A 57671-nucleotide genomic window follows, 5' to 3' on the forward strand; every position below is an offset into this window, starting at 1 on the left:
AATCCCATCCGGTTTCCCCGCCTGTATAACTTATGCTCCTGCGTGTCGGAAGGTTACCGCCGGAAGGGGATAGAGGGAAAATTTAGTTTGCGGGAATTTTGCAATTCGGACGCAAGCAAAGCAGAAGGTTCAAATGACAGGTCAGGCCAGGTCGAAACGATCGGCGTTCATGACCTTATTCCAGGCGGCCACGAAGTCCCGGAGGAACTTAGCCTGAGCGTCGGCACAGGCATAGACTTCCGCGACGGCGCGGAGCTGGGAGTTTGAACCGAAGATGAGGTCAACGCGGGTGCCGGTCCATTTGAGCTCGCCTGTCGCGCGGTCGCGTCCCTCAAAGATATTTTCATCGGAGGAGGGTTTCCAGATCGTGGACATGTCGAGCAGGTTCACGAAAAAGTCATTGCTGAGCGCCTCCGGTCTGGCGGTGAAAACGCCGTGCGGAGACTGTCCGTAATTGGTGTTGAGGACGCGCAGGCCGCCGAGCAGAACAGTCATCTCCGGAGCGGTCAGGGTCAGGAGATTGGCGCGGTCCAGCAGAAGCTCCTCTGCCCGTATGGTAAATTTGGTTTTCAGGTAATTGCGGAACCCGTCTGCTTTCGGCTCCAGCACCGCGAAGGAGTTGATGTCGGTCTGTTCCTGTCCGGCATCGGTGCGTCCCGGCCTAAAGGGAACGGATACCGGGCTGCCGGCATTCTTCGCGGCCAGCTCGATCCCCGCGCAGCCGCCCAGGACGATCAAATCGGCCAGGGAAACCCGCTTCGAGCCGGATTGGGCGCTGTTGAATTCTGTTTGGATTTTTTCCAGGACCGGCAGGACAGTACGGAGCTGAGCCGGCTGGTTGACCTCCCAATCCTTCTGGGGAGCGAGACGGAGGCGGGCCCCGTTGGCCCCTCCGCGTTTATCGGAGCCGCGGAAGGTGGAGGCCGAGGCCCAGGCCGTGGAGACCAGCTGGGAGACGGACAGGCCGGAAGCCAGGATTTTATTTTTGAGACCGGTGATATCCTGTTCGTTGATCAATTCATGATCGACCGCCGGTACCGGGTCCTGCCAGATCAGTTCCTCGGAGGGAACCTCAGGACCGAGATAGCGGGAACGCGGCCCCATATCGCGGTGGGTCAGCTTGAACCAGGCGCGGGCGAAAGCATCGGCGAATTCCGCCGGGTTTTGCAGGTAATGGCGGGCGATCGGTGCGTAGACCGGATCGTAGCGCAGGGAAAGGTCTGCCGTGGTCATCATCGGGCGGTGTTTCTTGGAGGGATCGTGCGCGTCACGCACCATGTCCTCGGGGGCCACATCCTTGGCCAGCCACTGGTGCGCGCCGGCGGGACTCTTGACCAGTTCCCACTCATATTTGAACAGTACCTTCAGATAGCCCATGTCCCAGGTCGTCGGGTTGGGCTTCCAGGCTCCCTCGATACCGCTGCCGATCGTATCGCCGCCCTTGCCGCTGCCGAAGCTGCTCTTCCAGCCGAGGCCCTGTTCTTCGATGGGAGCGGCTTCAGGTTCCGGTCCGACATGGGTGGCGGGGCCGGCGCCGTGGCATTTGCCAAAGGTGTGCCCGCCGGCGACGAGAGCGACGGTTTCTTGGTCATTCATCGCCATCCGGGCGAAGGTCTCCCGCACGTCCCGGCCGGAAGCCACCGGATCGGGGTTGCCGTTCGGTCCTTCGGGGTTGACATAGATCAGGCCCATCTGTACCGCGGCCAGCGGATTCTCCAGATCCCGGTCGCCGGAGTAGCGCTTGTCGCCGAGCCACTCGGTCTCAGAGCCCCAGTAGATATCCTCTTCGGGCTCCCAGACGTCCTCGCGCCCGCCGGAGAAGCCGAAGGTTTTTAAGCCCATAGACTCGATGGCGCAGTTGCCGGCAAGGATCATCAGATCAGCCCAGGAAATTTTTCTGCCGTATTTTTGTTTGACCGGCCAGAGAAGGCGGCGGGCCTTGTCGAGGTTCACATTGTCCGGCCAGCTGTTGAGGGGGGCCAAGCGCTGTGTCCCGCTGCCCGCGCCGCCGCGCCCGTCGCCCAGGCGGTAGGTGCCCGCGCTGTGCCAGGCCATCCGGATGAAAAGAGGTCCGTAATGCCCGTAATCAGCGGGCCACCAATCCTGGGAGTCGGTCATTAAAGCATAAAGGTCTTTTTTCACAGCCGCCAGATCAAGTGTTTGAAATTCTTCAGCGTAGTTGAATTCCGGTTCCATGGGATTACTTAAGTCAGAGTTCTGATGAAGGATTTTCAGGTTCAGCCGGTCTGGCCACCAATCCTTGTTTGACGTACCCCCGCCTGTGGCGGCGCTTCTGGTTTTGCCCGTCACGGGGCATCTGCTTTCTTCTTGCATCACGTTTTTCCTCCCCTGCAAAATATAGTATGAGGTCAGGCATAACACAACCGGTGTCTTATGCCGGGGTTTCCTTCCTTGCTCCGGAAAATGAAGGCCGGAGAACGGACTGGCTTATGTAGCGTGAGTCAAACAGAATAAACAATATCAGATCGGAATCATTCCAATTTCATTATATGGTCTGAGGAAAGAATTCACAATATAAATATGAGAAAATTGCGAATGATTTAACAGCAGGGGTGGGGGACTCTTGGAGAATAAATGGGTATTGGCTAAAGCAATCTGCCTGTTGGATGGAGTGTAATGGGGGGGCAAGACACTGCTTGACATTGATATTGAAGAATAAGAGAATATCAGGGAATAGGCAAGATAGATAAGAGAGAGAAATCGGAAGGAATATAGAGGAAACGGGATGTAAATATGGTATACTTAAGAAAGTAAGCATTTAACACTCTGCCGAAAAAATCAAAGGCGTGGTCTGCGGTGTTCGTGTCGAGGACATCAAAGACCTGTTGATGCAAAAAATCCGATGGCTCGACAAGCTGGTCGACGAACTGGGAAAGGGCAAGGTAATGGAGAAGGTGTTGAGACAATGAAGACGAAAATTATCGACGGCATAGCTGTTATGAACAGCACAGAGCCGCTCATCACGGATGGGCAGTCCGCTCTCGACTTGACAGCGACTGTTTATTATGAGCAGGGCGTCACAAAAATGGTGGTTAACAAAGAAGCAATAAGCGAAGATTTCTTCAAATTATCAACCGGCTTTGCGGGGGAGGTCGTGCAGAAGTTCGTCAACTACCATTTTAGCGTAGCGATTGTCGGCGATTTCTCGAAATACACAAGCAAGCCGCTCCGTGACTATATGTACGAGTGCAACAACGGCAAGCACCTGTTTTTTGTGACGACTGAACAGGAAGCGATAGAAAAGTTGAGGTAAACAGGGATGCGGAGATGCCTAAACTGTTTGATTTTCGGCATGGGAATAGCCTATACACTATTCCTCATATGGGCGGTGCTTTGGAAGTGCGGAGTGCCTTTCGTCGGCGGTGGGGAACGAGTTTTTAATATCTTGCCGTTCAATAACAACACCCGATGGGAGATGCAGTTTAACATAGCTGTCTTTGCACCGTTTGGCTTCTATGTCGCCGCTTCTCTGAGAAAGCTGTCTTTGCCGAAGTTAGTGTTGATCATCCCATTAGCAAGTCTCGCACTTGAAGTTGTTCAGTTCGTGTTGGCGGTCGGGCGCAGTGATGTGACTGACCTGCTGATGAACACATTAGGCGGCATAATTGGAATTTTGGCTTTCTTGGTTTTAACGCGGATTTTCCGAAAGCGCGAGCAGATTGTAACGCTTGTTGTTTGCGCTTTAATGACATTGTTTGAAGTGTACATGGCGGTGTCGTTCATATTTTGGGGACAGTTGAATTTAGGGTTTATGATCATTAGATGATTGAATTTGATATCAAAGGCGCAAGCGGCGTCCGCAAGACAACGCGCATCGTCGGTGAGGGATATAACCTCTGCGCTAATTCCGGCGTTCAGCCCAAACCTTATCCAGAACAGCAAAAATATCCCCCATTTTGACGGGTTTGCTGAGGACGGTCAGGGGAGAGACGGCCGCGAATTGCTCCAGAACCTCAGATGCCGTGCAAAATACGATAGTGCAGGCCGGGTCATATTCCCGGATACACAGCGCCGTTTCAACCCCGGAGAGCTTTTTCATACACTGGTCCAGAAAAATAAGCTCGAAGCGGGTTTTCTTTTCCAGGAATTTCTCCAGCAGCTCCTCGCCGCTGTCAAAGTGGCAGATCCGGAACCGGACCGTATTCTTGACCTCGTAGCTGTGGATCATGGCCTCCATCATTCTGCGCAAGGCCGGACCGTCATCACATAAGGCGATATTCACACGCAACAACTCCTTCCCGAAATGATTTGGCGCAAGCCTGACCGGTCCAGCCTGCGCCGTCCGGGCAACTTTCACGGCTGCCCCCTGTTGGCCTTCGTCGAGGACAGTATCCGGTGCAATTCATTAATGGTGCTGTAAATCATGTTTAATTCGTGCGGGGAACAGTGATTCAACCTGCGTTCTATTTTATGCTGGAGCTCCCTGCCGTCCGCTCTTTCGGGAAAGAACACCGCATCGACAGATAAGTTGAGGAGCCTGACGAGTTTATACAGGACCTCAATCGACGGGTTTCTGCTTCCCGCTTCGAGCTGTTTCATATGGACGGTGGCAATGTCGGCCAGCTCAGCCAGTTCTTCCTGGGTCAGGTTATTTTCCAAACGGGCGTTCTTAATGGCCCCGCCCAGCCTTTTTCGATCCAACTCCATTTCTGCCAGCCTCCCTTACCGTAATCTTAAAGAATACGCAGCGACTTTAAAATCAGCATAAAGAATACCCTGATAGATTCTCTAAGAATACTAAAGGGAGGTTTGTGATAAATGTGTCATAGACAATGCCCGGATTTTTGGAAATTCCGCTCGATTCGGAAGGTCCTTGGATTAATCACAGCCAGTTCCAGTTCTCTGGCTTTGGCCCGGTTGACGGTAAACATCGTCCCGCCGGGCTGGCCGTCGAAAACGGCGATCAGCCGCTGGGATTGGCGGACGATGTACCGGTTGCGTTCCAAGTAACAGCCCTTATGATAGTTCCGGCTGATACAGGTTTCCTTATCGCACTGGGCAAGGAGACTGAAATACCTGTCCCGGTCCCCATGACGTCCATGGATGGACGAATGCCGCGGCGCCATGGAGGGTAAGGGGCGGTCCAGCCAGCGGTTGGCCTGGGTCTCGCAGGGCAGGGCGGCTTCCAGGGTAATCTCCGGGTAACGTTCGCGCAGAGCGATCACCGCCTCGGCAAAATAGGTATCCGATCCCAAGGCAAAGCCGCAGATAAAACGGGTATATCCGTCTTTGACCGCGGCTTCTGTTTCGGTGTAGAGCAAGAGCTTCAAATGGACGCAGGGGATGCTGTGCTCGTTATCCCGGAAAGGGAGTTTGGCAGGGCGGTAGCCGGTGAAGCCGCAGGTTTTGGGGGCGGGCATGGGGATCACCTCACAAAAATATCCTAAAATTAAAAAAACCTTCAGCATAGAGAGATGTTCTTGCTTTTGGTTTGATTTTAGCAGGAAGAATATCAATAAAATACAATTCCGTTCAAAGATAACCCTTAGAGTCATTTAATGTCGTTTAGGAGTATGCGGTGTTTGGTTTTCAAGATTTTTATTTTTGATTTTGTTTTAATGTTTTCCTGATAGTCCGTATTACGTTGATGAAATGACAGATGAAGGGGATATATTCTTTAGATTAGCCAGACGTCGACGAATAAACACAATTCGCCTCATTCAATCATTTTAATAATATGCTGTTTATCAGACCTGAAGGTCATAGGTCAAATCTTTCATAAATGGCATTGACGAGTTCTCCTTATATTTAGAGATTTGGGACAAAAGCAATTTATCTCTGAGTATAAGGAGTTATTTATTGTCATAAATTTTTGGTTTATTTTGAAAAATAAACAGGAATTGATAAAAATAAAGAGAATAATATCGAAAATGGTGAATTTAACCAGTAGATATAAATGCTGAATGAAACGACGAGAGAGGACCAACAAAGTGGGATTTGCCTCGATGGTGGATATTCAGACCGAGACAGTTGAACGCTAATATGTTCAGGAACTAAGAAAAATTCTGGATTGAAATGCTTTTTTAGTTTGAATCGATTGCCAATTATTAAAGACTATTATCCAGAGAGGGGAGAATATTTATGCCGGAGTATGCTGTTCTGGACCTTGAGACCACAGGTCTGTTCCCGGAAAAACATGACAGGATTATTGAAGTCGCCATCATCATACTCAATTCCAAGGGAGAAATCGCCGATCAGTATGAAACGTTGGTCAACCCGGACAGAGATTTGGGTCCTACCCATATTCACAAAATATCGGCGGGCATGGTTTCTGAGGCACCGAAATTTAAGGATATTGCCGGTGATATTATTCACTGCTTGGCTGGGAAACACATTATCGGTCATAATATTGCTTACGATTATCGGTTTATCAAGCATGAATTTCGCAGATTAAAGGTTGAAATCCCTGAACCGCAAATGTCCTGCACCTTCCATCTCACGAGAAAGGTTGAGCCTGATCTGCCTTGCCGAAAGCTTGAGGCGCTTTGCTCCTATTTTGATATTCCACTTGAACATAAACATGCCGCCTATTTTGACTGCTATGCGACAGCCGTACTATTTCAAACCCTATTGAAGAAACACGGCATTAAAATCTTGGAAGAAAAGGAGATTCAGGAGCACATTCTTTGGCCGGCTCTTCCTGTAAACCAGATTCAATACAGGAGGCAGCAATACGAAAATCGAGAGAAAAAGAACTATATCAGCGGATTGATTGAGAGATTGCCCAACTTCTCTTGCGGTGAAGAAGGATTTTTGGAATACCTGAATTTGCTTGATGACATTCTGACTGACAGAAAGATTACTGAGTTGGAAACAGAAGCCTTGTTTCATTTTGCTGAGGTCAAAAAGTTATCAAAGCAGACAGTCATATCTTTTCATCATACTTATCTGACAAACTTAGTGAGAATTGCTCTTTTAGACGGTATCCTTACTGACATTGAACTGCAAGATCTCCGTAATGTAGCCTGTATACTGGATATCGACCAAGAAGAGCTGAACCAGATGATAATTACGGGTAAAACTAATACATCCACACGAGAATTTTATAAAAAGGATTGTAAGGGCAAGTCCGTCTGTTTTACCGGAACACTCCAAACCATGAAAGAAGGCCGGCCGCTTACCCGTGAAGAAGCGCATGCTTTGGCGTTGGAGTATGGATTGATTATTAAAAGCGGTGTGACCAAAGATTTGGACTTCTTAGTGGCTGCCGATTCCGATTCGATGTCCGGTAAGGCCAAAAAAGCCAGGCAGTACAATGTCAATATTATGGCTGAGCAAGCTTTCTGGAATATGTTGGGCGTTCAATTCTCCTGAAAGGATTGATCCATCATCGATAATTATTGCCGCAACACTTTTGCAAAGGAATGGACCGCTGTGACAAAATTAATCGAACTGGACTGCGTCTACAGTGAAGTTGTCAACTTCGCCATGCAGCATAATCACGTTCCGGTCATTCAAAAATGCATTTTAAAAAATCTGTCGGAAGAGGATCTGGAAGAGATCGAAGTCCATATCGCTTCCGAGCCGGAGTTTGCCTATGCCTGGAAAACGACAATTTCCGTGATCCCCGCCGGTCAGACCGTGGAACTGGGCGTTGTCGATCTTCAGTTATCGTATCACTTCCTGTCCGGCCTGACGGAAAAAATCAACGGAACGCTGGTGATCGCGGTCAGAAAAAATCAGGAAGACATCGCTTCGTTGAGCGGGCAGATCACCGTTCTGGCCCATGATGAGTGGAGCGGCGCCTTAATCCTGCCGGAAATCACCGCCGCTTTTATCACGCCCAATCATCCTGCCGTTCAGGAAATTCTGCCCAAAGCGAACCGCTTCCTGCAGGAATGGACCGGCAACCCGTCCTTTACCGCTTATCAAAGCCGCAATCCCAACACCGTAAGAATGCAGATTGCGGCCATCTATGCGGCCCTGCAAAATGAAAATATCGCCTATTGTCTGCCACCCGCCAGCTTTGAGCCGGCCGGGCAGCGCATCAGGCTTGGCGATACCTTGATCCGGCAAAAAATGGGGACCTGCCTGGATCTGTCCCTTTTTTATGCCGGCTGCCTGGAAGCCGCCGGGCTCAATCCCATCCTGATCTTCCAGCAGGGACACGCTTTTATCGGCTGCTGGCTGGAAGACCAGTGCTTTGCGGAATGCGTCCAGGACGATATCTCGCTTTTGACCAAAAGAACGGCGGAAGGCATTCACGAAATCTGCCTGGTGGAATGCACCTGTTTGGTAGCGGGGAAAAACATCTCTTTCGACGAGGCGGTGCAAGCCGGCGCCAGACATCTGACCGAGCGGGATCAATTTGAGTTCTTTCTCGATATCAAACGAACCCGCGGAAGTGGTATCCGGCCCATACCCCAAAGAGTGCCGTATGGCGAAGCCGCGGTTTCCGCCGCAGACCTTCCTGCGGACCGGCAGGAGGCCCAAGCGCCCGCAGCCCTGGAAGTTTTGGACAAGATCGAGGATGTGGCTCGGGTGGAGGTATCCCGGCGGCAAATCTGGGAACGCAAGCTCCTGGACCTCAGCCTGCGCAATACCCTGGTCAATTTCCGGGTGACCAGAAACGCCATCCAGCTCATGGCGGGCAAGCTGAACAAGCTGGAAGACGCCCTGGCCGGCGGCCAGGAATTTGAAATCCTGGAGAAACCCCAGGACTGGGTCAACAGCCTGCGGGACGCCAAGATTTATGCCATCGAACAGCAAGCCGACGCCTTGGATAACCTGGCCCGTACCGAGTTTGCCCAGAAACGGCTGCGGACCTTTCTGGAGCAGGAAGAGCTTGCCGTCCGGGTCACTCATTTGTACCGACAAGCGAAAATCAGCCTGGAAGAGAACGGCAGCAATACCCTTTACTTAGCTTTGGGCTTCTTAAAATGGTACGAAACCGACGTTAGTGAAAAAGAGCGCTACGCGCCGCTGGTCCTGATTCCTATCGAACTGGCGCGCAAAGCGGCCAAAAAAGGGTTTTGCATCCGCCTGCGCGACGAGGACCCTCAAATGAACATTACCCTCCTGGAAATGCTGCGCCAGGATTTCGGCTTGACCATCGGCGGCTTGGACCCGCTGCCCGCGGATGAAAGCGGGATCGATCTCAAGCGGGTCTTTCATACCGTCCGTCAGGCGGTCATGCAGAAATCCCGCTGGGACGTGGAGGAACTGGCCTTTATCGGCTTGTTTTCCTTCAGCCAGTTCATTATGTGGAATGACCTCCGCAACCGGGCGGAGGATTTAAAGAAAAATAAAATCGCCGCCAGCCTACTGTCCGGCCAAATGGAATGGGAACCCGCCTCTGCTTTTCCGGCGCCCGGCACCCTGGACACAGCCTTTGCGCCGGCGGATTTTGCCGTGCCCCTCAGCGCCGATTCCTCGCAGTTAGCGGCCATTTGCGCGGCCGGGCAGGGGAACAGCTTTGTCCTGCACGGTCCTCCGGGTACGGGGAAATCCCAGACCATCGCCAATATGATTGCCAACGCCCTCTTTCAGGGCCAAACCGTGCTTTTCATTGCCGAGAAAATGGCCGCCCTTTCCGTCGTCCAAAGAAGGCTGGCCGCCATTGGCCTGGGGCCGTTTTGTCTCGAACTGCACTCCAACAAAGCCAGGAAAAAGGATGTTCTGGCCCAGCTCCAGCACGTGCTGGAACTCGGCAAAACTAACGCTCCGGAAGCCTATCAGGAAAAAGCGGACCGCCTGCAGGCGCTGCGCCGGCAGTTGAATGAAGTGGTGGAAGCCATTCACCGCCAGCGGCCTTGCGGTTTTTCCTTATACGAGGCGCTGGTCCGTTTTGAACAGTATCAGGAGGTGCCGCAAGTAATCCAGATTTCCGCGCAACAGGCGGCCGCTCTCACGCCGCAGCTCTATACGGCCTGGACGGACCTGGTGCGTGAGCTGAAAACGGCGGGCGCAGCCTGCGGCGGCGTATACCGCAATCCGCTCGGGGAATTTACGGTCCGTACCTTTCTCCAAAACACCAAACTGGAAATCGCCCGGGACCTTGCTTCATACCGGGAAGCCCTGGCGGCCTTGCGTACCGCGCTGGCGGCAGCCGGCGGCATCTTGGAACTCCCGCCCCTGCGGACCTACGCCCAGGTGGCCGCCGCGGCAGGGTTGTTGGAACTGCTGGCGGGAGCGCGCTATTTTCCGGGCCAACTGCTGGAACACCCGGACCTGCCTTCCCTGCGGGATACGGTCGACAAGGTCTGTGCCTGCGGGCAAAAACGGGACAGCCTGGAAAAACAGCTGCTACTGGATTTCTCAGCCTCCATCCTGAACTTTGACCAGGAAACCGCCCTTCAGCAGTGGCGCCTGGCGGAAGGAAGCTGGTTTTTACCCAAACTGCTCGGCTACAATAAGGTGGCCAAGATGTTGAAGATGCACGCTTTGCGCCCGGCCCAGCTGAAAAAAGAACAGGCGCCGGACGTGCTGGGGATGATTGCGGAATACCAGGCCATGGTCCGGACCGTGGCGGAACATACCGTGACGTTCCAGGAATTATTCGGCCTTCTCTGGCAGCAGGGCATAGCGGACTGGGAGAGTATCGCCGCGGTCTATGCTCAGGCGCTCCAAGTCCGGGACCTGCTTGCCGCGCTCTGTGACGACCCTGGCCACCGGCAGGATTTGCTGTCCAAACTGCTCAAGACGGCAGCCGGCGATTTACCCCAGTTCCAAACCGGGAACAAAGAGCTGCTGGACACGGTCGGCTCCCAGTTTGCAAGGCTGCTCTCCCTGCAGCAAAGCCTTGCCCGCAGCGCCGGGATCGATTTTACCCGGCTGCAGGCGGCCGAAGCGGAAAATACCGGAGAAAGCTGGCTGCAGTGGATGGAAGCAAAGGTCCGCGCCTGGGAACAGCACCTGGACGGCCTGCGCAATTGGTGCGCCTATTTGACTGTCAGAGCCCAAGCAGCGGAAATCGGTCTAAACCCCGTGGTTGCGGCCTATGAACAGGGGACGGTAACAGCGGACACCCTGCTGCCGGCCTTTTACCGGGCCACCGCGCTGGCCTGCGCCACCCATGTCCTGGACCGGGAAGCCTGCCTGGGGGTCTTTAACGGGGAACTCTTTGCCGAAAAAATCGCCCGCTACAAACAAACCTGCGCCGAATTTGAACAGTTGACCCAACAGGAACTGGCGGCCAGATTGTCGGCCAGAATACCGTCCGCCGCCGCCAGCTATGCCAATTCCTCGGAAATCTCCATTCTGCAGCGGGCCATCCGCAGCAACGGCCGTATGCTGTCCATCCGCCGGCTCTTCGACCAGATCCCCAACCTGCTGCGCAAGATCTGCCCCTGCCTGCTGATGAGCCCGATTTCCGCGGCCCAGTATATCGACCCCGCCTATCCGCCCTTTGACCTCGTGATCTTCGACGAAGCTTCCCAGATGCCGACCTGTGAAGCGGTCGGCGCCATGGCCCGCGGGCATAACCTGATCGTGGTCGGCGACCCCAAACAATTGCCGCCCACCAACTTTTTCAATGCTAACCGCTTCGACGAGGACAATTTTGAAAAAGAAGATTTGGAAAGCGTTCTGGACGATTGCCTGGCCCTCTCCATGCCCCAGGAACACCTGCTCTGGCATTACCGCTCCCGGCATGAAAGCCTGATTGCCTTCAGCAACCGGCAGTATTACGATAACAAACTGTTTGCCTTTCCCTCCCCCAATGATTTGGTATCGGAGGTGCAGTTCATCCCGGTGGCCGGCTACTATGACCGGGGCGGCAGCAAGCAGAACAAAGCCGAAGCCCAGGCCGTCGTGGCCGAGATCATACGCAGGCTTCAAGACCCCGTTCTCCGCCGCCGCAGTATCGGGGTGGTCACCTTCAGCGCCGTGCAGCAGAACCTGATCGACGATCTGCTGGTGGAGGCCTTCGCCGTGAGTCCCGAGCTGGAAGAACGGAACAACCGGGCCGAGGAACCGGTCTTTATCAAAAACCTGGAGAATGTCCAGGGCGACGAGCGCGACGTTATTCTGTTCTCCATCGGCTACGGCCCGGACCAGAACGGCAAAGTCGCCCTCAATTTCGGCCCGCTCAACCGGGACGGCGGCTGGCGGCGTCTGAATGTGGCCGTATCCCGGGCGCGGTATCAAATGATGGTCTTCTCCACCCTGCAGCCGGAGCAGATCGACCTGGCCAAGACCCGAGCCGAAGGGGTGGCCGGTTTGAAAGCCTTCCTCAGCTTCGCCCAAAAAGGCAAGAGCGCCCTGCCGTCAAAACCCGGCAATACCGCTCAGGAGAACGGCACCCTGGAAAAACTGATCGCCGCCAGGCTGAAAACCCTGGGGTACGAAGTCCATACCCATATCGGCAGTTCGGAATATAAGATCGACATCGGCATCGTGCATCCGCAGAAAAAGGATGAATATATCCTGGCCATCCTGTGCGACGGCCCCAATTATAAAAACGCCAAAACGGCCAGAGACCGCAATATCCTGCAGGACAGTGTTCTCCAAGCTCTGGGATGGTATATCCACCGCCTGTGGGTTTTGGACTGGTGGGAGAATGCGGATCAGGAAGTGGCGAAGATCAAAGCAGCGGTGGAGAAGGCGCTGGCGGGAGAAAGAATTTCGGATGAGATCGGGGAAGTTCCCCGGCAGGAAGAGAGCGCGAATCCCCGGGCCGAAGTGATGGTATCGCCCCAATTCCGGCAGTATGCTTCCGGCACAGAAGCGGAAGGGGATAGGTATGAAAAAGGCAGCGGCAATAACGACGGCAGCTTTGGTGAAAAGGATAGCTATGTTGACAATTACAACAAGACAAGCGCCGGTCACCGGAATGAGGCGGCAAGCTCCGATAAACTGACGTACCATTCTTGTACGCTGGAAACTACCGGCGGCAGTGCCGATGATTTCTGCCTGCCTCAGCATAACAAGCTGATTTTGTCCCAAATCGAGCAAATCTTATCCAGCGAAGCTCCGATCAGCAAGAGCCTTTTAGGGAAACGACTCTTAAACGCCTGGGGCATTTCCCGCATGGGAACGAGGCTGGAGAGAAGGTTCGAGGAACTCCTGCAAGCAGGCCGTTTCAAGCGGACGAAATCCCGCGGGATAACCTTCTATTGGAGTAAGGAACAAGAACCGGAAAGCTATGGGCTGTTTCGTATTCCCGGAAGCAATGGTACGCGCAGGGATATGGAGGATATTCCGACGGCGGAAATCGCAAACGCTGTGAAAGATATCCTGACCAATCAGATCAGTTTATCGCAGGAAGATTTGGTGAAGGAAGTGTATAAGCTGTTTGGATTCGCCAGGGGGAGCGCGGCGATGGAGGAGATTATTCAGGCCGGGATAAAAGCGGGTGTGAAAAAGGGGTATGTGGCGGTGGATGATGGGGGACGGGTTGTGGTGAGGGAGTAGGGGTTATGTGTGCTATAGCAATAATGGGAAGTTCAGATTGAAGGTAAAGCTGATTACTCAAAAGCAAAAAATTGATTTATGCTGTTTATGTTTTGTACGAGGAGGACGTAATATGGATGGAATATTGACAGAACAAAGTAGGGTAGAGTCATTTCTCGGAGCACATCCTGATCATTATGACTTACTCAAACCATTTAAATTTGGGTTTGTTGCAAACTACGCAACAGAGTTTGTGTTCGCCAATACGAATATATATATTTACTTGCTTGAAGCAAATGATTTCATTAAAGAACAGTTCGGTTTTGAGAAAGAGGTCTTGTTCGCTTATTCGCCGTATTCACATATGGAGTCACGTTCGTTGCAGGCGCTATATCAAGCTCTTAAAATTTATCCTTACAAAAACAGAATAGATGCTTTAAGCTGTTTTTTTGTATCAGACGATGCAAATATAATTGAGTGGATGCGGAGCGGTTCAATTGATAACGAGATTGCTCAAAATATCATTTGTTTTTCAAAAGATGAGTTATTAGCAAATAAAAACGATGCATGGTATATACGCAATAGGCTTATCAAGGATTGCTTTGCTGCGGATTTATTCGAGTATTCATTACCATTGAGAGAGGATTCTTTCTTTTTCGGCAGACAACAGTACATTTCGAGAATGTTAGATTCGATAAGACGTTGCGAAAACAGAGGAATCTTTGGTTTGCGTAAAACTGGCAAGACTTCTCTTTTGTTCAAGGTTGAACGAACATTGATAGAACAGAAGATGGGATTGGTGTTATTTATTGACTGTAAGTCCCCCTCGTACAGGACAAAGCACTGGTATGAGTTACTCGGCGAAATTTGCTCGAAAATAGCAAATATATTAAAAATCGAAAAATACTACTGGAATAAGAACCCAAGTGGAATTTTGGGGGCATTTCGCTATGTCGTACAAGAAGCTAATAAGAAAGGTAAGAAGATTATTCTGTTCTTTGACGAAATCGAATATATTTCTTTTAATGCAACGCTTGATAAGCATTGGAAAAGAGAATTTATTGATTTTTGGCAAACTATATGGTCAGTTCAAAGTTTATACAGAAACTTAGTCTTTATCATCGGTGGAGTGAACGCAAGTTCTGTTGAAAAGGATATGCTTGACACCATACAAAACCCTTTGTTTAGCATAGTGCAATCAGAATACCTAAAAGGGTTCAATATAGATGAAACAAAATCTATGATTAAAACTATAGGTAAAAGAATGGGATTAAAGTTTTCATATGATGCCATTGAATATCTTTATAACCAGTACGGTGGTCATCCAATGCTTACGCGAAAAGCGTGTAGTGCTATCAATAGAATATTGACCGAATCAAGACCGATTGATATTTCGCTACAAAAAATAAGAGAGCTTTTAGAAGAAGTTAATTCCGACTTAGTTTATTACTTTCAGCATGTAGTTTCGGAAATACGGATGTTTTATCCAGAGGAGTATGAATTGTTTGAAATGCTCGCTTCGGGTCAAATCGGTGATTTTATAGAGCTCGCGCAGATAAGCGAGTATTCTAAACATTTATACGATTATGGTCTTGTTGTGAAAGACAATAATGTTCCTTCAATAAATATGCCAGTAGCAGGTCGGTATGCCGCTTTGGAGTTGGCGAAACGCGAAAAGAGGAACGGACTTTTTAGAACAATTGAAATTTCTAAAAGAAATAATTGGGTAAAGCAAAGGATAGGTTCAATAATAAGCGACTTGCGTCAATTAGAAATTGTTATAAAATCTCTCGGAAAAGCCAGTCTATTCGGCGCAAATTCTTTTCCAGAAGCCGATAGATTCAGGTCCATAACTGCGGTTGCGAATGAAACAGAATTTTTGGAATTTATAAATATATGTAATCGGTGTTTTGTTGAGTCAATTGAAAATTACGGCAAAAGCATAGCTAAAAACCGATATTTTTGGACGGACATTAAGCCAAATTATCCTGCTATTTTCTCTATTCTTGAACGCATTAAAGTATATCGCCACTGGAAAGATCACTCTGCACTTAGGCCTGATGTGGCCAAAAAACTACAAGAGTTTTTGGAAGCAGACACTTTCGGAATTAGCATTGAGGAAAAGCCGTTTGTTATTCAGCAGAAGTTACTAGATGGTTTTTTCACAAATATACAAGCGGAAATGAGCAATCTAACCTAATTAAACTTAAAAAAGAATATTAAAAAGGTTGGTACAGGTACGATTCATCCTGCATTCCCAGAAAATTATAACGAGATGCTACCAAACCCGCATAAACACTGGAAAGCTCGCTCGTTATGAATCGAAATTGTAACATGAGCTAATTTTAAGGAAATATTCAATTGCATGTTGTAAAATTGGTATTTGTCCGTATCCTTGTTGCAACAATTTCGGAATTCAGGATATTAGCAGGATTTTCTACAAGAGTTTGAATTGCCCATTATGTTTATAATAACAAACTCAATCTCATGTTCGTATGTTTTAGTTGATTTTCCCGGAAATAAAACAAGATACCTGCAGGATTTCTATTACAAGTACCGTGACCTGGATGAAAAGTACCTCCGCAAATGTATCGACTACTGTCTGGAAGATATCGCGATGCTTCCGGATGTCCCAAAGTGCTATCGGAAAGAGGAAATAGAGCCTATCCAAGCTCTCATTTCCGTTTATGGGAAGAAAAAACGGAGGAGAAGCTTAAAGCCTTTGAGCCGTTCAACGGCAGTATTCCCGATTGCTTACCGGTTGGCGGTAATCTATAAAAAACGCAAGAAACTTACCGAGGCGATGACCATCTGCGACCGGGTGATCGCGTATTACGATAGCGTTGGCATGTGCGGCAGTGCTTCGGAATTTACAAAGCGGTGCAAAAAGCTGGAGGAAAAATTCATGTGAATAATGGACGTGGCAGATATTGGCTATTGCGGTTATAATTATAGTCAAGAAAATACGGCAAAGGAGATCGAGCATATGACCAACGCCTATGTGATAAATAAAAATTCCATCAAGCTTCCTTAAGTTTCAGAAAAACTGAAACTTAAGGAAGCTTGATGGAATTAAAGGTTATATCCGGCGAAATGGACGGTGTTCTGATATTGAAGGTTGTAGAATTATGATATAATGGGAATGTTAAAAATTGTAAATAAAGGGGGCTAAAAAATGACTCTTTCCAAAAAAATAGAACAAGCCTTACAAGATGAATTAAAACAGGAAAACATTAAAACAGTGATTGAAATTGCTGAGTTTTTAAAATTTAAAGAAACCCAGCAACAATGGAATAAAATAAATGAGTCAGAACCTAAGTATATTACAGAAACGGAAAGAGCAAAACTCAATGACCTTAAATCCAAAGGGGAATTTGTTGAACAAAGAGATCTCCTAGATGAATTAGGGATCCATGAAGATGAAATATAGAATTGAGTATGAAAAATCCTGTGTGAAGTATTTGAAGAAACTGGATAAAAACACACAAATAAGAATAATTAACGCTATTAACCAGTTGCCTTTTGGAGATATAAAAAGGCTGCAAGGAAGTACAGAGGATTACAGACTTAGAGTTGGTCAATATAGAGTAATATTCAGTCGATATGAGGAAGAGTTATTGGTTAAGATTATTCAAATTTCCCCTCGCGGACAAATATATAAATGAGACGGATCGACCAGTTCCAGGTATAAATTATTTGTTTTTATATTTTGCAGATATTTCAGTCAATTTAAGCAGAGGCACAGATATTCTCCTATGAACAATACGTCGAAGCCAAAAGGATGAAAACCATGCAACGCTACCCCATTCTCTTCCGCTACGCCAAAAGCGAACGACTGGATTATGTACAGGAAATATTGTTTTAGCAAGGGGAGAAAGATGCATAATCAAGCCTTAAGCCTTCTGAAAAAGATGCTTGGCTACAAGTGCTGCGTTTCGCGATGGCCAATGGGAGGCCATTGACGCCACTCTGCGGGGACGGAAAACGCTGATTGTACAGCGGGCTGGGGCAAGAGTATTGTGTATTTTATTGGAGCAAAGCTGTTGAGAGAGCGCGGCGCCGGCCCGACCCTTTTAATCAGTCCGTTATTGTCTTTAATGAGAAGCCAGATAGAAAACGCGCTTAAGATAGGAATCGTGGCGGAAACCATCAACAGTGACAATGTATCAGGGTGGCAGGAAATAGAAGAGAGACTGCGTAAAGGAGAAATCGATATTCTCTTGTTGTCCCCTGAAAGACTGGGAAATAAGGATTTTACAGAGCGGGTCCTTCCTCAAGTGACCGGCGGAATCGGCATGTTGGTCGTTGATGAGGCCCACTGTATTTCTGATTGGGGACATGATTTCAGGTCAGACTACCGGAGAATTATCCGGACCATTCAACAGCTGCCCGCCAGTGTCCCCTTGGCAGCGACAACAGCTACGGCCAACCAAAGAGTTGTCGACGACATTAAGGCTCAGCTGGGTGAGGGATTAGCGATCATTCGCGGTCCTTTAAGCAGAGAATCGCTCAGACTCCAAGTGATAAAATTAGCGGACCAAGCGGAACGGCTGGCCTGGCTTTACAAGAATCTTCCCCAAATGGATGGGTTCTGGATTATCTATTGCTCTACGACCTCGGACGGCAATAAGGTAGCGAAATGGCTACGGAGCAAAGGAATCAATGCTTTGGAATACCATGCAGGATTATCCAAGGATTTTGGCGAAAAGATCAGATTACTGCGCAAAGAGAAAAAGAATTGGCGGATATCAAACAGTTCGTTGATACCGAAGAATGCTATATGCGCTATATTTCTGCAAAGCTGGATGATCCGCATGGAAAAAACTGTGGAGAATGCAGCAACTGTCTCAATACAAAATTTTTTCCAGAGGAAGTTTCCAGAGCAATTGTACTGGAAGCAATCAGGTTCTTAAAAGGGGATTATCAAGATATTGACCCCAGAAAACAGTGGCCTGCCGGTATAGTGGATCAATCTGCGCGAAAAATATCGGAGGCGGAACAAAATTTCCCCGGCAAGATCTTAAGCACTTATGGAGATGCCGGCTGGGGAAGGGTGGTCGCCCAAAATAAATATCAGGATGATTATTTCAGCGATGAACTTGTGGAGGCTTCCGCGGAATTGATTCGGGATACCATACTGAAAGAAGATTTAGAGTGGGTGACTTCCGTACTTTCACTTCGCAAACCCGAACTAGTCAAGAGCTTTGCGCAAAGGCTTGCCGGGAAACTTCATCTACCTTATTTGGAGGTGCTTGAAAAAAGCGGCGACACTCCTTCGCAAAAGAAAATGGAGAATAGCTATCAGCAGTGTAAGAATGCTTTTCACGGTTTTACGGTCGTCGGAGACGTACCCGACTTACCGGTTCTTTTGGTAGATGATATCATAGATTCCGGTTGGACATTAACAGTTTGTGGGATACTGTTAAGAAGAGAAGGCTCGGCCCGGTGTACCCCTTCGCTTTAGCGAGAGCGTCGGTGGCGGAAGGTGGGGATTGAATGCATAGCAAAATAATATTTGAACGATCAAACGCAAGGGCTACAAAACATTTTGGTTTACCCTAACATACGGGAAAATATTTTCTTAAATTCCAGAAAAAAAATTCTTTAAATTCCAGAAAATTAGTAAGCCGTTTGCTTCAGAAAAATCCATTCATATCAGCAAATCCCCGTTACCATCCCCCGTATCTCATTAAACAAACTTCTCGGCTTATTTTTGAAACTTTTAAGACTATAGGAATGATACCGCCCATCCGAGGTATGCACGGCGATTTCACCGTTAGCAAGGCGGATAATGCTGTTATTAAATTCGAACCCTTCTACCTTATCCTGATCTCCATCAATCTTTACCACAGATGCTAGACGCTTCAACTCGGTATATAGACGTAGTTCTTCCGTAGACCGGATATATAATTCAGGAACGTACTCACTGTTCTCCAGAAGAAACTTGTTTGTAAAAATGTTTACACGCGGTCCAAATTCTCGCACCTTGATCGGGCAATTCAGCTCGGTCCATTCCTGTACATCAAAACGATAGTACCATTCATCCTGCTTGCTCTTTGTAGGGATTTCCGTAATGTCTTTACGCTTGACTGTGCTACATCTGAGTACTGAACCATACAGACGGATGCCAGAATCATGACCAAAAATGTTATCAGATTGATAGAGTGCAATGTAATGTATAGGGAAGCGGTTATCTGCTATTCTCCTAACCGGAATATGATAGAACTTATAAGCAATATTCGCCTTTAACTGCTCCTTGCTGCGAACAACACCGACCATAACGTCACGGACACTTAAGTCATTATCAACAAGTTTTTCTGTGATCCCAACAGGTAAGGTGGCACGTTCAAATGCTGATTCTGGGGAGTCGGCAACAAGCTCATCGAGCAGATTGGCGACCATAGACGTGGCGCTAGGCAAGAATGGAAGCCCGCCGATATTGACTTGATCGATGCTTTGATAAAATTTGTGCTGAGAATATTCTACTTCATTTCCGTATGGGAATAACACGTAGGCGCCAAACATGGAACGTTCAAAATCTGGCCGGAGGGAATGTTCATGAACCAAGGCATCGCGATAGCGGTGCATGGTGTTGATATCATCTTCTTCGGGGCCTGGGGTCGTATAGATCGCTCGATAGCCTGTACCCTCGAGGGCGGGATTAATCCGATATTTGGCATCAAAGATATACTGATATTTGGTTTTGGAGCCGTGCTTTTGTAAGCTCAACACGTTATCAGGCTTTTGGGCAACGGTGGGCAATTTTTGCGATTTTGGATTATAGGATAGCTCGATCTGTTCACCTGTATCAGGGTTTTCATAAGTAACTTTTGAGGCAGCACCTTTGCGTAGGGAGACGAAAAGACCACGACCGTCGACTTTGATGATATCTTGTTTGATCAAACGATAGCGATTTTTCATAATACTATTTAGCTTGATAAAGCACCAATACTCATAGAGGAGAGCGAGGTCTTTGACAGAGATATGAAAGAGATCGCCATCCAAAGATAGTCCATGTTGCATCATTAAATAGTACTTGAATAATTCCTTGTATCCGGGAGCCATTGTAAATACCAGGGAGACGCTAGCTGTAGAGTTGAACCGGGAGACCTCCCTGAAAAAGGTTTGATTTTTACGGCGCATAATACCATTAATCATCCGGTCGATCATGTTAATCATTTCATCGTCTTTATCTCGATGCAATCGTAAGTAGTGAGCACGGAGGTTCATCAGTTTCTTGGCAGTAGATTCTAAGATGAATTTCGCAAATTGGTTCTCCACTGTATCATAGGTGACTCGTTTTTTCGTAGTCAGGGCTTTCTCCGCAGCATAACCAGTTAGATGGGGGCGTACATACTCTGGATGTCTCTCTAGCCAGCGGAGTGTTTGATTCTGGACTTGTTTTATTTTATGAGCAGGTAGAATCTCTGAAACGGTCGCCAAAGTATGATGTGGTTTATTCACGATGATATCTGCTGCATTGATAAATTTGTCAAAGATCAGGCGTATGATGCTAAAGAACTCTGTCGGGCTATTGCCGGCTTTCTCATTGATCCTGGCCTCCAGGTAGGTTTTGCGCAAGAACTCAAAGGCTAAGTTATAAACTTCATCTGTAACATCCGCCATTAATTGTTGATAGTCTTCTTTATATTTGAGCTTGGAAGGGAAGATCTCCAAAATGATACGTAGATAAGGAATACCATTCAACTTGATGAGCAGATTGCTGAATCCGATTTCATTCCCAAAGTTGATGACCCCGGACAACATTTTGCCAGACCTGCCCACGGGTCCAACTTTATTGCGAATGTTTATATTGTCGTGCCAAAATTCAACCACATATTTGGCGTTGCTTTCCATCACGATTTCATAGTTCTGGTGTTCATAGAACAGGGGGGATGTTGGAAAGGAGCCTCGAAACATGCCGTTTGCTATTTGTGTGACATTTGTATCAACTTGAGCCTTATTGGTTAGCTCTAGCTGGAAATGATCATTACAGGATACCTTGAGGTCAGACAACTGATCGGACGAGGTTGTAACACCAATGCGTGGAGAATAAGCGCTGCCTTTTATGGTAACGCTTAATTTGTCTGTGGTAATATAGACCAGTTCATCGTGATCAGAGCCAGTAGGATGTATAGCCATCTTCCTCAAATCTCCTTGTCATGAACGCTACCTTTTCCGCGCTTTTTCGATATGGAACGCTCTCTTGGCGATTCAGATAATCAAACATGCTATCACTCGCTGCATTGTCCGCTGCTTGGTATAGTTCATCCGCGTTACCGATACAGATCTTGAAAAGTTCAATCAGCATGGTTTTTATGGAACTGCTACTGCCTTGAATCCGAGGTAATATCTTCTGAAGGATAGAAAGGTCTAAGGCATCGTGGTGATCAATCAAGGAGTATTTGGCGTTGTAGACCAGATAATAACAGATTTCATCGCGCACACGGTAACCTACTTGGGCATTGGCAACTTTGAGGGTCTCATTGATCTGTTTCAATATGGATACTGTACTGAAGATAATATCTTCGTATTCCGTGCATTCTCCCAATAACAGATATTCGCTTTGGAGAAAGCGATTGTCTAGTATGGCGGTCTTGGCGTTCCCAATTGGATTGATCGTATCGAGATTCACATACGAGAATTCGATGGTATTGGCTCGATCAAGCACCTTTTTGCTAAAAGGAAACGTGGTTTCATCCATATTCACGGTGCCAACGATATAAAGGTTTTCTGGTAGGTAGAGATTGCCGTATTTGGTTTTGGCTGTCTCGTCACGACCAAAGACCTCAGTAGCAATCAGCGGATCGGTAATGATTTTCCCGCCTTCGGTCCGACGTGTTTCGATCACGGATAAAATATCACAAAAATAGTATTCAACACGGGCAAGGTTCATCTCATCCAGGCACAAAAAATAAGGCTTATCTTGCTCTGCCATAGCCGCTTTGATGAAGTCGGTCAAAACACCAGGAACATAGTGGCCATTCAGATCGACATGGCCAAATAAATCTGTGGAATCAGACCAATCGGGATGGACGGGAACCAGTTTTAACCTACCATTAGCAGTATTGGCTCCTAGCGCTTCAGCAAATAGCTTGACGAGTTTCGTTTTCCCAGTACCAGAGGTACCGGCGAGAAGGACAAAAGGCTTGGCTTTCAAGCTCAGATAGAAATTCGCAATGAGGTTGCCTTCATAGGAAAATCCTTTGGTGGCGATGTATTCAGCGATGCGTGTTAATTCATCGGAAACGATGTATTCTTCTATGATCATAGGGGGTTCCTCTTTCTCAGGGATTTCTTCAATTGGGGAAGCTTGATCTGTTGCTGTCATGTTGTAATATTGCTGATAGATCTTCAGCATTTCCTTAAAATCGGCGATGAGTTCATCATTCGCGGGGACATTTTCTTTGGCGTATTCTTTATAAAAGATACTTCCCTGTTCGTAATATTCATTGCCAAGAACGAAATCATTTTTGGCAATGAATCTGTCGGCTTTCATTTTAGAGCGGATGTCCTTGGCGATTTCTTGCATTTTTTGAATGGCTTTCTTTTTGCCAAGTTCAGCTATATATTTGGTACATCCCTGGTTAAAGGTGAGATAGAGCTTATCTCCTTTTTCTGAAAGTAGGTAGACAATATAAACACCATGTTGGGCTGTCATGGTGATCCGTTTATCAAAAACACAAATCCAGGGTACAGTGGCCCAATTGCCTTGTCCAATACTACCTTTTATGAGATAAGTATCACCATCGAAGGTCGGCACTTTTTCCAGAATGGCAGGTGCTTTCTTGCGGAATAACTCACCGGTTGCATTGCCGGCAAATGCCTGACTTGTCCGGCTATCATAATAGCTATCGAGCATCCGATTGAATAGGGATTGCATATCAACGGCCATGGTATCGCCATCTATTCTGGAAAAATAGAGTTGGATCTTTTTTTCGATGATATTATTTAGGTTCGTGATGTCTTCTGGGGTCAATTCTGCGACCAGGTCTGGCGAAAGGACAAAATAACTGATATCGTCAAATTCTCTTTGTTTGACAAAACCTTTCCCTGCAATTGCTTTATAGGGATTATCGAGGATCACGCTTAAAATGGAGGTGTTTGGTGTATGCTCAATATTTTCTATTCGAGCATCGACATTGGCATCCGGTAACTTTCCAGATTTTTTTCGTGCTATGTAGAAGGATTTAAACTGTTCGGTGACCTGAAAGGCTCCAGCTTTTCCTTCGGCATCCATGGTCGCCAATAGGCTTTTTAAGAAGACCAATTTATATGACCTGGAATAGGATGCTAGGCTATCTTCGGCCCCTATGTATTCGAAGAATTCTTTTTTCAATTGCACTCGCCGCCTTTTTGATTGTTTTATAGTTTTTACAGATATATCTCTTACGCTTTAGTAGATATTTGCTTTTGGCATTCGGGGCAATAGATTTAAGGTCATGGGCAAACTCCTTATGCATATACAAGTATTTTAGCAAATATTGCGTCAATATGGAATAATATGTGAATATTCGTATAGACCGGTTTGGACTTCATTCCAGGCTCAGCATAGGGAGCTCTTATGTAATAATCTCAAAGGAAAATATAGGGTATTTGGCGAATAATACAGATAAATCGGTTATTATGACTGACAACTATCCAGGAAATAAATAGAAGAAAGGGGCCTGTGATGTGGGGGATTAAAACTCCTTTCAGGAGAATGTATCCCTGTTGCTGATGTAAAGATGGAGCCGGTGGATTATTTCAGAGAGTATAAGACAATTGTTATAGAAAGGATCTATCATGACGTATCGGAAAAATGGAATAAATCCGCATCTTATCAGTGTGGTAACAGGGCAAGATATTCGGGAGATACCGGAGAGCCCTACAGCCAGGCACTTGCCCGGGAAATATGCCAAAATGGTAACTAAAGCGTTGGCCCATATCCCCAAACACATTCCAGAAAGAAGACTGAAGCTGACCTGTGCGGAATGCGGGCAAAGACGGGGAGGCGAAAGAAGTCCCCTGGCTGGAAAAGTACCAGTTTACCGGGTACTTTCGCTGCCGCTGCTGCAATTCGCCCGGGGCCTGGAAGCTTCCGGATATTTCCGGCATAGAGCTGCAACTTTTCATCATGGGCGCTGTGCTGCAGTTAAAAACAGGAAAGAAAAGTGACAGGGTTCTCTTGGGGAGCGAGCCTCGCCTCCTCCGACGGAAGATTTTCGGGACCTGATTCTGAAGTGGGCTTCCGACCAGCCCTCTGCCCGACGCCGGGAATTCCTAGACGCCTTAACCGTTTCGGCCCGGGAAAAACAGATCGAAGATTTGCAAAACCTGAAGGTTACTATTTCATAGCTGAGCAAGCTTTTGGAGGATGTGAAGGCGTCCAATTTTAAAACCTTGGCGTTTGATAAGCTATCTTTAACTGGATTGAATAGTTAAACCATCTATAAAACCTGGAAGGGTATATTGAGGAGAATTAGATGACTTTTAAAACAAAAGAGATTACGGAATATTTCAGGAGTGCTGTAGCTGCGCAATCAAACAAGGAAATTGACTTTAAGAATGATAATTTTCAGATCGTCCAAGTGGCAAAATTGCTGCAGGGAAAGATCGACCTGGAAGACACTCAAAAACTTTTTGCAGAGGCCAATAAAAAAGCCTCCGAGTATGAGGACGAGGACGAGTCAAAGAAAAAAGCCAAGGAAAAAACGTTGCTCAATGTCATAATCTGTGCCAAAACGATCAAAACAATTTTTGAAGCGAATGAAAAAGTCCAGGATGAGCGTGATGAACTAACCGGATTTTACTTTATTCCAGCCCTTCTTAAATTAGATGGAACTCTGTTATTTAATGGGGAGGAAAGAAAACTTCCCTGGTTCCCGAGAGAGTTTCTGACCCCCATGGTAGAGCCTAAATTGGCGATTGGGCGGACGGAAGCAGTTGATGATTTCATGAGCAATCAAGTGGATCAGGCAATAAAGATTAAAGCCTGGCGGGAGTATGTCGAATTTTTTAAGATGTTCTATGAGAAAGTTACGGATTCTCAATTTGAGCAAAACACCATTCGGAACCTGGATGAAAAGGAGCCGTACTTCGAGCTGGAAAACAACGTCTATGTTTTTCTGGACAAGACTGTTTTTACCACTTTCCATATTATGAACTTATATAATGATCTCCAGAAAGACGAGCAGCCCAAAGCTCTTTACGATAATTTTCTATCGCTGAAAATACCGGAGACCAGCTCCCTTATCCAAAATACCTGGGCTCAGATGAAAGTTCACTGTGGCCAAATGGGGGGAGAATATCCTTTATCTCAGTCCCAAAGGGAAACGGTCAACCATTTTAACAGCATGACTGAGGCCGAGATATTGGCGGTCAATGGTCCTCCCGGTACCGGAAAGACCACCCTGCTGCAGTCTATTGTTGCGGATATGTATGTAAAGCGGGCCTTGCAGAAAGAGAGAGCTCCCGTTATTGTGACGTCTTCCACCAACAATCAAGCGGTTACCAATATCATCGCTTCTTTCGGCAATATCAAAAAAATGGACTTGGCGAATCTGGAAGAACGGTGGATTGAGGGCGTGGACAGCTTTGCTGTCTATTTTCCCGCCGCCTCGAAAAGAAAGGAAGCAGAGAGCAGGGGGTATCAATATACCGATCAAAACGGCAAATTTTTTGTTGCCAAGATTGAGGATAAAGAAAACCTTAAAAAATCAAAGCTCAAACTCATGGAAAGTTGCAACAAGTATTTTGACAGCGCCTACAAAGACATTGATGCATGCCAAAGCAGATTGCATGAAGAGTTAAAGTTTTTAGATGACAAAAAAGAAACGTTGCTTGAACTGGTTCAGGAAATTTCTGAATTGGGGCTGAATGGAGAGCCACTGGATGATTATATTCATAATTTGGAAGGAAGGATTAAACACCGACAAGAAGCGTTTGGGGAGATTCGTCGGAGAGTTCAGGAGTGGGAAGACTGCTTTAAGAAGATTCCCTTGATTTTCCGACTGCTTCGGTTTATAAAGATGTTCGCCCGAAAAATACAAACAGAATTCAGACTGTTTATTAATGAGGATGAGCAGGGCTTTCTCAACGAGTATATGAGTCTGGACGAAATCAAGGAAACATACAGCTACAAAAGTGAGGAATACAAGAAAATCCTTGCGGAGCTTAAAAAGAACAAAGAGAAGCTGGAACAGCTGAAAGGCCGATATGATCATGAGCTGGATCAATTAAAACATCATAATATTAGCTTGCCTAACAAAGGGGAAAGCAAATATCGGCTCGACCCTGACTATATCAACGGCCTTTTGGATACTAAGGTCAGATATGTGGAATTTTGGCTGGCGGTCCACTATTTTGAGTGCAGATGGGTTCAGGAAGAGGATCGGCCGGTCGGGAGACAGGGGGGGAAGACCTTCAAAAATACCTTGGACATGTTCTATCATCGACTCAGTATGATCGCACCGTGTTTCGTCATGACGTTTTTCACGCTACCCAAACAATTTCGCGCCTATGGTGATCAAAAACACTTCTATTTATTTAACTTTATCGATTTGCTCATTGTTGATGAAGCAGGGCAAGTGTCTCCGGAAATTGCCGCCGGAGCATTTTCGCTGGCCAAAAAGGCAGTTGCCGTTGGGGATATTCATCAGATTGAGCCGGTGTGGGCTGTAAATCGGGCCTTAGATAAAGCCCTGGCTTTTTCTAATAGGGCTATCCCCAGTCTAAACGAGTTTGAATTACTGGAACGGACGGGGTTAAACAGCTCTTGCTCTAGTGTAATGAAAGTTGCAGCCCAATGCTGCAAGTATATAAAATTCAACGAGAGGGGTCTGTTCTTAAGAGAACACCGCCGATGCTATAATGAAATTATCGCTTACTCTAATGAGCTGGTGTATAAAGGAAACCTGGACCCTATGAGGGGAGAGGGAAAATGCGATCCAAAGTTACCGCTTAAGCAATGGCCGCAAATGGGGCATATGCAGATTGAGTCCGAGTATTCGGTCAGAAAAAACAGCAGCCGATTAAATCCCACAGAAGCTAAACAGATTGCAGCATGGCTGAAAATTAACTATGCATTCATCATTGATGCCTACCCTGGGGAGCTTCAGGAGAATCTAGTGGGTATTATCACGCCGTTTAAGGCGCAGGTTCAGGTGATCCGAGCGGAACTAAAAAAAGCGCTACCAGATTATGATTCGAAAATAAGTGTCGGCACAGTGCATACCTTTCAAGGTGCGGAAAGAAGGATTATTATCCTATCAACGGTATATGGCAAACAGGATGGCTGCTATTTCATAGACGCCAATGAGAGCTTAATGAATGTAGCAGTTTCTCGCGCTAAGGATCACTTTTTTGTCTTTGGCGACATCAACTGCCTGCAGGGTCCCCCAAAGAGTGCGAGTGGACTGCTTAGGAGATATATAGGGTCCAATACCCTGGGATAAAAATTCCTTCAGCAGCTCACGGTAAGATTTTATTTTGCTCGTATCATAGCGCCAGGAGAATCTTTGACTTATCGGAATATTACAGGGATGCCACCAATGATGATCTGAATACGTTTGTGAGCAGTGCATTGTTGTCCTTTGAGGATTCCGATTGGTTTGTCGAAGTTGCGGACTCTACCATGCGCAAAAAGGTTGCTCTGTTTCAGAGAAACAAAGTGCTGGAAGAAGTAGGGATCGAAAATATTGAGGCACAGGCAAGAGTCCTGGGGATTAGCATAAAATTTTGCTCAAGAAACAGAGCAGGAAAATCAAATTTCCAAAAGATAAAAAAACAGTGAAGGAAATCATTGAGTTTCTTGATGAAAATTATTTTCTGGCCCCTTAACACAACGGAAGTGTAAAACGAATTCGAAGCGGTATTTGGAGTAATAAAGCAATTAAGTATACGAAATTAAAACCAGTACGGTGGATACAGGAAATCAACATATGAGGGTAAATGTATGATTAAGTTCGATAACTGGAAACGATATTGGTGCCCCCGGGGCGGAGAAATAAGCCTGTCTCAGGATGGTTTCCTGTCCGATCCTGCTTCCGAATTTGGGAAATATATTAGCCCGCAGTTGAAGCTGTTGGAAGAACTTTTATCAATCCCTTGCTTGATTTTATTGGGAGAACCGGGTATCGGGAAGTCTACGGTGCTTGACGGACAAAGGCAGATGATCCAAAGCCAGGGAGAGACAACTGATTCGGCGGCGCTTTGGCTGGACCTGCGTTCTATTGGCAGTGAGCAACGCCTGGTTCAAAAACTGTTTGAGTCGGAGCCATTCCAATCCTGGCTGAAGGGTGAGCACACCCTTCATATCTTTCTCGACAGTTTGGACGAATGCCTGTTGCGGGTAGATACGGTCGGAGCCATACTGGCGGACGAATTGCACGCGTATCCCGTAGAACGCTTATTTTTGCGTATTGCTTGCCGTACGGCTGATTGGCCGCTTTCCTTGGAGAATGACCTGAGGAGCTTATGGGGAGATAAGAACATTGAGGTTTTCGAATTGGCTCCTTTGCGGCGCAGCGATGTTGCCGAGGCTGCGGCAGCCTCTGGGATCGACTCAGAAGGGTTTATTCAGGCTGTGGAGCAAGTCGAGGCCATGTCGCTGGCGATTAAACCGGTGACACTCTCTTTTCTCCTCAATACTTACCGGTATAACCAGGGACTTTCCTCATCGCAAACATCACTGTATGCTGAAGGATGCGAATTGCTCTGCACCGAACCCAATCTGGGTCGCCGGGATTCAAGAAAGACAGGGAATTTAAGTCCCAGGCAAAAGCTGACCGTTGCTGCCAGAATGGCGGCAGTTACGATATTTTCCAACAAATATGCCGTATGGACCGGGGTCAATGCCGGAGATGTTGCCGAGGAAGATATTCCCTTGAACTGCTTAATTGGGGATACTGAAACATGTGATGGGGTAACTTTCGAGGTGGATGAGGCCTGCCTGTGGGAGACATTGGGAACCGGCCTCTTCTCTTCACGCGGTCCCAACCGCTTGGGCTGGGCCCATCAAACGTATGCAGAGTATTTAGCCGCCCGGTATTTAATTCAAGCCGGATTAGGCGTTGATCAAATCCTGTCATTGTTTAAACATGCTGGAGATAAAGAAGCAAAGGTCGTTCCCCAGCTTTCCGAAACAGCGGCCTGGATTGCCGCCATGAATTCGGAAATATTTTCTGAGTTCATGCGAACGGACCCGGAAGTTTTGCTGCGCAGTGATATTTTTTCTACGGATGCCCGATCAAAATCTGACCTGGCAGAAGCGCTTTTACGCTCATTTGAAGAGGAAAAGTTACTGGACTGGGATTTTGAAATCCGCAAACGTTACAATAAACTGGACCACCCCGGGCTGGGCGTTCAACTTCGCCCCTATATCTGTGATCGGAGCAAAGGAGTCATAACCCGGCGGGTAGCCATTGATATGGCAGAAGACTGCCGGCAGTTCACCCTAATGGAAGACCTTGTCAAGATTGCATTGGATCAGGCGGAAGAATACCCAATAAGAATTCAGGCCGCTTGTGCCATCTCTCGAATTGGTGATGACGCTGCGAAATCCAAGCTGCTTCCGTTGGCCAAGGGGGAGGCCGGAGATGACCCGGATGATGAACTGAAGGGGCATGCGCTCCAGGCGCTATGGCCGGGCTTGATCTCAACCAGAGAATTATTTTCTGTGTTAGATAAACCGAAGCGGGAGAATTTTAGTGGGGCCTATGTCTATTTTTTTGTTTTGAATTTTATTGATTTTGTACCGGACAGCGACATCATTTGGGCCTTACAATGGGTGCAGAGTCGAGGGGAGCGGCATAGATTAAGCTTTAGCATTCTCAGGTGTATGGATGCGATTATGTTCAGGGCTTGGGATTTAATATCCGATCCCCAAATTACACAGGTATTTGGCCAAACAATCATTTCACGCCTGGAGAAATATGATCAGATTGCAGATGAGTATGAGGGTGTTCGGTTTCATGACCTGATCAGAGCGGAAAAAGAAAAACGCGCAATCCTTATTCATACCATGATTGACCTGCTGGAAGAAAATAAGGTTGATCTTCTCCTCTATCCAGGACATTTCATTACCAAAGAGGATATGCCCTGGTTACTGGAAAGTCTAAAAGTTTCAAATAGTAGAGATACACAGCGGAAATGGGCAAAAATCATTGCCGGGATATTTGATGCCTCTGACCGGATGCAACTGGAAACGATCTATACGGGAATGCAGGAAAATACGATTTTGGCGGAACGTTTTCATACCATCTTTGCCCCTGTAGACTTAAACTCCCCGCGTGCAGATGAACTCCGTAAATATCATCTTATGCATTTGAAGAATACTGAGACGCGAAAAAAGCCTCCCATCCAACCACCGGCGGAGAGCATACGCATTCTTTTAGACAGACTGGAGTCCGGTGAGCTTGCCGCTTGGTGGTGGCTGAACCGGGAAATGACACGAAAGCCGGATAGTATATATTATGGCAATGAGCTTGAATCTGATCTTACCGTATTGCCCGGGTGGCAGGCGGACAATTCTGAAATCCATCAGCGTATCTTGGCAGGAGCCAAGACATACCTATTAAAAGCAGATCCGGAACCCTCAAAATGGCTTAGTACAAATACCGCATATTTTCCGGCGCTTGCAGGGTATCGCGCCCTAAGGCTAATCTGGCAATTTCAGCCGGAATTTGTAGAAAAGATTTCTCCTGAAGTTTGGATAAGATGGGCTCCGATCATTTTGGCTTACCCAACAGCAAGCGGTGGGGAAAATAAGGACATTCATACAGCATTGGTAAAAATGGCTTTTGAAGTATCCCCCCAAGAAATCATTAACACTTTAATGGTATTAATTGACCGGGAGAACAGGGAAAACAATCACGTTTTCATTATCCGAAAAATGCATGAATGCTGGGGAACCGGCTTGCTCGAGGAGGCGCTGTTTACCAAGCTGAAGGACCCCAAGCTGAAGAGCCAGACTTTTGCCTGCCTGTTAAATGATTTATTGGAGCATGGTGTTGAAGAAGCGCGCTGTTATGCGGAATCCCTGCTTGGGAGTGATCAGCAGGAATTCGCTGTCATCGCGGCGGCATGCCTCTTGTGTTACATCAACGAAAGAAGCTGGGGCGTTGTTTGGCCAGCAATCACCCAAGACAGTGAATTTGGAGAAAAGGTTATCTACGGCACGCTGGAGTTGTCCCGGCATGAAGGGGTAAACGTGATCCTGAGTCTTGATGAGAAAAAATTGTCCGCGCTCTATATCTGGCTGGAAAAGCATTTTCCGCGTTCTGAAGATCCCAACTTCGAAAATGAAACGATGGCCCACTTTGTGGGCCCCCGGGAATTTGTGGCAGAATGGCGGGACAACATCCTTCGCGTCTTGGAAAAACGGGGAACTAGGGAAGCGTGCGACGCAATTGCTGAAATACAGAACGAACTGCCCTATTTGAATTGGGTAAAGTGGTATTTACTGGAGGCCCAAACCAATATGCGTCGTAAAGCATGGGTACCAATAAAGCCGGGTGAACTGTTGACGCTCACGAAAATCAAGCGGTCGCGGTTTATTCAAAGCGGTGAACAGCTCATCGACTGTATATTGGAATCCCTGACCGGGCTTGAAGTGAAATTGCAGGGGGAAACGCCGGCTGCGATCGACCTTTGGAATCATGTTGACGGAAAGTATACTCCGAAAGATGAGAATACCTTTTCGGATTATGTGAAACGTTATTTGGATGAAGACTTAAAGAAGCGCGGCATTATCGTGAATCGGGAAGTTGAGATACGCCGTGGCCAAGGTGGGAGCCCTGGGGAACGCACGGATATCATTGTTGACGCGGTAGTAGTGGATAGGGGAAGCGCACCGACGGATGTCTTCTCTGTTGTGGTCGAGGTAAAAGGATGTTGGCATCCGGAGCTTTTAACGGCCATGCAGACCCAATTGGCCGAGCGGTATCTCCGCGATAATCAATGCCGATTCGGCCTGTACCTGGTTGGCTGGTTTAACTGTAAGCAATGGGATGACAGGGATTATCGATTAAAAGAATCTGGAAAGCTTAACCGGTCAGACCTTGCCGGTTATTTGACGAAGCAGGCCCAAGAGCTTTCGAAGCAAGGGGTGGTTGTCAGGGCTAAGGTCATAAAGGCTTCACTACGGTAAAATGTTTACATTTTCTTACACAATATCGAGATAGGATTTCAAATACTCTCTCAAATTTTCACAGATGTATACATAAGGCCCTTCAATCTCTCCTGTGAGTAAACCGTCCTTGCAGGATAGAATCAATTATGATAACGACAAAGTTTGTTAACAAAGGACCCACATAATTTGAAAAATGAGTTTTTTTCTAATATATCAATCGTTGAGCTTGGGGGTAAACTTCCTTCAAACATCGTTGCTGATGCAGGATACGGAAGTGATGATTGTAAAGAGTGTCCTTACCGGGTGTTGCTGAGGATAAGCTCGATGACCACCTCTACTTCCGCAGCAGTTAAATCTTCCCGGGGAGTCGGCAGCGTAATGCTGAACGTGCTTCCGCTTTGGGTGGAGAAAACCATTCTTAATACTTTATTCGTTGTCGTCGCCATCTAAGCACCCCCCCTTTTATTTTCAATGTGCAAAGTTTAAAACCCCCGCCATATTACTCAAGAAGAGGTGAGTAGTATGGTTGACTATAGAAAAAGTAATCATGCGATCTATGATATTAAATATCACATAATCTGGATTACAAAATAAATATAGATATAAGGTAATCAAAGGAGAAATAGCGCTAAGGTTAAGAGAACTTATGGGAGTTCCAACATGGCTTCATTGCAAAAAGGATTTGGACTGAATATAATGGATTTAAATAATTTAATAACAAATTATGGAAAGTGATATAAATATTATACTCGGAAATGGTATAATAAATTAGGATGTATTGAACGGTAATGGGGGTGTGTGAAAAATGTCTGTGGTAATATTTAAAGCTGATCAATTGAATCTTCCTGAACACATTGCCAAGAAGCTCAAAGGGCGTAAAATTGAATTTGTTGAAACAAACGAAGGAATACTTCTTAGGCCGGTAGAAGACCCTATCAAAGAACTCAGGGGCTTTCAAGAAGGAAGCAAGTTTACAACCGAAGCATATCTACAACAAAAGCGTCAGGATAAGGAGTTGGAACAGTGAGCGCGGTATATGTTTTAGATGCCTGTGCGCTGTTGGCCATTATCAATAATGAACAGGGAGCTGACAGGGTTGAAGGTATTTTGAGAGAAGCCCTTGAAGGAAACACTGTAGTATATATGAATAAAATTAATCTATATGAAGTCTATTATGGTATTTATCGTGTTGATGGACAAACAAATGCTGATAAAGTCTATCAAATAATACAAAAACAGCCAATAGACATTATTGATGTCTTTAGTGATGATGTATTTAGAGAAGCAGCGAGACTGAAGGCTAAATACAAGATATCTCTTGCTGATTCGATTGCTCTTGGCGAAGCTTCTATGAGGAATGCATCACTACTGTCATCCGATCATCATGAGTTTGATATTGTTGAGCAGCAGGAAAGTATTAAATTTGATTGGATACGCTGAGTTTGACCTGGGGCCCCAGGTCAAGTCTACTCAGAGATAAAGATATACAAGAAAAATACCAAGCAGAAAATCAATTTTGCGAAAGATTATTGACACTACCGAGCGATAAGAGTAAACCTGTCCAAAGACAGGGACGCAAAGCTATAGGGTCTAGGTGCTTACAGTTCAAAAGTCAGTTATTAACACTTTCGAATTAAACACTAAAGATTTCCAAGGGCAAAAGTTTTCAACTGTACAGATTGTAGACAGCCCCGGTTTTAAATAGTATAAAATCGGGGCTGTTTTTTTAGGATAAAGCTATTTGTTCTGCCGATTACACTTCAGGGGTGCGCTCTAAGAGGGGATCGGGTCAAAGAGATCCGTGGTGGTTGTATCCACTATCTTGAGGTCTCTTTTCCCTGTAAGGTCCCCTCCGGAGGTTGTGAATATATTTTTGCTGATAACGAGGTCCATGACCGTCTCTGCTTCGGCAGCAGTTAAACTTTCACGGGGTTGCGGCAGCGTAATGCTGAATGTGCTTCCGGTTTGGGTTGAGAAAACCATTCTCACGATTTTATTCGTAGATGTCGCCATGGCGTTACCCCTTTCATCATGTTTTTGCGGGTTATTCCTTACTTAGCAATATGCGGTTGTCCCGGCGCACCTGTATCAGCGGGTATTCTACTATTCCGAACAAGGCCTCAGCCACGTCATAGACATCTTCGCTTGTGGCGGTTGCCTTTACGCCGGACAGGCTTTTTTGCCGGAGTATGGGGGCGCCGTCCACGGAAACCCCGGTCTGATAGCGCGCAACCAGCAAGGAGTTATCATGGGTTTCCACAACAGCCATCACTTCACCTCCTTTCCCGGGTGGCAAGCTATTTCCTTGGAAGCAGCTTGTCCTTGTGTATTATATTCGGCCTGTCCGGGAAGGGTTCCAGGAATCATGCTTTTTTAAAGCGCCTCAGGATCTGCCATGAGCTGAGGCAGCTGCCGCCTAGACTTAAAGGCTTGGCTCCGGCAAGGTTTTCTTTATACGTCTTAAGCGCTGGGACGCCTCCGAAATAAACTGGTCGGTCTGTTCGAAATAAAGCTTGAAAGCCTCCGGGTCCGTCGCGGCCATTTCCTTGATCTCCATAACCAGATCGTCGAATCCTTTGGTGATCAGATCGTAGCGGGCGTCGGCCCGGGCCATGGATAGGTTGATCCTGGCGATCTTAGTTTCACGTTCCAGTGCGGCGATGCTTTGGGCGATCGCGCTTTTATCTTTTAAGGCGTCAAGCTCACGCTGCAGGATCGTGACTTTTTCCTGCTCGGCCCAAAAAGATGTTTTCTTTTCTTCTTTTTCTTTGTTGGCCTCAGCGAGTTCGCCGGATAATTTGGAGATTTTGCTTTGCTGAGTGTCACGCTCTTTCTGCAGCGCTGTTTTTTCGGCAAGGGTTTTTTTTCTGTCCGTAACCGCCTGCTGGAGCTCGCGGACGGCCATGTTCTCTATATCAAGCTGTGTAATGAATTCCGCCCGTTCCTCCGCCGGGAGTCCCAGGAGGATAAGCGCCTGGGTATAGCCCAGCCTGGCAAACGATTCTGTTTGTGACAGTCCGGGACCGTATTCTTCCGCGATGCGTATCAGCCGGTAGGCCGTGGTCTCGGAATATTGTACCGCTTCTTTCAGCCAGGCGGTAAACTCACCATACGGGATCTTTTCCTTGACTTCAGCAAGGCGGCGTCCGATTTCCACGGCGCTGATGAGCAGATATTTTTTGGTTTGTTCTTTGATCAAGGTTATTTCATCGGCAATCCGGTCGGGGGTTCTTTCCGGTATACCGGTAAGCGCACTTTCATCCATGGTTCATCATCCTCCCGGGCTTTTCCCTTTGCTCGCATCATACGTGGCCAAGCCTTCAGATGTGAATCTTCCATGAGACAAAATTTCTTGATTTGAAGCATCTGTCAGCGTCGACAAATGCTTCGGTTGTTGAAATTAACACATTCCCCACGCCCGTCATATATTGTACAGGGCAACCAAGGGGAGGATCAGTATGAAAAAATATGTTTTCACGGCCAATATTGGGAAGGATGAAGTGACCGGTAAGTATAAGGCTTCTTTCCCGTATTTTCCGGACTGCAGCGTTGGTGGGGATACCTTCCTGGACACTTATTTTATGGCCTGGACTATGTTGGAACGTTATCTCTACGATCTGGTCAAAGCTGACATGCCAATCCCTGAAGAGTCGTACATTTCGGATTCACCACGGCAGGCTGCGGTTCCAATGGAAGTCGATATGCTGGAAATCCGGCGCAAATACGACAAAGATCTCATCAATAAAAGCATACGGATTCCAAGGCGGTTGGATGATATGGCGAAAGCCGAAAAAATTAACTTCTCGCAAACTCTGCGGGAAGCACTGGAAGAGAAGCTGGAAATTAACGATTGATTGACTGGTTCCCCAGATAGTCAACAGCTGTTTGCATGTCTTGCGCTAAGGGGATATCTAAAATGACTTCTTTGCCGCTGCGGGGGTGGGTGAAACGTATCCTGTCGGCGTGCAGGGCTTGTCGTTTTATCAAAGGGGAAGCAAATCCGTACAGGAGGTCACCGCTTACCGGGTGACCGATGTAACTCAGATGAACCCGTATCTGATGGGTGCGGCCAGTCTCTAACTTTAGTGACAAGAGGGTGTGGTCAGGATACCTGTCAAGCACCTGATAATGGGTTGTCGCTGCTTGGCCGGCTGGATGGACAATTCGCCGGCGCTTATTCGCATCCGGCCGGGCGATGGGTTGGTCAATATGACCATGATCTCTGGTCAGCGCTCTCTCTACCAAAGCAATATACCTTCGGTCAATCTTGTGTTGCTTTAGCTGATTGAAGATTCCCTGGTGGGCAAACTGACTTTTCCCTATGAGAACCAAGCCGGAAGTGTCCTTATCAAGGCGGTTAATCGGGCGGAAAAGGATGTTCCTTCCCAACCCCTGCCAGTGATAAGTTACCGCATTAGCCAAGGTGCCGGTGCCCCCCAGGCGGGATGGGTGAATGGACATACCCGCAGGCTTGTTCACTGCCACAAAGTCTTCATCTTCGTAAACGATGTCCAGAGGAATCGACTCCGGAATGATATTGTTCTCCTCGCTGAGGTCAATATTTATAGTGACAAAATCTCCCGCTTGGAGGCGATAGTTGGTATGGACCAACTGCCCGTTCACCTGTATTTTGTTCTGGTGCTTCAGGCGGACAACCAAAGAATGGGACAACAAAAGTTTTGAGGCGAGCAGGTCGCGCAAAAAAGTATTCTCATCTTGTGCACCTGCTGTGTATGTTAGCGGTGTATTATTCAATTTCCCCTCACAGCTTATGGTTAATTATTTATAACTTACAGTTTCAAACCCTTTTTTGTTATCTCTTTCACGCTTTCATTATATCATCCAAATCTACTTGATAATACTTGCCTTCAAACATCAAAGTCCGGGTGCGTTTATCATAAACCATAAAGTTTTGCCCCCTATTTTCGGGAAAACCCTTTTGCAAAAGCTCGATCCCATAAATATTTGCTTCCTCTTGGGGGACCCATTCCTCTAAAGCCTCTTTGATCCGTTTCACTCCTGCGGTATCCTGCTGGATTAAATTCTCAGACTTTAAGGAATTGACTAATATTTGAAAATCATCAGGACTTAAAGGACGCTTTTCCTGCACCTCATCTTCGCTATTCACTGTCGCGGCATTTACCACGCCGGCCTGATCATAATGATGAATATCAGCCGATTCCTCCAAAGCTTCTTCTAATAAATGCTCAAGCTTAGGATTACCATAGTAAGCGATTCTCTCTCCTGCAACATGTTCTTCAAACATGCCCTGGGTATAGCTTAATAGTTTTGAATACCATTTACCGTCTGTCTCATAACGAATCCACATGGTTAAAGAGGACGCATCACTTTTTCGTTCTTCTCTGAGCGTTACTTCCTTTAATTCCATTTCCCGGATTCCTTTCCCGAAATCATCTAAAAAAGGCTCTGTAACAGAAATGGATTTCTCTATACCGCTTGCTGAGGATGAACCGGTAGCAAACATGATGGAATTGCCTTCCCTGCCTAATCCGATGTTAACTTCCGCAGGGGTCGTATCTTCTGCCTTGGTCACCAAGCTTACAGCATGGACCCTAAAAATGCCTGCAATGATAAAGGGTGCTATGATCAGCAAAGCAACGGCGATGAAGTAGCTTTTTTTATAAAGTGTAACGCTCCTTTTTTCTACTATAAGATTAAAGAATAGATAAGCAAGAATCGCCAAGATTACGGCTCCCATCATAGGTTCATAGATATCCGGAAGGTGGCGGTCGTTAATTGGCGGCAATATTTTTACCAGATGAGTTCGAATAAGACCCCGGAAGAGAGAAATACCCAAGTAATACCCCAAAAAACCTGCTCCCAATAAGGTGATGATTTTATCTCGTAAAACTTTAGTCATTTTTTTTCCCTCCTAAGACGCCATTGATATATTCCAGCTTTTCAGGCGGAATCAAATAGGCGCTGCCATTTTTCACAATCATTTCCCCGCTATCCCTATCCAAGTAAATGGGAATTGTTCCTCCTCCGGAGAAGCTTACCAACATTTCGTAACCATTCTTCGCTTGCGGATAAATCTTTGCTGTCACTTTCTCTGCTTCAGAGATGATCGCCACAAGCTTGGTATATTTTTCATCCCTGAAAGCATCTTGATCAATTCTGATCAACCAAGAGGTGCTGTTTTTTTCAGCGGTATAAACGGTCAGGGCTTTAATCCCCTCAAGGTTGTTAATTTTGCCTAAGGCGTGGTTATAGGTGCCGTAAAGCGTACCGGTCCAAACCAGGAATATAATGAACCAAGTTACCAGGAACTTCAGAATGTTTTGGCGGCGGAAGACCCTTTTATCACTCAAAAAATAACCAATCATGACAGCCATAAATGAGGCAATGATCGCCGGGGTTACAGTCGTTGCCAAAAAGTCAAGCAGGGGGTGGTACGGAAAAAAGCCCATCCCTCCTTGATAATAATAATACATTCTGTCTCCAGATAGGACGACATTTCCCGAGAAGAAGATACCGAGAACAAATTCCGCCAATTTATAGGGTAACGCCATCATTGCTTTGGTTAAAAGAAACTCATCCAGGGTATAAAACCTGGAAAACAACCCCAGGATAAAGCCTAACAGGCCGTAGAGGATAATTCGCCTCATGCCTTTTATCCTGGCCTTTATTTTACGAACCAAAACCTCGTCTTCCACATCTGGGGGCTTTACTTCCAAGCTTAGCTTAGGATCAAGGTATTTATCCAATTCCGCCTGACACTCCGCACAGCTCTCCAGGTGTTTTTCCATGGTTTCCATCTCCTTTGGGGGGAGTTTTTCTTCTAAATAGTCTTTGATTTTTTCTCTGTAAATACAGGACATTTCAAAGATCCTCCAGTTCTTCATAAATTTTCTGAAACTCTCTTCTCCCTCTGAAAATACCCGTTTTAACAGCGTTTAACGTCATTTCCGTAATATCGCTTATTTCTTTGTAGGATAGATTCTGGATATCCCGAAGGATTACAAGCATCCGGTATTTTTCATTCATTTGATGGAAGGTTTTGGAAATAAGCTCCCTGTTGGCCAGATTAACGGCATGTTCTTCCGGACTTATGCCTTTGTCTTGGATTTCTTGAGCACAAATTTCTATAGTATCAATTGGCGCTTCTCTCTTGCGGGCTCGAACATGGTCAAGATATGTATTCTTTGCTATTTTGTAAATCCAGGTCTTAAAACTGGACCTGTTTTCAAATTTGGCGATATTTAAGTATACCTTTAGGAAAACATCCTGGCATATTTCCTCAGCAACCGCTCTGTCTCCGGCAAGATAAAAGATATAAGAGAATAGGGGGTTTTTATATTTCTGATATAAAGCAGAAAATTCAGCATCCAAATAAATCTTTCCTTTCACAGGTACCGGTAAACCTCTTTCCCAATTATAGACTATTTGGCTGATGAAAAAGTTACACAAAAAAGAGACTTTTTTAAAGTCTCAGTCAAAAGGAAATTCGGTTAATCATAGAGAATAATACCATTTTAAGACTCATTTTGATTGGCCTTTGTTGCTAATGGCGGCCTGGGCTGCTGCAATCAAACTAGACCAATCGTCTTTTTTGCACATTATGGAAATATAAGTTCTCTTTGTTTCACATTTTTCTACTAATGTTCATCATAACATATCTTTATATACTTTTGTTTTTTTAGTATATTGCCCAAACCACTACCAACTTCCACTTGATTAACTAAGATTAACCATATGGGTAAAAATATTTTGTAAAGATATACCACCGTTTTCCTTAGTCCAGATAAACCGAAACGGGAGAATTTTAGTGGGTCCTTTGGTATGCAGCCCCTATTCTCCATAGATGATTGACAAGCTGTTTCTTCTTATAGTAATATTATATGCATAGTTAAAGGGGAGTAGTTTTAATTACAAGGTCAACATGCACTGGGGAGATCATATCGAACCTGGCTTTGTAACCGAATTCGGTAACGAGACTTTTAACATAATCCATGATGGGGGTTATGTTAAAGGTCTTTTTATTTACCTTCACATAGCCCATCTATCATGAAATGAAAAAGAGGTGTAAAACGATGAGTTTTTTCTCAAGGTCGTCGAAAGGAAAGCATTATAAGAGAGGAAATCAGGGGAGTGACCACTACCAAAAGAAAGGATTTTTTGGGGATTTATTTAAGATGATTGCTTCGAGAAGCGGGTCTGGTGGTCATTACAATAATCATGGGAATCAATACCCCAATACGCCGGGGCAAAATCAACCCGTTGCAAGTGCAGTCATTTGCGGTAAATGTAACGCCCAAATTCCGGCAGGTTCAAAATTCTGCTTAGAATGTGGGGAAAAGGTTAGTGAATCATTGTTTTGCACAAACTGCGGAGAGAAATTACCTGCAAACGCAAAATTCTGTCTGAAGTGCGGCAATAAAGTAAACGGGTAGAACGATGTGGTTATGGAGAGCAAAAAGATACTCCGGTAAACAACTCGATCAATACACCATTGAAAGACCCCTTGGTGAAGGCAGATATGCAACGTGTTTTCTTGCCAGGACAGGCAGTGGTAATGTCGTTGTCATCAAGAAGTTCAAACCAAGCATTTTGAAAAAGAATTCAAAGAAAAATATGTATGAGGCAATAATCCTATCAAAGCTCAAGGATAAAAGAGTCCCTGAGCTTTTAGGCGTGATCAATCAAAAAGGGTTCTATGGATTTATTTTGGAATTTAAGCATGGACATACCGTAAAAGACCTGCTTTTTAAAGATAAACATAAATTTACGAATGAAGAATTTTATCATACAGGGAATCAGCTCATCAGAATTATTAGGTATCTTCATGAAAATGGTGTTGTGCACAGAGATATCAGAACACCTAATGTTTTGATGGATAACGGAGAGGTATATCTTATAGATTTTGGGCTGGCAAGATGGGCCGATCACAATCAATATCCGTATGATTTGGACTTTTCTTACTTAGGAGATTTTCTATTATATTTACTTTATTCTTCCTATGAAAAAAGAGAAAAACATCAAAAATTGCCATGGCATAAAGAATTAGAGCTGACATGTGAACAAAGGTTGTTGTTGAAAAGGTTATTGGGTATTGAAGCAGGATATAAAAATATCTGCGACATCGAAACAGATTTTATCAACGCTTTTAAACCACAGTAAATTTTTAATCAGGGGGAAAATCTTCTGTAATTGTAACCTTTAGGTAAGTGGAGATCAATTGCCTCCTCCTGAAGTCGGGGATATGATGAGCTTTTCTAGTAAATTTGGACAAGTCGTTAAACAATGCAACACAAAAATTAGAAATGGATTTAAACCGGGAACAGGAAAGAGAGGGTGAACCCTCAGAAAGCAAAATCCTGCTCATGTGAATCCCCTTTCTTGTATATCATATTGGCAGAAGCTTTCCGGATGGAAGGAAAACCTGGTTTCGTGAAGAATTCCTTGGGAAAGGATGTGATAGCCATGCTTGATAAAAACGTATTTGAAAAGTTACAAGAATATAAACCGATCCTTGAAGAACGGTATTCTGTTGGGAAGATCGGTGTATTCGGGTCGTATGCGCGCAATGAGCAGAAAGAAGACAGTGATATTGATATTATTGTTGAATTTACCCGACCGGTAGGGTTTCAGTTCATCGACCTGAAACTGTATTTAGAGGAAATACTGGAGCGAAAAGTTGATCTGGTTACCCCTAATGCCCTTAAATCTCAGATTAGGGAGCAGGTACTGAAAGAGGTAACATCCCAATGATCCAGAGATAGTCTGGGAAATAATAAAAAGTGATTTGCCCAGAACTAAGCCTTTATTACTCCTAATGTTAAATCAGTTGAAAGAAACAGGAAATCTATATATGCGGCTTTCTGCCGGGTGTGCATAATGGAAAGGGAAAGGGTACAGAGAATACAAAAGTATACTGTATCCTTTCCCTTTGTCCGAATGTTACAGCAAAGGCGGAACATGGAGCGGCGCCACCGAGAAGTTGCGGGGCAAATGGGTGCCGTTGTTTACAGACAGGAGGATATCGCACCGGAAGGCAATGACAAGATGATATGAGTTTAGGAGGATGATGAATAAAAGCGGCCATTCTCATAAAAAATATACGCTTGAAAGAGAAAATTCCAAGGAAATTCCAAGAATGATATCCGATAAAAGAGAAAAAGGGAATTTTATCAGGACACCTAAAAAATTAACATTGTATGGATGCAAATAAATGTGCCTCGGTAAGTGTGTCATTGACCTCTTCGCGACGGACATTTATTCCTTATGGAGAAGGAGGGATTCTTTATGTGCTGATCGGAGAATGTAAATGACGTATCAGGTATATCTTGTTGTGCATGAGATGAATTTAAATCATTTGCTTTCTTTATACCTGCAAAAGGAAGGCCTGGCCATCACATCTTTTGTTCAGGGGGAGAAAGCGTGCAAATATATCGATAAGAATCCCCATATGTGGATTGTCGACAGCGGCATCCCCGATATCGACGGCTATCAGATTTTAAATGAGGTGAAGGAAAAATACCCTGAGACTCCCGTGATCATGATTTCGGAGAGAAGTTCCAATACAGACAGGGTGATCGCCCTGGAAATCGGCTGTGATGACTACCTGCCCAAGCCGTTCCTGCCGAAGGAGCTGGCCTTAAGGGCCAAGAAAATGCTGGAGCGCACCTATGGCAGCCCGGATATCCAGGGAAGCCCGCCGGTGCACCGGCTTCTGCCCTATAGGATTGACGAGCTGGCCCGGATTGTCCAGGAGGATACGGCGGTGATCAACCTGACGGCAAAGGAATTTGACCTCCTGCTTCTGCTGGCGAAAAACCCCTTTCGGACCTTTTCCAGGGAGCAGATTTTAAAATATGTCTGGAATGAGGAGCATTTCGGCTCGGACCGTTCGGTAGACGATCTTGTCCGGAGGCTCCGGCGCAAAATGAGCTGTCTGCGAATTGAATCCGTATATGGATACGGGTACAGATTGCTGACCAATCCATTGGCCGATATCAGATAAAAGGCCCGCTGAGGGATCTCTCAGGGGGGACATCTCCGAAGGGTTTGACAGGAAGAGAAAAAAAGATGAAAGCAAAGTGCGGTTCTGCGGGACCGCGTTTTTTTTTGTCTTTTTTCAGCTTTTTTGGGGAGAGCGGCCAGGCCTCCTTTTTTCATTATTTATCACGATTGACCGCAAATTCCCATATTGAACCATAAAAAACCATAATCTATCCCTCATTATTCTGTTTTTGTTTGTTATCATCCGGTCAAATGAGCAAGCAGGAAAAAAGAGGTGATCAAGATGAGCGTCAGTTCGGTAAACAGTACATCCTATACGACGGCCGGCACGGCTTCGAGCAGGGATACATCCACCAGCCTGGACAAAGAGGATTTTCTGAATCTGCTGGTCACACAGCTCAAATATCAGGACCCGTTAAATCCTTCGGACAGCACGGAGTATGTCTCCCAGCTGGCCCAGTTCAGCCTCCTGGAACAGATGACCAATATGAATACCAGTCTGGAGGCCCTGGAAGCGCTGACCATGACCGGAAAATACATCACCGCTTCGGTCACCGGCAGCTCCGGGGAAACGACGACCGTGGAAGGAACGGTCGATTCGGTCACCATGAGCAATGGGGAGGCGGCCCTGGTGGTCGGCGGGAAAAGCATTGAGCTTTCGGACGTCTGCGCTGTCTATGATTATGACCGCTCCAGTCTGTACAGTCTCAGTGCGATGATCGGCAAAAGCTGCGAGGGATATATCTATAACGCGGAAACCCTGGATGTCATCAATGTGGCCGGGACCATCGCAGGCGTCGTCAAAGGCAGCTATGAAGATTACGCTCTGGTCGACGGTGTCCAGTGTACGCTCGGTTCCATAACCTCGGAGGATTACCGGAGCGCGGACGATGAAGCGGACTATTTAAATGAACATCTCGGCGAGGAAATCAGCGCCACGGTTGTGGACAGCGACGGCAAGGAAGTAGAGATCAGCGGGGTGCTGGAAAGCGCCACAGAGGAAGAGGACGGCAGCATGACCTTAATCATGAACGGGGTGAAGATTCCGGTTGACGGCATCTACAGCATCAGCTGAAAAAATTGAGCGGGAAAGGGGGAGTTCTTGATGATGCGGGCATTATTTTCCGCGGTTTCCGGACTGCAGGCCCACCAGAAAAAGATGGATGTCATCGGCAACAACATCGCCAATGTGAACACTGTGGCGTATAAGGCTTCCAGGGTGACCTTCAGTGATATTTTGAGCCAGACCCTGAGCAGTGCCACAGGCGCCGATTCCACGAGCGGCAGGGGAGGCAGCAATGCCAAACAGATCGGCCTCGGTGTCGGGATAGGGTCGATTGACACCCTGATGACAGCCGGCAGCACGGAAAGCACCGGCAATTCAACAGACCTCAGTATTGACGGGGACGGCTTTTTCATCGTGAAAAACGGAAGCACCGGCACGTATATGTTTACCAGGGCCGGGAATTTCTCCATTGACGACAGCGGCAATCTGGTGACCAGCGACGGCCTCAATGTCTATGGCTGGTTGAATTACACCGTCAATACGGACGGAACCTATACCTTTGATACGGACAGCGAGGTCGAGGCGATCAATCTTTATTCCGACGAGGATAACGGCAACAAACAAATCCTGAAAGCGCAGGCGACCGCCAACGTTAGCCTGAGCGGGAACCTGGACGCCGGCGAGTCGGCTGTCGGCTCCGGGTTGAGCGACATCGGCTCAAGCGACCCGGAAGCCCAGTATACGACCACGATGACGGTTTATGACAGCTTGGGCAATGAGCATGAGCTGACCGTCAGCTTTACCAAATGCTATGTGGACGCCAGCGGCACTGATCCGGTCACGACCTGGTATTACAGTGTCGCGGCCGATTCCGGCGACGCGGCGCTTACCGATGCTTCCGGCTATCTGCAATTCGACAGTAACGGCAAGCTGGTCACCGATGATTCGTCCTACAGTCCGACCGCGACGATGACCGTCACGCCCTCCTCCGCCTCGGGGGCCGGTGAGTATGAGATCGAGCTTGATTTTTCCAATCTCAGCACATCGGCGGATGACGGCTCGGTAGAGACAAAGGGAGTTGACGGATACCCGTCCGGAACCTTGGAGGATATCTCCATTGATTCCAACGGGATCATTTTGGGGGTTTACTCCAATGGGATCGAGCAGCCTCTGGGCATGATCGCCCTGGCCCGCTTCGCCAATCCCTCCGGCCTCTTAAAGACCGGTTCCAATTACTATGTGGCTACGGCCAATTCCGGGGAATTCACCAACGGGGTGATGGCCAACGGAGCTTTGTCTTCCGGGACCCTGGAAATGTCCAATGTGGATCTTTCCACGGAGTTCAGCCAGATGATCACCACCCAGAGGGGCTATCAGGCCAACAGCAGAATGATCACCACCGCCGATGAGATGCTGGAAACCATTATCGAGATGAAACGGTAATCAAAACGGGAAGCAGAGCTTTTTCCCGGAGGAGGGAACAGGATGGGCTCATCCTTTGCCGGCATAGCGACAGCGACATCAGGACTGAGCGTCAGTCAAAGTCAGCTGAATACGACAGGACACAATATTTCCAATGCCGATACGGCAGGCTATGTCCGCCAGCAGGTCGTGCAGACAGATGCCTCTTATCTCAAATCCGGTCAGTACCAGGTCGGTACGGGGACACGGATCGAAACCATACGCCAAATCCGCAGTGTATTTCTGGACAGAATGTACCGGAACGAGCAAAGCACGCTCAGCTACTGGCAGATCCGGTCCAGCACTGTTGAAAGCATTGAGGCGGCCATGAATGATCTGGCTGATGACGGCGGTGTCCAAACCGCGCTGGACGAATTCTTCGCCGCCTGGGAAGAGGTTGGCAAGGACCCGGAAAGCTCCTCGGCAAGAGCCTCTCTTTTGGGGTATGCCGGTTCCCTGGTGGAATTGTTCAACCAGCTTGAGACCCAGCTGGATCAGATTCAGACCAATCTTGACGAGCAGATCGTGTCCATGGTGGAGGATATCAATACGATCGCCGGGCAGGTGGCGGCGTTAAACAAAATCATCGCCCGCTGCGAGGTCAACGGCGATCGGGCCAATGATTACCGGGATGAGGTGAATTCCTTGTTGGACACCCTGTCCCAATATGTGAAGATCAATGTCACAACGGACAGCAACGGCATGTACAACGTGTCTGTCGGGGGAGTCAGTCTCGTGAACGGGACAAGTGTCAGTGAGCTGTCCTGTGCGGCCAATCTCGCAAACGGGTCCTTTCACACGGTTTTCTGGGCGAACAGCGGTCTGGAGCCGGACCTGAAAAGCGGGATGCTGCTCAGCCTGATGGAAGCCCGGGGGGACGTGGACGGAAGCGCGGGCAGCGCCGGAAACGGTTCCCCGCTGGAATCCGGGGCAGAAGAGGAGGACGTTGACGCGGACGCCGCTGTCTATGATTTCACGGGAGAAAGCGAGAACCTGATCGCCGAGCTGCGCAGCGGCCTCAACATCATGGTCAGTCTCCTGACGCGGAAAATCAATGCCCTGCACAGCGGCGGGGAGGGTCTGGACGGCAGTACCGGAATCGACTTTTTTGTCAAAATCGATGAGGATCTCCCTTTTGAGATCGGCAATATTCAGGTTAACCCGCAATTGGAGGAGACAGACCTGATCGCGGCCTCCAGTATCGGCGGCGGAAACGACGGGGCTGTTGCCGCCGAAATCGCGGCCTTTGCCGAGACGGAGTATTTTCACTGTGACGGACTGGCCATGACCATCAGCGCCTATTATTCCGAGCTGGCAGGCTGGCTGGGGACGGAAGGCGAGGAGGCCGAAAGCGCCGCCGCCAACCAGGAGACTCTGGTCGAGCAGGCTGAATCCAGCCGGGAATCCCTATCGGCCGTGTCTATGGATGAGGAACTGGCGAATTTGCTCAAATACCAGCACGCATACAATGCCAGTGCCAGGGTGATGTCCATGATCGACGGCATGCTGGGTAGACTGATTGAAGAAACGGGACTGGTCGGGAGGTAAACGAAATGAATTCATTTTTTGGGTTAACGGTCGGACTGAAAGGCCTCACCGCCAGCCAGGCCGCATTGAATACCATCAACCACAACATCAGCAATGCCGGCACGACCGGCTATTCCAGACAGGTTGTCGCCCAAAAGGCTTCCCGGGCCCTTGCTGCCGCCAATGGCGCCGGGATGGTCGGGACAGGGGTGGACATCACCACGATTGTCCAAATCCGCAACGTGTTTCTGGATCGCCGTTACTGGCAGGAAAATGCCCAATATGGGGAGTGGCAGGTGAAAAGCTCCTCTCTTTCCGAGCTCCAGTCCCTGCTCAGCAGTTCTTCCACCGACGGGCTGGATGATGCCTTAAGCAGCTTCGTGTCCGCTCTGGAGGATCTTGCCGGCGATCCCAGTGATGATTCGGCCCGGTCGTCGGTTAAGGCCGAGGCCGAGGCCTTTTGCACATATTTAAACAATATGGCCTCTACGCTGGAGGATCTGCGCTCCGAAGCCAACAGCGCGGTCAAAACCAAGGTAGATGAGATCAATTCTCTGGCCGGCCGGATTTCCGCCTTGAATCAGCAGATTTACAAGGCTGAGCTGACCGGAGGCACGGCCAATGACCTGCGCGACCAGCGAACGGTATTGGTCGATCAGCTTTCGGAGATCGCCAGTATTGAAGTCAGTGAGACAGCGGTCGGAACCTTGGCTGACGGACAGGAAGACTTGCGGTTCAGCATCAAAATCAACGGAGTGAGCTTAGTCAATCATTTCAGTGTGAAAAAGCTGGAATGCTCTGCCATCAGCGACGGCTCGGCCAGCGACGGCCTGTATGAGGTCCGCTGGGCCGAGACCGGAAACGAGGTAACCTTCACAGGCGGGGAGATCAAGGGTGATCTGGATATGGCCGGCGGGGACGGTCAGGACGGGGCGTTCAAAGGCATTCCCTATTACCTGGGCCAGCTGAATACCTTTGCCCAGACTCTGGCCAAGGCCTTTAATGAAGGGGTCTACGCCGATGGAGAAACTTACGGCAGCGGGCACGCCGGCGGGGTCGGCCTGGATGACGGCACGGGAATCCGGTTTTTTTCCTATGACGGATTATCCTCGGAGGAGCTCATGGCGGGCGGAACAGATCTGGCCTCGATTTATGGCAAGATTACCGCGGCCAATATCTCCCTGAGCGCGGAGGTGGAAAATGATCCCGGTCAGATCGCGGCCTCTTCCGTGAGCGGGGAAACGGAAAACAGTGCCAACCTTACTGAATTGATCGCCATGTTCAGTGATTCCGGGGTGTTTGCCAACGGCTCTCCGGAAGAGTTCATCAATGCCATCTACACCACGATAGGGGTGGAAACCTCTCTGGCGGGACGGATCTCAACCCTGCACGAAAACATCGCCGCTCAGATTGACACCAACCGGACTGCGGTAGCGGGAGTTTCGCTGGACGAGGAAACCTCCAACCTGATCAAATACCAGCTGGCCTATAACGCGGCGGCCAAGGTGATGAGCGTGATGGATGAAGTTCTCGATGTGACGATCAACTCTTTATTCGCGGATTGAAAGAGGTGCCAAGATGAGAATCACCAATACGATGATCATTCAAAACACGATTGCCAGGATTAATGATAACCTGGTCAGGCTTTCCAAGCTGCAGGCCCAGGCCTCGTCCCAGAAAAAGATCGAGGTTCCTTCCGATGATCCGGTAGTGGCCTCCAGGTCTCTGAAGCTGACCAGCTATGTCGCCAAGATCCAGCAGCAGCAGAAAAACGCCGAGGACGCCGGCTCCTGGATGACCTATACGGACTCCGCCCTGGAACAGATCGGCGATATCTTAACCACCATCCGGGAAAAGACAGTAGAAGCGGCAAACGGAACCCTCACCGCCGAGGACCAGGCCAAAATCCTGGCGGAAATCGAGGAGCTGGAGAGCGGGATCATTGAGATCGCCAATTCCGCTTACGGGGGCAGGTATGTCCTGGCCGGCTACAGTACGGATGAAGCGCCGGTAGAGGCCGTCTCCACCGCGGTGGGGGACATGATCACTTACAACGGAAAATATTTATCCCTTGGCGGCGTGGTCTCAGCTTCGGTTTCCGACAGCGATCTGGAGGCTTTTTATTTGGACAATATGGATCACATCAGCGGCCAGGCGGAGCTCACTTCAGCTGTCTTTACCAACTATACGGCGGCTTCACCGGCCCTGAGCTTTACCGTAACCCTGGACGGAGTCAGCCAGACCATCAGCCTGACGGACGGGACCACCTATGATCCTGATTCTCTGGCGGCAGCCCTGCAGAGCGGGCTGAACAGCGCTTTCCCTTCCTCCTCCGGCCAAGTCAGCCCCCTGATTGAAGTCAGTCAGACCGGCGGAAAAATCGTGCTTACGGTTCAGGATGGCGACAGGATAGCGATCAACAGCGGGACGCTCGAGGTCAGTGAGCTGGGGTTTGCCGATGGGATGACCTCCGCGGCCGGGGACAGCGAGGAGATTCGTTATAAAGTGGGGACCAACAACTGGGTGACGGTCAATGTGGAAGGCTCTGACGTTTTGGGCGAGGGGACGGACAACCTCTTCAATACGCTCGCCAAGCTCAAGCTGGCCTTGAGCGGGGAAACCCAGTATAAGACGGCAGCCTATGACCAGACGAGCGGTGTCTCTGTTGTGACGGAGGATCTGGACCTATCCGGACTGCTGGCGGATCTGGATGACGACATCAACCGGGTTCTGGTGGCCAGAGCCGAGCTGGGGGCCAGAACCGGCTATGTGGAGCTGACCCAGACCCGGTTGGACAACAATGAGCTGACCTATACGGAATTGCTTTCCCAAAATGACGATGCCGATCTGGCCGAGGTCAGTATTCATCTGGCCAGCGCCCAGGCGGCCTATGAAGCCACTTTAGCGGCCGGGGCCAAGGTCATGCAAAACACTTTGCTGGATTATATCAAATAGGAGGGAGCGCCCGATGACGAGCATCAGCAGTTATTCCACGACAACCCGGATCACCGGACTGGTCAGCGGTTTGGATGTCGACGGCATTGTGGAATCCTTAATGGAGGCCGAGGAAATCCCTCTGGAAAAGTTAAAGCAGAAGCAGCAGCTGCTGGAATGGAAACAGGATGCCTACAGGGAAGCAGCCAATTTATTGAGGGCTTTCGCCGATCAATATCTCAATTACGCCAACTCCTCCTCCAACATGCTTTCCCAGTCCGCTTACCGGCAATACGCCCTGAGCTCCAGCGACGAATCCGTGGTAACCATCACCGCCGGCACGGAGGCGGCCGCCGGTTCACATACCGTTTCGGTCCAGAACCTGGCGGCGGCCGCCTCGTACAAAAGCGCCGCGGCGGTGACCAGCCCGATAACGGCCTCCGCCGCCGCCGATTTCACGGCGGCGGCGGGAGGGGACTTTATCGTGGAGCTTGACGGGACCCAGTACCGGGTCAGCCTGGCTGAAGGGACGACCGGTCCGGAGGATCTGCAGGAAGCGATCGATGAGGCGGTGGGAAGCGGCAAAATTAAGGTCTCGGATACCAATGGAGACGGAACCGGGAGGATCACCCTGACCAAGGCTGAGGACAGCGGGATCGGCACGATCACCCTCAGTGACGCCGGTGATAGCGGCACCCTGGCCGCCCTGGGCTTTTCCGGGGAGGATAGTCTGACCAATTATCTGGATACCACGGCCACCCTGGAGGAAATTTCCGCCAGACTGGCGACGCCGATTTCCTTTGATGCCGGGGGAGAGGTCAGCCTGACCATCAACGAGGTCAGCTTTACCTTTTCCCAAAGCACCACACTTGCCGGGATGCTGGAGGAGATCAATGCCTCCGGGGCCGGAGTGACCATGACCTACAGCACAGACAGCGACAGCTTTGTCATCACGGCCGATCAGACCGGGGCGGGCCGGACGCTCAGCCTCAGCGAAACGGACAGCGCCTTTCTGGAGGCCACCGGGCTCAGTGTCTATACGGCGGGAGAGGACGCGGTGGTCCTGATCGACGGTCAAAAATACACCCGCAGCGGCAATTCCCTGACCGTAAGCGGCATCACCTATACCCTGAAAGCGGAAAGCACCGAGACACAGACCGTAGCGGTGACCCAGGATACCGCCGCTGTCTATGAAAAAATAAGCGGCTTCGTGGAAGCCTACAACACCCTGATTGATTCCATCAACAGCATGATTTCCCAGGAATACGACCGGGACTATCAGCCGCTGACCGCTGATCAAAAGGCCGAGATGTCTGATGATGAGATCGAGGCCTGGGAGAAAAAGGCCAAAACCGGAATGCTGGAAAACGATTCAACCCTGGCCGCTCTGCTGCGAAATATGCGTTCGGCCCTGTATACATCGGTGAGCGGGGTTTCCCTTCATCTCACAGAGATCGGGATCACGACCAGCAGCGCTTATGAAGACAAGGGCAAGCTGATCATTGACGAGGAAGCGCTGAAGGAGGCGATCGAATCCGATCCGGAAGGGGTGATGGACCTGTTCGCCCAGGAATCGCAATCCTATTCCGGGACGACGACGGTCGTCAACCTGACAGCGGAAAAAAGAAAGGTGCGGACGAGTGAAGAGGGACTGGCCTACCGGATCTATGATCTTCTTCAGGACAATATTTCCACTTATACCGGAATTGACGGGCAAAAAGGACTGCTGATCGAAAAAGCCGGCCTGGAAGGCGACGGCTCGGAATATGACAACACCCTGACCGCCCGCCTGGAAAAATACGGAGAAGAGGTGGACGCCATGCTGGCCAGACTGGAGGAGAAGGAAGAGTATTATTATGAAAAATATTCGGCCATGGAGACCTATATCAGCCAAATGAACACCCAGCTGGAAACTCTCCTGTCCTACCTGGAATAGGAGGGAGCTGTGATGGAGCGGGAAATACAGGACAGCGGCGGTCTGCGGGAAGAGCTGAGGATTCTGGGGGAGATCCGGCGCAACTGGCTCCGGCAATCCGAGGCTCTGGAGCGGGGGGATGCCGGGCTGCTCGCCAGCTTGCTGGCCGAAGGCCAGGGCTATCTGGACGAGCTGGCCCGGGGAGGACAGCGGGAGAACCTTTCGGGAGAGGCGGATTCAGGAAAAGAGGAGGACGACAGCAAGGCGCGGGAGGAGATTCTCTCTCTGCTCCGGGAAATCATTGCCCTCAGCCGGGCCGTCTCGGAAAAGGCCTCCAGGCAAAAAATGCTGGCCGCCGAAAGCTTACGGCGGCTGCAGCTGAACAAAAAAGCGCTCCGTGAAGGATATCTCAAAAAAGTCCCCCAGTCGTACGGCTATTTCATCGACAAAAAGATCGGCCGGTAGGCAATAACCCGTGAGGAAGTGAACGCTGATGCGGAAAAAAACCCAATCTGATTGATGAACGGCAGGGAATGCCGAGAGCGGATGGGAAGCGTCAAGGAGGGATACTGATGCTGGTAGTCGGAAGAAAGCCCGGCGAGTATGTGATGATCGACGACACCATCAAGATCAAGGTCGTAAGAACGGAAGACGGCTGTTTGCGGCTGGCGATCCAGGCCCCGCGGGAAATGAGAATCCTGCGGGGCGAGATATACGAGAAAGAAAAGCGCAAAAAAGTCAGATTGTCCAGGGCAGAGTGTTTCAGGACAGATTACGGTATTTGGACAGACGGCAACCCGGGAGCCGGAAGTCAAATATAAAAAAAACTGAATAAAAAGGCGGAAAAGGAAGTCCGCCGGAGGAAAAACAAGGAGGTAAACCACCATGAAAATCAACAGCAATATCGCGGCCCTCAACACGTTGAACCAACTGACCCAAAACGAGAAAAGCACCAACAGCTCCTTAGCCAAATTATCTTCAGGCTTGCGGATCAACAGTGCGGCCGACGACGCGGCGGGCCTGGCGATCAGCGAGAAAATGAAGGGCCAGATTCGGGGCCTGGATCAGGCCAGCAGCAACGCGGAAGACGGGATTTCCCTGGTCCAGACCGCGGAAGGAGCCCTGTCGGAGACCGAGAGCATCCTGCAAAGAATGAGGGAGCTCGCCGTCCAGGCCGCCTCTGATACCAATACCAATGCCGACAGGGTCAATATCCAGGATGAATTATCCCAGCTGATCGATGAAGTGGACCGCATCAGCCAGACCACTCAGTTTAACACCAAGAACCTGCTGGACGGTTCGATGAGCGGCATCGTGGCGGCGGACTCGGCCAATGTCCTGACCAACACCCAGCTTTCAACAACAGCAAGCACGGATGTCCTGACGGCCTTAACCGATGACAACGGGGACAACCTGGGCATAGAAGAAAACGATACGATCAAGGTATCCTGGTCGGTCAACGGGGAATTGCAGACCGCTTCCCTGACCGTAGGCAGCAGTGACACTCTGGCCACCCTGTTTGGGCTGGCTGATCTGGCCGCCGACGGCACGGCCGTCGTTGACGCCTCGACAGGGGATATCGCCCTGACGGCCTTTGGAGCCGGGTTTGCGGGCGCGATCGGAGCGATAACCGTTGAGGTTTACGGTGCGGACGGGAAGGAAAACGCGGAGGCGTCCAGCATCCTTTCTTCCTTCAGCGAAACCACCGCCGCCCAGGAAGGCAAGGCCACAGACGGACGGTGCGTTCTGCAGATCGGGGCCAACTCCGGTCAGACCATGAATGTGACCATATCGGATATGGGGGCCGACGCTCTTGGGATCGCCAATCTGGATGTGTCCAGCCAGGACGGGGCCAATATCGCGATTTCCGTGATTGATCAGGCCACCTCAAAGGTATCTGCTCAGCGCTCCTATCTGGGGGCGGTGCAGAACCGTCTGGAGCATACCATCAATAACCTGGACACGGCCGCGGAAAATCTGAGCGCGGCCCAGTCCCAGATCGCCGATGTCGATATGGCGGCGGAAATGATGGAGTACACGAAGAACAGCGTGCTGACTCAGGCCGCCACGGCCATGCTGGCCCAGGCCAATCAGCAGCCCCAGCAGGTGCTGACCCTGCTCCAATAAAAAAACGCTGCAAATCATCTGTCCGGGAAAAAGGCCTTAGGTTTCTAAGGCCTTTTTCCGTAGGGAGCGGATGCGGAAAGGAGCCCCGGCGGCAATGAGCATGCTTCAAAAACAATACCGGCAAAACTACCTGCAGGCGGCCGTTTTCACAGCGAGTCCCGAAAAATTAACGTTATTGCTATACACCCATCTGGTCCAGGCGCTCAGGCAGGCCGGGCAGGCCATGGAAAAGAAAGATCCTGAAAAAACCCATCACTGGATCCTCAAAGCCAAAAAAATTCTCCTCTACCTGGAGAACACCCTTGATCAAAAATATGAAATTTCCGCAAGCCTGTCCCAGTTGTACACCTGTATGTACCGGCTTCTGACCGGGGCCAATGTCAAAAAGGACCGCGAGGCTCTGGAGCAGGTCCTGCATCTGGCCGGAGAGCTCAGAGACACCTGGGCCCAGGCCAGCGAGCTTGCCGGGGGCGGCCGCCCGGCAAACGACGGAAAGTAGAGGGAGGAGGGCCGGGCTGCCGTTTCCCTCAAGAGTTGTCTTGCGGGATGAGGCCGGATTGCGCTATGATGGAACAAATGGCTGCGCAGGGAACCGGAGTCAACGCGCAGAGAGAGGGGAGGCGGAGGAGTGCGGCCCGGAACCATGATTTCTGAACATAAGCTGGCGGCGGTCCTGCTGGCGGCCCTGCTGACGATAGCCGCCCTGGCTTTTCTGGTCAGGCTGCCGGGGATGATCGGCGGCGCGCCCGCCAGTGTGACCGTGAGCGAACAAAACGGGGTCTACGACCTGTCCGCTCTTACGGACCTGGAGGGAACTGTGATCCGCCTGGCGCCCGGGACAACCTACTATCCCAATACCTACCTGGCGCCGGAAAACCCCGGGGCCGCCCAGCCGGAAAGCGTGGAGCGCTACGCCCAGCTGCGCGCCGACTACCTGTCCCAGCGCTTCGTTCTGAAGCTGCCCGCGGGCAGCGGCGTTTATGCCCTGACCTTTAAGCTTTCCGGACGGCACGCCCTGCGGGTCTATGTCAACGGCGAGCCGGCCGGGCAGACCGGCAGCTTGGGGACCACCCGGCAGGACACCGAGGTTTGGGAGAACAATATCACCTGCTACGCGGCCCCGCAGGACGGTCAAATGGACATTATCCTGCACAGCGCCCAGTTTTACCATGCCAAACGCGGGGCCTCCCTGGCCCAGCTCAGCCTGGTGAAAACCGGACCGGCAGTCCAGCCCGGCTTATCGGCGCAGAGCAAGGGCTTCTTGGTCATGGGCGCGCTGCTGTGCGCCGCCCTGTTTTTGCTTTGCATCTTTCTGCTGCAGCCGGGCAGCCGGGCCACCCTCTGGTTTGCCCTGGCCTGCCTGGCCATGGTCTTGCGGGAGGGCTTGCAAAGCCAGGCCTGGACCTATTTTTCCTTTATTCCGGGCCGCCTGTCCTTTATGCTGGAATACCTCAGCGTGGTGCTGCTGACCGTCTTTTTGTCCCTTTATCTGGGGCAGTATATCAACGGCCGCTTCCTGCGCGCCGTTCAAGCCGCGGCGATCACCGGCTCCGGAATTTACGGCCTCGTCCTGCTCTTGACCGGTCCCGTTTTTTACACCTCCGTGCTCAAATATTACCAGGCCTTGCTGGTCGGGTGCATCGTGGGCGGGGTGACGGGGCTGTTCTGGCAGATGCGCCGCCCCGCCGGGGAGCAGGCCGCCGCTTTATACGGGATCGCCGTCTTTTACCTGGCCGCCGTGGGGGATATCCTGATGTACAGCAATCTCTTCGGGGGAACGCACCTCAACGTCCCGGTCAGCGAGGCCGCCATGCTGATCTTTGTCCTGGCCCAGACCGTCTCCCTTTTCCTCATGAACAACCGGGTGCTCGCCGAGGCCAGAGCGGCGGAGCAAAAGCTGGCCCTGGAAAAGGAAGTCCTGGCCGGGCTGAACCGGATGAAAACGGAATTTTTGGGTAATGTTTCCCATGAGCTGAAAACCCCGCTTACTGTGGTCAGCAGCCATAGCCAGCATGCCGCAAGCAGCCTGCCCCAGCGGCCCGAGCTGGCGGAAGCGGCCCGCTCCCTGCGCCTGATCGAAGGGGAGGCGGCCCGGATGGCCCTGATGGTTTCCCAGCTTCTGGATGTCAGCCGTATTGACGAGAGCCGGATGGTCATGGAAAAGAAAAGAGAATCGGCCCTGGAAATCATTCAGGCTGCCCTGGACGATTACTATCCCGTATTCTCCAAAAACCACAACACCTTGAAGTTGAAAAAGGAGGGGAACATTCCCCCGGTCCTCTGCGACCGCAGCCGGATCATTCAGGTTCTGGTCAATCTGCTGACCAACGCTGTCCGCCATACCCGGGACGGGGAAATCACCGTCACCGTCCGGGGCGGGGAAGGAGAGGCCGCGGTCACGGTGGCCGATACCGGCGAGGGCATCCCGCCCGAAAGCCTGGCCCGTCTCTTCGAGCGCTATCACAGCCGTCCTTCCGGCATGGAAAAAGCCCGGGCCGGCGGGGATACCGGCACGGGCCTCGGGCTGTACATCTGTAAATATATCATCGAAGCCCACGGCGGGGAGATCAGCGTGGAGAGCGCCCCCGGCCGGGGAACCCGGGTCAGGTTCACCCTGCCGGCGGACGACGCTCCGTAAAAAGACGGAGGCCCTCGGCGTATCCCATATATGATAAACAGAATTTTTAGAATAAGAATTTGCCGGGGAGCCGTCTCAGGGCGCGTAGACCGTTCGCAGGAAAATGTAATTCTGACCGGCGGCGGACAGCTCGAAAGCGCTGCCCTCATCCAGCCGCAGCTTCTGGCGCAGGCGGGAGACATGCATCCGCACTGTATTGCCCATCGTTTCCGGGGGAGCGCTCCAGACCGCTTCGTAGATCCCGGCCTGGCTCAGCTCCTGCCCCCGGTTTTCCACCAGGTAGAGCAGCAGCAGGAATTCCTTGCGGGTGAGGTCGATCGTCTCCCCGTTCAGGCGGACAAGGCCGGAGGTCAGGTTGATCTGCAGGGGCGGGAGGGAAATTTCCCCCGTGACCGTCCCCCGCCGCCGGAGCTGAGCCGCCACCCGCGCCTGGAGGACGGAAAAGCTGTACGGTTTGATGATATAATCGTCCCCGCCCCGGTCCAGGCCGGTCACGATATGGCCGTCCCCGCCCATGCAGGTGAGGAAAATCACAGGCACCAGAGAGATCTCCCGGATTTCCCGGCAGAAATCATAGCCCGAGCCGTCCGGCAGCAGGACATCCAGCAGGACCAGA

Annotated in this window: 47 protein-coding genes, 2 pseudogenes and 1 riboswitch (1 of these 50 running past the window's edge); of the genes and pseudogenes, 34 read left to right on the plus strand and 15 right to left on the minus strand. The window is 48.9% G+C overall.

Going from position 1 to position 57671, the window contains the following annotated elements; genetic code table 11:
- Positions 1 to 141: 141 nt before the first annotated feature.
- Positions 142 to 2334, minus strand: coding sequence for a catalase/peroxidase HPI (gene katG, locus SGLY_RS05305; protein ID WP_013624249.1), 2193 nt, complete (start codon positions 2332 to 2334; stop codon positions 142 to 144).
- A 464-nt stretch (positions 2335 to 2798) separates the two neighbouring features.
- Here katG and SGLY_RS18245 point away from each other — a divergent pair.
- The 3 genes and pseudogenes from SGLY_RS18245 to SGLY_RS05315 form a co-directional block, all read left to right on the plus strand.
- Positions 2799 to 2930, plus strand: a pseudogene (locus tag SGLY_RS18245) (DUF2200 family protein); the annotation flags it as partial.
- Entirely contained in the window at positions 2927 to 3274 is a 348-nt protein-coding gene (locus SGLY_RS05310) for a DUF4180 domain-containing protein (protein ID WP_013624250.1), read from the plus strand. The pseudogene SGLY_RS18245 and the gene SGLY_RS05310, both read left to right, overlap by 4 nt.
- Before the next feature lie 27 nt (positions 3275 to 3301).
- Complete coding sequence (locus SGLY_RS05315) at positions 3302 to 3787, plus strand: VanZ family protein (RefSeq protein WP_052298614.1); 486 nt, start codon at positions 3302 to 3304, stop codon at positions 3785 to 3787.
- Positions 3788 to 3862: 75 nt separating this feature from the next.
- On the opposite strand, the gene SGLY_RS05320 is transcribed toward SGLY_RS05315, so the two are convergent.
- The 3 genes from SGLY_RS05320 to SGLY_RS05330 all read right to left on the minus strand — a co-directional run bounded on the left by SGLY_RS05320 (position 3863) and on the right by SGLY_RS05330 (position 5381).
- Complete coding sequence (locus SGLY_RS05320) at positions 3863 to 4318, minus strand: response regulator (RefSeq protein ID WP_013624252.1); 456 nt, start codon at positions 4316 to 4318, stop codon at positions 3863 to 3865.
- The gene (locus SGLY_RS05325; protein WP_013624253.1) at positions 4315 to 4668 is read right to left on the minus strand and encodes a helix-turn-helix domain-containing protein; all 354 of its coding nucleotides are present in this window, start codon (positions 4666 to 4668) and stop codon (positions 4315 to 4317) included. Before SGLY_RS05325 ends, SGLY_RS05320 begins: the two co-directional genes overlap by 4 nt.
- 116 nt (positions 4669 to 4784) lie before the next feature.
- Positions 4785 to 5381, minus strand: a complete 597-nt coding sequence (locus SGLY_RS05330; protein WP_013624254.1) for an SLOG family protein — start codon at positions 5379 to 5381, stop codon at positions 4785 to 4787.
- A 721-nt stretch (positions 5382 to 6102) separates the two neighbouring features.
- Between SGLY_RS05330 and SGLY_RS05335 the strand changes: the two genes are divergently transcribed.
- The 8 genes from SGLY_RS05335 to SGLY_RS18375 all read left to right on the plus strand — a co-directional run bounded on the left by SGLY_RS05335 (position 6103) and on the right by SGLY_RS18375 (position 18817).
- Positions 6103 to 7335 (plus strand): exonuclease domain-containing protein, encoded by a 1233-nt coding sequence (locus SGLY_RS05335; RefSeq protein WP_013624255.1) that lies wholly within the window; start codon positions 6103 to 6105, stop codon positions 7333 to 7335.
- Positions 7336 to 7395: 60 nt separating this feature from the next.
- A complete protein-coding gene (gene proA, locus SGLY_RS05340; protein ID WP_013624256.1) occupies positions 7396 to 13374 on the plus strand; it encodes an anti-phage protein ProA in 5979 nt (1992 codons plus the stop codon).
- Positions 13375 to 13486: 112 nt separating this feature from the next.
- Positions 13487 to 15553 (plus strand): AAA-like domain-containing protein, encoded by a 2067-nt coding sequence (locus tag SGLY_RS05345; RefSeq protein ID WP_013624257.1) that lies wholly within the window; start codon positions 13487 to 13489, stop codon positions 15551 to 15553.
- A 261-nt stretch (positions 15554 to 15814) separates the two neighbouring features.
- Positions 15815 to 16264, plus strand: coding sequence for a hypothetical protein (locus tag SGLY_RS05350; RefSeq protein WP_013624258.1), 450 nt, complete (start codon positions 15815 to 15817; stop codon positions 16262 to 16264).
- Between the two features lie 264 nt (positions 16265 to 16528).
- Positions 16529 to 16783, plus strand: a complete 255-nt coding sequence (locus tag SGLY_RS05355) for a hypothetical protein (protein WP_013624259.1) — start codon at positions 16529 to 16531, stop codon at positions 16781 to 16783.
- The gene (locus SGLY_RS05360; RefSeq protein WP_052298666.1) at positions 16773 to 17018 is read left to right on the plus strand and encodes a type II toxin-antitoxin system RelE family toxin; all 246 of its coding nucleotides are present in this window, start codon (positions 16773 to 16775) and stop codon (positions 17016 to 17018) included. Before SGLY_RS05355 ends, SGLY_RS05360 begins: the two co-directional genes overlap by 11 nt.
- Positions 17019 to 17396: 378 nt before the next feature.
- Positions 17397 to 18266: a DEAD/DEAH box helicase gene (locus SGLY_RS18370; RefSeq protein ID WP_242822982.1), complete on the plus strand. Its 870-nt coding sequence runs from the start codon at positions 17397 to 17399 to the stop codon at positions 18264 to 18266.
- A gap of 50 nt (positions 18267 to 18316) precedes the next feature.
- Positions 18317 to 18817 carry a ComF family protein gene (locus SGLY_RS18375; protein WP_169312010.1) on the plus strand — a complete coding sequence of 167 codons (501 nt, stop codon included), beginning with the start codon at positions 18317 to 18319 and terminating at the stop codon, positions 18815 to 18817.
- A 191-nt stretch (positions 18818 to 19008) separates the two neighbouring features.
- On the opposite strand, the gene SGLY_RS05370 is transcribed toward SGLY_RS18375, so the two are convergent.
- Positions 19009 to 21495 (minus strand): restriction endonuclease-like protein, encoded by a 2487-nt coding sequence (locus SGLY_RS05370; RefSeq protein WP_013624261.1) that lies wholly within the window; start codon positions 21493 to 21495, stop codon positions 19009 to 19011.
- On the minus strand, positions 21470 to 23692 hold the full coding sequence (locus SGLY_RS05375) for an MrcB family domain-containing protein (RefSeq protein WP_013624262.1): 2223 nt from the start codon (positions 23690 to 23692) through the stop codon (positions 21470 to 21472). The genes SGLY_RS05370 and SGLY_RS05375 overlap by 26 nt, the downstream gene beginning before the upstream one ends.
- 446 nt (positions 23693 to 24138) lie before the next feature.
- Between SGLY_RS05375 and SGLY_RS17835 the strand changes: the two genes are divergently transcribed.
- The 3 genes from SGLY_RS17835 to SGLY_RS05400 all read left to right on the plus strand — a co-directional run bounded on the left by SGLY_RS17835 (position 24139) and on the right by SGLY_RS05400 (position 32482).
- Positions 24139 to 24510, plus strand: coding sequence for a hypothetical protein (locus tag SGLY_RS17835; protein ID WP_013624263.1), 372 nt, complete (start codon positions 24139 to 24141; stop codon positions 24508 to 24510).
- A 308-nt stretch (positions 24511 to 24818) separates the two neighbouring features.
- Complete coding sequence (locus tag SGLY_RS05390; protein ID WP_013624264.1) at positions 24819 to 27788, plus strand: DEAD/DEAH box helicase; 2970 nt, start codon at positions 24819 to 24821, stop codon at positions 27786 to 27788.
- A gap of 500 nt (positions 27789 to 28288) precedes the next feature.
- Entirely contained in the window at positions 28289 to 32482 is a 4194-nt protein-coding gene (locus tag SGLY_RS05400) for an NACHT domain-containing protein (protein WP_013624265.1), read from the plus strand.
- A 278-nt stretch (positions 32483 to 32760) separates the two neighbouring features.
- On the opposite strand, the gene SGLY_RS17470 is transcribed toward SGLY_RS05400, so the two are convergent.
- Complete coding sequence (locus SGLY_RS17470; RefSeq protein ID WP_013624266.1) at positions 32761 to 32910, minus strand: DUF2922 domain-containing protein; 150 nt, start codon at positions 32908 to 32910, stop codon at positions 32761 to 32763.
- Between the two features lie 76 nt (positions 32911 to 32986).
- Between SGLY_RS17470 and SGLY_RS18630 the strand changes: the two are divergent.
- The 3 genes and pseudogenes from SGLY_RS18630 to SGLY_RS05410 all read left to right on the plus strand — a co-directional run.
- A pseudogene (locus tag SGLY_RS18630) lies at positions 32987 to 33113 on the plus strand (transposase); the annotation flags it as partial.
- 156 nt (positions 33114 to 33269) lie between these two features.
- On the plus strand, positions 33270 to 33491 hold the full coding sequence (locus SGLY_RS05405) for a hypothetical protein (RefSeq protein ID WP_013624267.1): 222 nt from the start codon (positions 33270 to 33272) through the stop codon (positions 33489 to 33491).
- Positions 33488 to 33904: a type II toxin-antitoxin system VapC family toxin gene (locus tag SGLY_RS05410; protein ID WP_013624268.1), complete on the plus strand. Its 417-nt coding sequence runs from the start codon at positions 33488 to 33490 to the stop codon at positions 33902 to 33904. The genes SGLY_RS05405 and SGLY_RS05410 overlap by 4 nt, the downstream gene beginning before the upstream one ends.
- Before the next feature lie 100 nt (positions 33905 to 34004).
- A riboswitch (cyclic di-GMP riboswitch) is annotated at positions 34005 to 34088 on the plus strand.
- A gap of 149 nt (positions 34089 to 34237) precedes the next feature.
- Here the strand turns inward: SGLY_RS05410 and SGLY_RS05415 are convergent.
- From SGLY_RS05415 to SGLY_RS05425, 3 genes are all read right to left on the minus strand, one after another.
- On the minus strand, positions 34238 to 34477 hold the full coding sequence (locus SGLY_RS05415; RefSeq protein WP_013624269.1) for a DUF2922 domain-containing protein: 240 nt from the start codon (positions 34475 to 34477) through the stop codon (positions 34238 to 34240).
- Between the two features lie 31 nt (positions 34478 to 34508).
- The gene (locus tag SGLY_RS05420; RefSeq protein ID WP_013624270.1) at positions 34509 to 34733 is read right to left on the minus strand and encodes a DUF1659 domain-containing protein; all 225 of its coding nucleotides are present in this window, start codon (positions 34731 to 34733) and stop codon (positions 34509 to 34511) included.
- A gap of 153 nt (positions 34734 to 34886) precedes the next feature.
- Positions 34887 to 35729 (minus strand): DUF3102 domain-containing protein, encoded by an 843-nt coding sequence (locus tag SGLY_RS05425; protein ID WP_013624271.1) that lies wholly within the window; start codon positions 35727 to 35729, stop codon positions 34887 to 34889.
- Between the two features lie 193 nt (positions 35730 to 35922).
- On the opposite strand from SGLY_RS05425, the gene SGLY_RS17025 reads away from it, so the two are divergent.
- Positions 35923 to 36318, plus strand: a complete 396-nt coding sequence (locus SGLY_RS17025) for a type II toxin-antitoxin system HicB family antitoxin (RefSeq protein ID WP_013624272.1) — start codon at positions 35923 to 35925, stop codon at positions 36316 to 36318.
- On the opposite strand, the gene SGLY_RS05435 is transcribed toward SGLY_RS17025, so the two are convergent.
- The 4 genes from SGLY_RS05435 to SGLY_RS05450 form a co-directional block, all read right to left on the minus strand.
- Entirely contained in the window at positions 36308 to 37219 is a 912-nt protein-coding gene (locus tag SGLY_RS05435; RefSeq protein ID WP_013624273.1) for an RluA family pseudouridine synthase, read from the minus strand. The genes SGLY_RS17025 and SGLY_RS05435 overlap by 11 nt on opposite strands.
- A gap of 67 nt (positions 37220 to 37286) precedes the next feature.
- Positions 37287 to 38345, minus strand: coding sequence for a hypothetical protein (locus tag SGLY_RS05440; RefSeq protein WP_013624274.1), 1059 nt, complete (start codon positions 38343 to 38345; stop codon positions 37287 to 37289).
- Positions 38338 to 39306, minus strand: a complete 969-nt coding sequence (locus SGLY_RS05445; RefSeq protein WP_013624275.1) for an anti-sigma factor family protein — start codon at positions 39304 to 39306, stop codon at positions 38338 to 38340. Before SGLY_RS05445 ends, SGLY_RS05440 begins: the two co-directional genes overlap by 8 nt.
- Before the next feature lies 1 nt (position 39307).
- Positions 39308 to 39835: an RNA polymerase sigma factor gene (locus tag SGLY_RS05450; RefSeq protein ID WP_242822983.1), complete on the minus strand. Its 528-nt coding sequence runs from the start codon at positions 39833 to 39835 to the stop codon at positions 39308 to 39310.
- Positions 39836 to 40518: 683 nt separating this feature from the next.
- On the opposite strand from SGLY_RS05450, the gene SGLY_RS05455 reads away from it, so the two are divergent.
- From SGLY_RS05455 to SGLY_RS05525, 16 genes are all read left to right on the plus strand, one after another.
- Positions 40519 to 40878: a zinc ribbon domain-containing protein gene (locus tag SGLY_RS05455; RefSeq protein WP_013624277.1), complete on the plus strand. Its 360-nt coding sequence runs from the start codon at positions 40519 to 40521 to the stop codon at positions 40876 to 40878.
- Positions 40879 to 40882: 4 nt separating this feature from the next.
- Positions 40883 to 41605: a protein kinase family protein gene (locus SGLY_RS05460; protein WP_013624278.1), complete on the plus strand. Its 723-nt coding sequence runs from the start codon at positions 40883 to 40885 to the stop codon at positions 41603 to 41605.
- A 303-nt stretch (positions 41606 to 41908) separates the two neighbouring features.
- Positions 41909 to 42196 (plus strand): nucleotidyltransferase family protein, encoded by a 288-nt coding sequence (locus SGLY_RS05465; protein WP_041445078.1) that lies wholly within the window; start codon positions 41909 to 41911, stop codon positions 42194 to 42196.
- Positions 42197 to 42509: 313 nt separating this feature from the next.
- Positions 42510 to 42656 (plus strand): hypothetical protein, encoded by a 147-nt coding sequence (locus tag SGLY_RS18085; RefSeq protein WP_169312011.1) that lies wholly within the window; start codon positions 42510 to 42512, stop codon positions 42654 to 42656.
- Between the two features lie 96 nt (positions 42657 to 42752).
- Positions 42753 to 43448, plus strand: coding sequence for a response regulator transcription factor (locus SGLY_RS05470; RefSeq protein WP_013624281.1), 696 nt, complete (start codon positions 42753 to 42755; stop codon positions 43446 to 43448).
- A gap of 282 nt (positions 43449 to 43730) precedes the next feature.
- Positions 43731 to 44522 (plus strand): flagellar hook capping FlgD N-terminal domain-containing protein, encoded by a 792-nt coding sequence (locus SGLY_RS05475; protein ID WP_013624282.1) that lies wholly within the window; start codon positions 43731 to 43733, stop codon positions 44520 to 44522.
- 30 nt (positions 44523 to 44552) lie between these two features.
- Entirely contained in the window at positions 44553 to 45896 is a 1344-nt protein-coding gene (locus SGLY_RS05480; RefSeq protein ID WP_013624283.1) for a flagellar hook protein FlgE, read from the plus strand.
- Positions 45897 to 45938: 42 nt separating this feature from the next.
- Positions 45939 to 47462 carry a flagellar hook-associated protein FlgK gene (gene flgK, locus SGLY_RS05485; RefSeq protein ID WP_013624284.1) on the plus strand — a complete coding sequence of 508 codons (1524 nt, stop codon included), beginning with the start codon at positions 45939 to 45941 and terminating at the stop codon, positions 47460 to 47462.
- A 5-nt stretch (positions 47463 to 47467) separates the two neighbouring features.
- Positions 47468 to 49006: a flagellar hook-associated protein FlgK gene (gene flgK / locus SGLY_RS05490; RefSeq protein ID WP_013624285.1), complete on the plus strand. Its 1539-nt coding sequence runs from the start codon at positions 47468 to 47470 to the stop codon at positions 49004 to 49006.
- 13 nt (positions 49007 to 49019) lie between these two features.
- Positions 49020 to 50396, plus strand: coding sequence for a flagellar hook-associated protein FlgL (flgL, locus tag SGLY_RS05495; protein ID WP_013624286.1), 1377 nt, complete (start codon positions 49020 to 49022; stop codon positions 50394 to 50396).
- Between the two features lie 13 nt (positions 50397 to 50409).
- Positions 50410 to 52311, plus strand: a complete 1902-nt coding sequence (gene fliD / locus SGLY_RS05500) for a flagellar filament capping protein FliD (RefSeq protein ID WP_013624287.1) — start codon at positions 50410 to 50412, stop codon at positions 52309 to 52311.
- A 12-nt stretch (positions 52312 to 52323) separates the two neighbouring features.
- On the plus strand, positions 52324 to 52755 hold the full coding sequence (locus SGLY_RS05505) for a hypothetical protein (RefSeq protein WP_013624288.1): 432 nt from the start codon (positions 52324 to 52326) through the stop codon (positions 52753 to 52755).
- A gap of 107 nt (positions 52756 to 52862) precedes the next feature.
- Positions 52863 to 53111, plus strand: coding sequence for a carbon storage regulator (locus SGLY_RS17480; RefSeq protein ID WP_013624289.1), 249 nt, complete (start codon positions 52863 to 52865; stop codon positions 53109 to 53111).
- Positions 53112 to 53175: 64 nt separating this feature from the next.
- On the plus strand, positions 53176 to 54417 hold the full coding sequence (locus SGLY_RS05515) for a flagellin N-terminal helical domain-containing protein (protein WP_013624290.1): 1242 nt from the start codon (positions 53176 to 53178) through the stop codon (positions 54415 to 54417).
- A 94-nt stretch (positions 54418 to 54511) separates the two neighbouring features.
- On the plus strand, positions 54512 to 54916 hold the full coding sequence (fliS, locus tag SGLY_RS05520; RefSeq protein WP_013624291.1) for a flagellar export chaperone FliS: 405 nt from the start codon (positions 54512 to 54514) through the stop codon (positions 54914 to 54916).
- 561 nt (positions 54917 to 55477) lie between these two features.
- Complete coding sequence (locus SGLY_RS05525) at positions 55478 to 57055, plus strand: sensor histidine kinase (RefSeq protein WP_242822984.1); 1578 nt, start codon at positions 55478 to 55480, stop codon at positions 57053 to 57055.
- 75 nt (positions 57056 to 57130) lie between these two features.
- Here SGLY_RS05525 and SGLY_RS05530 read toward each other — a convergent pair whose 3' ends face one another.
- A protein-coding gene (locus tag SGLY_RS05530) for a response regulator transcription factor (RefSeq protein WP_013624293.1) crosses the window boundary here: on the minus strand, positions 57131 to 57671 show its 3' portion. 146 nt of this gene lie beyond the right edge of the window; the window shows 541 of its 687 coding nt (coding positions 147-687); its start codon lies beyond the right edge, outside the window; it ends in the stop codon at positions 57131 to 57133.

The organism is Syntrophobotulus glycolicus DSM 8271 (assembly GCF_000190635.1).
Taxonomy (GTDB): domain Bacteria; phylum Bacillota; class Desulfitobacteriia; order Desulfitobacteriales; family Syntrophobotulaceae; genus Syntrophobotulus; species Syntrophobotulus glycolicus.

Excerpts from the sequence above, each read along its gene's own strand:
- katG (WP_013624249.1), bottom strand. The coding sequence starts at position 2,334 with ATGCAAGAAGAAAGCAGATGCCCCGTGACGGGCAAAACCAGAAGCGCC.
- SGLY_RS05310 (WP_013624250.1), top strand. The coding sequence starts at position 2,927 with ATGAAGACGAAAATTATCGACGGCATAGCTGTTATGAACAGCACAGAG.
- SGLY_RS05325 (WP_013624253.1), bottom strand. The coding sequence starts at position 4,668 with ATGGAGTTGGATCGAAAAAGGCTGGGCGGGGCCATTAAGAACGCCCGT.
- SGLY_RS05330 (WP_013624254.1), bottom strand. The coding sequence starts at position 5,381 with ATGCCCGCCCCCAAAACCTGCGGCTTCACCGGCTACCGCCCTGCCAAA.
- SGLY_RS05335 (WP_013624255.1), top strand. The coding sequence starts at position 6,103 with ATGCCGGAGTATGCTGTTCTGGACCTTGAGACCACAGGTCTGTTCCCG.
- SGLY_RS05345 (WP_013624257.1), top strand. The coding sequence starts at position 13,487 with ATGGATGGAATATTGACAGAACAAAGTAGGGTAGAGTCATTTCTCGGA.
- SGLY_RS05350 (WP_013624258.1), top strand. The coding sequence starts at position 15,815 with ATGTTTATAATAACAAACTCAATCTCATGTTCGTATGTTTTAGTTGAT.
- SGLY_RS05355 (WP_013624259.1), top strand. The coding sequence starts at position 16,529 with ATGACTCTTTCCAAAAAAATAGAACAAGCCTTACAAGATGAATTAAAA.
- SGLY_RS05360 (WP_052298666.1), top strand. The coding sequence starts at position 16,773 with ATGAAATATAGAATTGAGTATGAAAAATCCTGTGTGAAGTATTTGAAG.
- SGLY_RS05370 (WP_013624261.1), bottom strand. The coding sequence starts at position 21,495 with ATGGCTATACATCCTACTGGCTCTGATCACGATGAACTGGTCTATATT.
- SGLY_RS17835 (WP_013624263.1), top strand. The coding sequence starts at position 24,139 with ATGACGTATCGGAAAAATGGAATAAATCCGCATCTTATCAGTGTGGTA.
- SGLY_RS05390 (WP_013624264.1), top strand. The coding sequence starts at position 24,819 with ATGACTTTTAAAACAAAAGAGATTACGGAATATTTCAGGAGTGCTGTA.
- SGLY_RS05400 (WP_013624265.1), top strand. The coding sequence starts at position 28,289 with ATGATTAAGTTCGATAACTGGAAACGATATTGGTGCCCCCGGGGCGGA.
- SGLY_RS17470 (WP_013624266.1), bottom strand. The coding sequence starts at position 32,910 with ATGGCGACGACAACGAATAAAGTATTAAGAATGGTTTTCTCCACCCAA.
- SGLY_RS05405 (WP_013624267.1), top strand. The coding sequence starts at position 33,270 with ATGTCTGTGGTAATATTTAAAGCTGATCAATTGAATCTTCCTGAACAC.
- SGLY_RS05415 (WP_013624269.1), bottom strand. The coding sequence starts at position 34,477 with ATGGCGACATCTACGAATAAAATCGTGAGAATGGTTTTCTCAACCCAA.
- SGLY_RS05420 (WP_013624270.1), bottom strand. The coding sequence starts at position 34,733 with ATGGCTGTTGTGGAAACCCATGATAACTCCTTGCTGGTTGCGCGCTAT.
- SGLY_RS05425 (WP_013624271.1), bottom strand. The coding sequence starts at position 35,729 with ATGGATGAAAGTGCGCTTACCGGTATACCGGAAAGAACCCCCGACCGG.
- SGLY_RS17025 (WP_013624272.1), top strand. The coding sequence starts at position 35,923 with ATGAAAAAATATGTTTTCACGGCCAATATTGGGAAGGATGAAGTGACC.
- SGLY_RS05440 (WP_013624274.1), bottom strand. The coding sequence starts at position 38,345 with ATGACTAAAGTTTTACGAGATAAAATCATCACCTTATTGGGAGCAGGT.
- SGLY_RS05445 (WP_013624275.1), bottom strand. The coding sequence starts at position 39,306 with ATGTCCTGTATTTACAGAGAAAAAATCAAAGACTATTTAGAAGAAAAA.
- SGLY_RS05455 (WP_013624277.1), top strand. The coding sequence starts at position 40,519 with ATGAGTTTTTTCTCAAGGTCGTCGAAAGGAAAGCATTATAAGAGAGGA.
- SGLY_RS05460 (WP_013624278.1), top strand. The coding sequence starts at position 40,883 with ATGTGGTTATGGAGAGCAAAAAGATACTCCGGTAAACAACTCGATCAA.
- SGLY_RS05465 (WP_041445078.1), top strand. The coding sequence starts at position 41,909 with ATGCTTGATAAAAACGTATTTGAAAAGTTACAAGAATATAAACCGATC.
- SGLY_RS18085 (WP_169312011.1), top strand. The coding sequence starts at position 42,510 with ATGATGAATAAAAGCGGCCATTCTCATAAAAAATATACGCTTGAAAGA.
- SGLY_RS05470 (WP_013624281.1), top strand. The coding sequence starts at position 42,753 with ATGACGTATCAGGTATATCTTGTTGTGCATGAGATGAATTTAAATCAT.
- SGLY_RS05475 (WP_013624282.1), top strand. The coding sequence starts at position 43,731 with ATGAGCGTCAGTTCGGTAAACAGTACATCCTATACGACGGCCGGCACG.
- SGLY_RS05480 (WP_013624283.1), top strand. The coding sequence starts at position 44,553 with ATGATGCGGGCATTATTTTCCGCGGTTTCCGGACTGCAGGCCCACCAG.
- flgK (WP_013624284.1), top strand. The coding sequence starts at position 45,939 with ATGGGCTCATCCTTTGCCGGCATAGCGACAGCGACATCAGGACTGAGC.
- flgK (WP_013624285.1), top strand. The coding sequence starts at position 47,468 with ATGAATTCATTTTTTGGGTTAACGGTCGGACTGAAAGGCCTCACCGCC.
- flgL (WP_013624286.1), top strand. The coding sequence starts at position 49,020 with ATGAGAATCACCAATACGATGATCATTCAAAACACGATTGCCAGGATT.
- fliD (WP_013624287.1), top strand. The coding sequence starts at position 50,410 with ATGACGAGCATCAGCAGTTATTCCACGACAACCCGGATCACCGGACTG.
- SGLY_RS05505 (WP_013624288.1), top strand. The coding sequence starts at position 52,324 with ATGGAGCGGGAAATACAGGACAGCGGCGGTCTGCGGGAAGAGCTGAGG.
- SGLY_RS17480 (WP_013624289.1), top strand. The coding sequence starts at position 52,863 with ATGCTGGTAGTCGGAAGAAAGCCCGGCGAGTATGTGATGATCGACGAC.
- SGLY_RS05515 (WP_013624290.1), top strand. The coding sequence starts at position 53,176 with ATGAAAATCAACAGCAATATCGCGGCCCTCAACACGTTGAACCAACTG.
- fliS (WP_013624291.1), top strand. The coding sequence starts at position 54,512 with ATGAGCATGCTTCAAAAACAATACCGGCAAAACTACCTGCAGGCGGCC.